Here is a 57671-nt window from a genome sequence, read left to right as displayed (position 1 = left end):
AGCGGGTTTCCCCAGTTATTGGTCCCGTTGGTGAAGCCGAAGTTTGTTCCGGAAACTTGAAGGTAAGGACCAAGCAGCTTCGCCCCGCAGGATAATAAACGACGAAGCAGGAAATGCGATCGGTTGGTCTCGGTGACTAGCAGCGGTAGATCATGCTGAGCCAGTCTCTGTTCATAAGCGGTTACTTTGTATTCAAACTCGGGGTCTTTGTCATTCGGATAGAAATTACAAGTCGGTGCGACACCTTCCACAAGGCCCGAAGCCTCGTAAAGTCCGCCTTGCCCTGCACAGGCAATTAACGGAACTTGTATGCCGCGATTAACTGCCATGTCTCGAAGCGCGGTTATGTAACCTTTCGGATCAGGGCAGTCGTAGAAGTCGAGCTCGTTCTCAAGCTGCACGCAGATGATGGAGCCGCCTCGCTGCTGTTCATACTTGGCCAGCAGAGGGAGAATACGATCAAACCACTTCTCTACAGCCTGCAAATAAGTGCTTTCCGTGCTTCGGATAACCATATCCGGTTTAGCGAACAGATAAGCGGGAAGAGCGCCTCCATCCCATTCGGAGCAAATGTACGGCCCTGGTCTTGCTACTACCCAGAGACCCACATCAGCAGCCATCTGCAGGAAGGCTTCTACATCCCGTTCGCCGGTGAAATCCCAGCTGCCCTCTTCCAGCTCGTGAAAGTTCCAAGGGAAGTACACATCGATGGCGTTGTACCCGAAGGCCTTCACCTGTTCCAAACGTTCGCGCCAATGGGCACGTGGATTGCGGAAGTAGAAGAGCGATGCGCAGAGGATAATTTCGGCTTGACCGCCGATGCGGAGTGCCGAAGACGAAAGCTGTAAGGCGGAACTTGTTTTCATGTCCATGTTCATGCGTTCGATCCTCCCTGAGGTGAGCAGTGACCACTTTTTTATGAAACCCATTTCATACGCTGTAAAAATAAAAATACACTTTAACGGTGCGGGTTTGAGCGAAGTTTGAACAACATCACAGATACCGTTTGTAAGTGTATTTCAGGAGACTACATGCGTTAGCATCGTGCCGGAACTATACGATTGTGCGGGTTTTATGAAACCCATTTCATATCTGGGTTAAAATTAAACCCTTGCTAGAGGGTCATCTTGATTTGAAGTTTACATTCAAAATGATAGCGCTGTCAATACTATTTTTTTGAAAGATGGTTTACCCCAGAGACGACAGGTAATCGGCTGCTTTGACGCTGACATTAACCGACAAAGGGGCTGTACTTTCACGCACGACGAGCTCAGGTTGAAGGACGGTCAGCGTATCAATGCCGTTCTTCCCGATCAGCTGGTGCAGAATATGAGCAGCCGTACGGCCAAGCTCCAAGCATTTGAGCGAAATGGTGGTTAACTCGGGAATTAAATTAGCCGCAAGCGGAATATCGTCGAAGCCAATAATCGACATATCCTCAGGAACACGCAAACCATGCTTAACGGCAGATTTGATCGCCCCGATCGCAGATAGATCATTCGCGCAAACGATAGCCGTTGGGCGTACACCTTCCGCGCTAAGCAGCTCATTCATGAAAACTTTGCCAGCCTCCACTGTGAAGCCGCCGGTAATAATCCAATCCTCGCGAATCGGCAATCCAGCCTGCTGCATCGCTTTCGTGTAGCCTTCAAAGCGCTGCACCGTATTGGACATCTGCTTGTAGCCGCCGACAAAAGCAATGTCCTTATGGCCAAGTCCAATTAGATGCTCGGTCGCAAGTACTCCCCCTGCAACTTCATCGATAATGACGCGGTGAAACTTCGCCCCTGGCAAATTGCCGTTAATGAGCACGACAGGCAGACGCTTATTCACTTCCGCTACTTCCTTCGCCATCTCCTTGCTGCAACGGGCAAGGTCAATCCGGCCGCCAATCATAATGATGCCGTCAACCTGCTTCTCCATGAGGATATTCAAGTACTGGGATTCCCGCTGGTACTGCGCCTTGATGTCCTGGTTGGAGGAGCCTGTGTCGCATAGGAAGAACGTATAGCCGTTATTTCTTGCTTCCTGCTCCAGGCCTGCCAGCACTTCCGGAAAGAATGGATTCGTAATGTCAGGCAAAATAATGCCGATCATGCCGGTTTCCTTCTTGATCAGGCTGCGTGCAAGCGCATTGGGCTGGAATTGGTGCTTCTGGATGAGACCCAAGATGCGTTCCCGAGTCGATGCTTTCACTGGCGCCGTGTTGTTCAAGACACGTGAGACGGTTGCGACGGAAACGTTTGCTTCTCTGGCAATGTCGTAAACAGTAACCGATTTCATTTTGCCTCACCCTTTGGGCTAAGATCTGTCTAGGTGACAGTTTTTCACTAGCATAGCAGAGTATTTTCCTTCTTGTAAATGGGTCAAGCTAATCTAGCAAATTTGAAAATATGCATGTAAACGAAATACATATATTTGAAAATATTATGAGATAAATATTAATTCTTTTTATCTTAACATGTATGTATCTTGCAGTCTACGATGGGTTCCGATATCCCGATTTCTCAGCAGGATTGTGTAAAGCTTGGCTCGGCATATCCATATCGTTATGCTTGCTTCAACCTGTACTTCTATCGCGCTAGCGCTGCAATAATTAGCTTGCTGCCCTACCAAAGAAGCCCGTTTCCGGAACGAACCGGCCAAGAAATCGATTCAATAAACGGCTGCCAATTATCAGAACATTCACAAAATAATATTACAATAAATAGGAATCATGAATGTGTTATTTCTATTGTCGTCACTCCAGCTTTCATTCGGCAAGATTATGCACGCACCATCACGCTAAACAAAAAGCCGCCTCAAAAGTCACAGCACTTTTGAGGCGGCCCTTCGTGGAACCCATCGCAACTATAGGCTATGCAAAACTTACAAAATCCTTGCCGCTCCACTGCTGCGGAAAGCAGCTTCCGCCGCCCCGCCGCGTGACAAATCCGGACCGTCCGCCTGATCGCTGTTGCCGATATCCGCTGCCACGATAATGGCTCCCTGACTGAGCGCCTTGCGGCATGGTTCTGCATCACTGCTCGTCAATCCAATGTCAGTCAACGCATTCTCCACATTGCGGTCATCGCCCAAGAAGGCGGTTGAGATCAGGAAGCCATTGCTGGGATAGGTCATGCCGCCGATGAAGCCACCGCTTATATTCAATCCGCTTGCCGCAGACATCGGCGCATAGACGCGAAGATTTTCTACCCCATGATCGTCTGCAGCCGCTCGTGTACCAAGCAGGTCCGTCATCTCGTCGGCATGCACGTTCGTCTCCGATTCGACCCGCCGCGAGTGCTCCCGATCCTTAGCCAGCACCTTCAGCTCGTGGTTCGTAAACCCCGCCTGCTCCAGTGCCTGAATGGCCGTCACTGCTTCATTTTCCGTATTGAATATGCCTATTTTGTACGTCATGTTCATCGCCTCCGCATCCCGTATTTAAGTTTGTTATACCCTAAATGGGGAGGATTAAACCGGATGACGAAGGAAATTCTGCCATGGAAAACAAGCCTCTAACAGGACCGCCCGACGGTTATGGACGAGACGGCGAACCGTCCGGTATACGAGAGAGCGTCCACCCCGGCAGCACGTCATGACAAGGGTATAGCGCCGCCTTCTGTTCATCCAGTTCTACGCCGAAACCCGGTGTATCCGGGACGTAGGCGTAACCGTTGCGAAGAACAGGACTGCCCGGAAACACCTCGCGCATCCGATCGGATATCGCGCTCCATTCCTGGACGCCGAAGTTCGGGCTGCTGAGGTCCAGATGGATGTTCGCTGCCATGCCAACCGGCGACAGGTCCGGGGGCCCATGCCAAGCCGTGCGAATGCCGAAGGCTTCGCATAACGTACCCAGCTTCTCCGCAGGAGTCAGCCCGCCAATCGCGCTGACATGGCAGCGGATGAAGTCAATCAACCGCTCCGTAATGAGCGGCATCCATTCCGCGGAATGGACGAACAGCTCCCCCATCGCGAGCGGTGTCGCACATTGCGCACGGATGTGTCGGAACCAATCCAAGTGCTCCGGCGGCAGCGGATCTTCGAGGAAGAATAAGCGATGCGGCTCAAGCTGCTTCGCCAATCGCACCGCCTCGATAGGCACAATCCGCTCATGTATATCGTGCAGCAGTTCGACTTCGAAGCCAAGCTTGGCGCGCAAATGATCGAACATTTGCGGCACGCTGCGCACATAAGCATCCGGATCGAAATACGCACCCGGCAGCACATGATCAGGCTGATGCAGCTTATGGCCCTGACCGCCATATCCGCCTAATTGGCAGCGGACATACCGGCAGCCCTGCTCCATAAACATGCGAACATTCTCTTCCACTTCGCTGGCATCGCGACCGTCGGCATGGCGATAGACGGCTGCAGCATCCCGCACTTTCCCGCCTAGCAGTTCATAGACGGGTACGCCGCATAGCTTGCCTTTAATATCCCACAATGCCATATCAATGCCGGAGACGGCATTGTTCAGCACCGGACCGTTGCGCCAATAACCGCTGACCATGGCGGTTTGCCAAATATCCTCGATCCGTCTTGGATCCTTGCCAATCAGGAACGGCTTCAAATAGTGCTCCACCGCCGCCGCGACTGCAAGATGCCGCTGCGTAAACGTTGCACAGCCTAGGCCATATAGACCGGGCTCATTCGTTTCGATCTTCACGACAACGAGATTAACCCCATCGGGCGCGGTCATGATGACCCGTACGTCCCTGATTTCCACTTGTGCCATAGAGAGGACAGCTCCTTTTGAACCCTATAGATTAGCTAGCTGCTCTTCAGCATCCGCGGGAATTTCATGCCAACCATCGAATTTGCCGAGCATCTGCTGAATGTAGAACGGTCCGCTCTCACGGAGTTGACGGGAACGCTCGCCGACGAAATTATCCACCCGATTCTTGCAGAACGACTGCAAGTAATTATAATACAAGGCGCGCCGCTCCTCGGTCGGATGCACATTCGGCTTCGCCGCATGCCAGAGCGCACCATGGAAAATAACAGCGTCTCCCGCTTCGACCAGCACATCGATCTGACCTTCGATTTCGCTTAGCCCATCCGGCGGATTCTTCAGAGAGAGATGAGAGCCGGGAACGACGACAAGCGGCCCCTTCTCCGGCGTAATGTCATCCAAGTAATAGGCACAGTTGATCGATATCGGAAAATACCAATAAGGCGGCAGCGGATCAGGAAATACATGCGAGTCCATATGCCAGCCGACCGGCATTCCTTGGCCCGGCTTAATACGCGTGGCATTCACGCTTTCCATCTGAATGCGCGGCCCCATTAGCGCCCGCATCAAGTTAAATACCGGCGGGTTAACAAGCAGCGGTACAAACGCCTCGTCCCGGTCGATAATGTCGGGAATTTCCCGCGTCGTAAAGCCCTCCGAAATTTCAATCACTTTATCGATTAATGTCGATACATGCGCGGGAGACAAGGCCTGCTTCACGACAAAATATCCATCCCGCTTAAACTGCTCGACCTGCTCTTCGAGTGTCATGCTCATTTCCGTAATTCCCCCTTGTAATCATGATTTCATGATGAGCGCCTTGTTCATCGGCATAACGCCTCTTGGGCTTACATCAAATAATCGATTGCCGATCCAAGTGCCTTCGTATCGCTCGCCGGCGACGATTTCTTCCCGCTTCACGAGCTCCGAAGGAAAGGACAATTCCACCGTTTCGCCGGCTTCCAGCCCCGCAACAACCAAATACGGATGCGCAAGCGATACGCTCTGCTTACGCGGCGTATGACAAGTAATCGCATCTGTCGACAGCCAGCCCGGGACACGGATGTATAGATCGCCGGCTTGCTTCGGCTGTATGCGCAGCACACCGGCCCCCGGCACCTCGTACTCCATCTTGACGTGCTCATTCTCCTTCGTCAGCCACAGATTGACATAAAGCCGATCTTCACTTAGCGAAGTGGCATGATCCCAGATCAGATACAGTCCTCGGCCCCCGGCGGCGCAGCAGCAAGCCATCGTATCCACCTTGCCGCGGTTGGAGAAATCATTCGGATTCATCCGGCCCGTGAAACCGCCCCTGTAACGCTGCGGCACGTTGCGATACGTGCGCGTCGGCGTGTCCGGTTTATCGGTCACTTCCTTAGCCCACGATACGTCCCTCACTTGCGAAGCAACGAGCGTATTGGCGAACCGATCCGCATCGTCCCAGCAGGCGATATTACCGTTCTTCGCCAAATAGATCGCAGTATGAATCATATCCGTCGTACAGCAGGTTTCACTGTGCTGAATAACGCCCGGCAGCCAGCGGTACCGTTCATCTACCGGCTCCTCCCCGTTCAGGCCCGTGCCTTCCGGGAACCAGCCATATGTACTGCCCATACTGCATGCCCAGTCATACACCTTCTGACACCAAGCGATCAGCTCCGCATCCTGCTTAATGGTCGCGTAACGCAGAATACCGGCAACTGCACCCATCTTGGAATGGAAATGGCCGTCATCCGGGTAACGTCCCTGAGACCAGAAGCTGCCATCCGACTCGAATACGCGTGAATGATTCACGACGAAGCGCGTCAGCTTCTCCAGCATTTCTGCGGTAAGCGGATCGCCATATTGCTCATAATAAATCGCCAGCGGCAGGATAAAGACGCCGCCGCCATAATGCGTCGGCTCCACGATAAACCCGTGCTCCGTATAGATTTCCTCCGGAACCGCCATGCCGGGGACATACGTCTCGAACGGATAACAGATATAATCCTCACGCTCGACCGCAATGCTCCGCATCCCTTGCAGCATCCGCTCGATGCGCGTCTTCGCTTCATCTTCTTTATCGAATTTGAGCCAGCTTAAGAGGCCCAGAAACACGCTCCGCTGGTCAAACATATTGGCGCCGGCAGGAACATCCCAATCATTGCTCATCCGGTAGAACAGCCCATCCGACTCGCTCTGCATCCAGCGCAGCGCATCCTTCATATGTGTCTCGGCATCCCGGCCCAGACGCTCGCCGACGATCTCGCCGCATAGAATCGAGGCATCGAGAAACCGGCCAACCGCATCGCCGAAGTCCCACTCGCTATGCCAAGCAAACGATTCGTCACTGCCGATTTTGGCGAAGAAATACGGTAAATGATGATAGTCCGGATCAAGCATTTCCTTGTAATGATGAATCGCTAACGCCGCCAATTCTCTGTAATCCAGTGCTCTGCCGAGTTCCACCTACTAATCACCCTTTCAATGAGCCTAGCATGATGCCCTTCACAAAATACTTCTGCAAGAACGGATAAATACATAGAATCGGTGCCGTCGTTACGATCAGCATCGCCATCTTGATCGATTCCGCCGTCACCGTAACGGCTCCCTGATGCATCTTGCTCAGGACCGCGAGGTTAGACGCTTCGTTCGATTGAATGAGGAACAGCAGCATATTCTGCGCCGTCCACAGCTTCGTATTGGAAATGAACGTAAAGCCCGTGAACCAATCATTCCAGTGGCCTACGCCGACGAACAACGCAATCGTAGCCAGAACCGGCTTGGAGAGAGGGAAAATAATGCTGAAGAAAATCCGGAAATCCGAAGCTCCGTCGATCTTCGCCGATTCCTCAAGCGCCTCCGGGAGCTCCGTCATAAACGTGCGCACCAGCATAATATTAAAGGCGCCGTACAGCCCGGGAATAATATAGGTCCAGAAGCTGTTCAGCAAGTGCAGCTGCTGCAGCGTGATGTAGAACGGAATAAGCCCTCCGCTCAGGAACATCGGAATGACAATCCACCAGTTCAGAAACTTGCGCAGCGGGAACGTTTTCTTCGTGAGGACAAAGGCAAACATAGCCACGAGCAGCACCTGGGTAACCACGCCCACGAGTACCCGAGCAATGGTCACGCCATAAGCAAGGAAAATATCTTTATCGTTAAAAATAACGCTGTAATTCTTCCAAGTGAAAATACGCGGCCAGAGGTAAATGCCCCCCTTCTGCGCATCCATCGCATCGTTTAGCGAAATCGCTAAAATATAAATAAACGGATAGAGGCACAGAAACGAGAACGCGAGCATGAGCAGCATATTGACAACGTTAAACCATTTTTCTCCACGTGATCTCTGCATGTCTACCCTCCTCTAAATTAGCGATTCCTGCTTGAATAACTTGGCGATGAAGTTGCAGAGCAGGAATAGAAACAGTCCCACTGTCGCTTGGAAAACACCCATAGTCGCGCCGAGCGATAAACCCATAAATCCGCCTGAATTGCGCAGATAACTCAAGATGAGCGTATCCAGAATTTGACCGACCTCTTGCACCTGCAGGTTTCCCATCGTCCAGAGCTGGTCGAAGCCCGCGCTCATGAGTCCGGAAGCGCTCAGAATGAACAAGAGCACCATCGTGCCGCGAATGCCGGGCAGCGCGATATGCCAGATCTGGCGAACTCGGCTTGCGCCGTCAATGCTGGATACTTCGTACAGATGAGGATCGATGCTTGAAAGGGCTGCAAGATAAATGATGGCGTTAAAGCCGATATTTTTCCAAAGTTCAGTGAAGATGACAATCGGCAGGAAAGCACTCGTGCTCCCCATGAAATAGAACGGTTCATTCAAGAAGCCGATCTGAGTCAGCATGTCATTAATAAGCCCGCCATCCGGAGACAGCAGCTTATACCACAGCCCCGCCGCGATAACCCACGAGATAAAATAAGGCAGATAGCTGATCGTTTGAACAAAGCGTTTAAACACAGTTTGATGGATCTCATTAATGAGCAGTGCGAACAGAATCGTAACCGGGAATCCAATGACCAGCTTAAGTCCGCTGATTATCAGCGTGTTGCGCAGCGCGTTCGTAAAGTCAGGCAAATGGAAGATGGTTTGGAAATTATCCATGCCGACGAATTCACTGCCGGAGTATCCTTTAACCGGATTGTAGTCCTGGAAAGCCATAATAATCCCGATCATCGGGTAATAAGAGAACAAGAGGAAGAAGATAAGCCCCGGTATCGCAAAAATATACAACCAGCGCTGATCCCACATTTTGCGGCCTATTTTCCCCATGAGAAGCTGTCTCTTGCTTGGCGTGTGCGTCTGCGTTTCAGCGAGAGTCGTCATCGCGAGACCCTCCTTTTCGGATAAATGGTGGAGGAGAGCGCAGGAACGCTCCCCTCTTATGCGAGTTTGGTTATTACTTCGATTACTTTAAGCTATCGAGATTAATCGACTTCGCCGCTTCCGTTCTTTCTTCCACGACTTTGTCATAGCCGAGCGCGCGGGCATTCTTGCCCCAATCCTCTACAAGCTTCTTGATATCATCCGGGTTCTTAGCTGTAATAGACTTCGCCACCAATTGCTTGTAACGATCGCTTTCGCCTACGGTTACTTTGTTTTCTACATCGCCCGGATCTACATAACGCTGCGGATCGGTAATGAACTCCGTCGGGAACTTGGAGCCCAGGTTCTTCCACGTTTCGATCATATCTTCGCGCATTTCATAGCCGGACGGAGCTTGGTTCTTGATCAGCGCTTCGTAGTTCGGAATGAACGAGTAGACGTCGATACCCAGATGAGCGCGTTTGTTCCAGTCGCCTTGCGTCTCATCGAAGAAGGCTTTCGTGTCTACGATTTTGCCATCGGCGTTGCGCTCCCACTGCTGTCCTTCCAAGCCGTATTTGGTAAGGATCGTACCATCCTCGGAGAGAACATAATCAAGCGTCTTGAAGAAGGTATTGACTTCCTCTTGCGGAAGACCAGCCTTCACGGCCCATAGACTCCAAGCCTCAAGTCTAAACTGCGGCAAGCTTGGCCCCGAAGCGATTGTCGGGTCATACAGCTGAATGCCGACGAACTTCGCGTTCGGATCGGTCTTCTTCATGCTGTCCGTGTAAGGGTTCGCCTGCTCCCAATAAGCGCCGTGAACGGCACCGATGCGGCCTTGGTTCCCTTTCTCGTCGATCTGACCTTGCTTGAGCGAGAAGCTTTCCTCTTCGATCAAACCTTCTTTGTACAGCTTGTTATAGAAGGTCAGCGCTCTGATCAGATTCTCCGGCTGCGACACGTCGGAGCGTGCTGCTTTGCCGTCGGCATCCGTGTACCACCAGCCCGTGCCATTGTTTTGGCCCGGCGGGAAGAACACGTTGATCATGTTGCGGAAGTTTTCGCCGAATGCCGAGTAAGGTACGACCGGCTGGCCGTTTACATCTTTGATTTGTTCCTTGAATGCTTTCAGCGCATTATAGAACTCATCGATTGTTTTCGGATAACCCAGATTGACTTTATCGAGCCAGTCCTTGCGAATCCAGATGGTCGGCTGGTCGATCGCGTAAGCCTGCATGTTGGAGAAGTTTTGCGGGATGCTGTACAGCTTGCCATCGTGAGGATTGGTCGAGAAAGGAAGCAACTTCTCGACGGCTTTCTTCACATTCGGGTATTTATCCAGCCAAGGCGTCAAGTCTTCCAGCTTGCCGCTTTCGCCCATGGTGTTCAGAATCAGCTTTGTTTTGCCGTCTGCCCCGACCGCTACGAAATCCGGCCAATCGGAACCGCCCGTGGATGCCCACAGCTGCAGCTTCTGGACGACATCGCCGTAGCTGCCTGTTTTGAGCACGTCATACGTTAAATTGTTCAGGCCAACGCGCTTCGTCAGCTCAGGGAGGACGATGTCCTTAGCCGGGTCGGCGTTATCCCAGCCCCAGTTGAATGCCGTGATCTTCAAATCACTGACCGTGCCAAGCGGTTTCTCTTCTGTATTTGTCGCTGCTGCATTATTCGTAGCGGAGTTGTTCGTTGCTGCTGCGTTGTTTGTTTTCGTTGCATCATTCGTGGCGGTATTGGTCTTATTGTCATTGTTGTTGCTGCCGCTGCAGCCAACAACGCCTAGAGAAAGGGTTGCTACACTTAACAGAATGCCTACTTTACGCTGGATTCTCACACGTTATTCCCCCTGTACATGAGTGATGGAACCTTGCTCAATAAAGGAACACAACTGATCTTCAGTGCAGTGCAGTCCACGCCACCCGGCCAATCGACCGTGCTCCACTCCCCCTTACTTTATTCACGCGATACCTGTGTGCGGGATTCTCATGCCCCCCTTGGCAATGCCAAGCAATCGCAATCCCAATCTATGTGGTACAGGTGATGCGGGAGATATAGTCCCCCGCCCATCCTCATCCCAGGTTTATTGCAGCCATTCGGCTGCGACTACGACTAGACTACCAATGAACCTTGCTGCTGCGCTGAGCTGCGTATGGAATTCCTTGAACGAGCGGCGCTGCCTGCTGATTCATCCATTCACGCTTAAACAGCGGATAAATGTGACCCGAAGGCGTAACGGAGATGACGGTGTCGCCGCGCCAACGAACGTTGTAGTCCTGTCCGGAAACACGCTCGACCTTCTCTACAGTGGTTATGGGGTAGAGAAGCTGTACCAGCTGACCCGATTCCAACCCCTCAAGGCGGATATAACCGTCCTCCGGAAGCTGAACGCTTATGACAGCATCGTCGATCGATACGGTAATATCTTCAAAATTAACCCAATCCGGTACGCGTACACGTAAACTTGGCGCATCGTGGATGATGAGCTCGAGCTTGCCCTCATACGGCTGATAGCTGATAACCTCAACCCAATCGCTGCTTCGGCTAAGCGACATATGGACGGAAACGATATCCGCGTGCTTCGTTACGATATCATCCCAAACCAGATAGCAAGCTCGAATGCCTGCTCCGAGGCAGCAGCCTTCCACGCTCTCCCGGCAATTGTCCAGCGACCCCGGCTTCGACCAGGAGGCCCAGCTTCCATAGAGCGCCCGCTCGAATTGCGGTTTCTGTGCTTGATCGACGTTCGGCAGCATCGGATCGGTATGTACGATTTGGTTCTCCAGCAATTGATTGCGGGCGAACCGCTCTAAGATCGCATAATAATTCGAATCGATATGACGGGCGATTAGCAGTCCCAAATGAATGGCATCCGTAATCGAACACGATTCGCATGAAGCGTCGTCCGGACCGACCCCATCCGGTATCCAGCCCCACGTGCTGGAATAACGCAATGTCCAATCGAAGACCGTTTTCATTTTCCGGACCGTTGCGGTGTCATTCGTCTTCAGTGCACGGCGCATGAGCGCAACGGCCGCTGTAAGGATTCCGCCGGAATGTGTATGTCCCTGATAATGTCCCTCCGCATCGAACGTTCCGCTGACATTCAGCACGAAACGACCCATCCGATCAAGCAAGTCCTCGCAATCCGGGGCATCGACACTTTCGGTGTACCGAGCTAATGCCAGCATGATTCCGCCGAGCGGGAAGGTGGGGTAGCCGTTGAAGTCACCGAATACGGCATGCTCCATCGTGTTCCAGCCTTCGGCATTGCGGAACCAGTAGCTGTAGTCCTCTTCATGCTGCAGCTTGCTTCTTATGGCGACTGCGAGCTTCTCGATGATCTCCTTGCCCGCTTCCGAAGGCGAATCCAGGTACAAATCGACGTAGGCCAGGAGCATTCTCCCTGCCATGAAGGGATTCAGAAACGGGTCGCAGGTGTCCAGCATCGCCCGCAGTGCTTGTTCTTCTTCTACATAGTCAGTAGCACCGGTAATCGGACGGCCGAGTAAATACGCATCGGTGAATCGGGAGCACATATCGCCTAAATCCCAGATATGGTGCTCAAGCTTCGGCTCGGGCTGCAAGCGAAGCAGAAAATACGGCCGCATGTTCTGTTCGGGATCCAATCGGTTCGCAATCGCACTGAAGCCGCGCTCGATCGCTTCCTGCAAATAATACGTCTTCGGTCTGCTTGCCATGTGAGCTTCGTTTACCATCGTTACTTCCCCCTGTTTGTTCGCATAGATTCTATAGGCATGAATCGAATAGCTAATCAACGTGAATGGAGACAAGACGAAATAAATAGAGCGCTTACATTTTGAGCTTAGAAAAAAGTTGTGTCGAAGCCTGATGATGTACTTGAAGATGAGGATTGCTGTGAGAAAAACTTCGAAAAGGTGGGTATTGCTGAAGTGGTGTACAAGGAGGCAGTTCATAATTATATATCAAATATACAACTTATAAACTTGACTTGGTGGCTGTTTACCTGCATCATACTCCCATATTACAGCCTCTGTAAAGAAAAAAATTGGAAACTCGCAAAGAAAGTTGTATATTCATTATATCAGGAGAGAGAGTGTGATTAGATGACTGTACCAACGAAACGAGTTCCTCTTTACAACCAAATACGCACGTATATTACCGACCAAATCGTACAAGGCCAGCTGCTCCCCGGAGATCGACTGCCATCGGAAAACGAGCTTGCGGAGCATTTTGGCGTCAGCCGCATTACCGTCAAAGGCGCCTTATCCTCCCTCGTGAAAGAGGGCACCGTTTACCGCATTCAAGGCAAAGGTTCCTTCATTGCGGATCAAGCCCAGGGTGAGCCTCTTCGTTATCAAACACCGGATATTCGTAAGCTGAAGCTGATCTCCTTGCTGATACCCAGCCTGAAAACCGCCTATATGGTGAATTTGGTCAAAGGTGTGGAAAACGCCGCTTCGAGTCAAGGCTATCGCGTTATTGTCTCGCTGACTCATGAGTCGGTAGAAACAGAATGTCAGCTGCTTGCCGAAGCTGAGGAAATGGGCGTAGCCGGTGTCATCGTCTACCCTGTCGAAGGGGAGAGCTATAACGAGGATATTCTGCGGATGACCTTGCGCGGCTACCCTATTGTGGTTATTGACCGCTATCTCAAAGGGCTTGAAACCAACTGCGTATGCACGGATCATTTCAGCGGCGCCTATGCTGCCACTTCTCATCTAATTGAGGCGGGGCATTATCGGGTAGCCTTCCTTACCGCTCCATACACGGGAACGACGAGCATGGAGGACCGGCTCGAAGGCTATCGGCAAGCCTTGGCTGACCACGCCCTATTAAGCGACCCAAGACTTGTCTTTACCCGGACGGAGCCGGAACAAATAGAGCTCTACTTGCAGCAAAATCCGGATGTCACCGCTGTATTTGCGCTGAACTCCTCACTCGGCCTGAAAGTATTTGCGGCAGCGGAGCGACTGCAGCTCTCCATTCCCGATCAATTGTCTGTTATTTTCTTCGATGACTATGAGTACTCGACCCGGTGGACGCTGCGTCCGACCTGTATCCTTCAGCAGGAGGAAGAGATCGGCGCCCAAGCCGGCCGACTCATGCTCTCGCTTGTCACCAATCCTGCTCAGGAGCGCAAGAAGATTGTGCTGTCTCCGCGTCTTGTTATCGGGGGCACAACGGCTGCACCTTCCTTCCGGGCATAGTCCGTTATGTTTCAACTCCCTGTGGAAGGGGTATACAACTCGTAATAAGAAATTTAAGATACAGGAGCGTCGAGCTATGAAACAAACCGATAAACTATTTTTGCGTACGGAGAATCAGGAAGGCAAATGTATCGTTTATGTCGGAGGCGAGCTGGATTTGGAGTCCGCCGTTCATATGCGTGCAGTGATGACCCCACTGATTGAACTAACTGATCGAGAGCTGACCCTTAATTTGCGCGAGCTCCGTTATGTGGATAGTACCGGCATCGGCATTCTCGTGTCCGTGCTGAAAGCCAGACATGCCAAGCAAGCCCCATTTTCCGTGGAAGCTGTCCCTCCTCATATTCGCAAGCTGTTTGATATGACGGGCATCACACCATTTTTACTCAAACAAGCCTAATACGTAATTGCAGCAGAAAGGGACGAGTGCATAATGAACATACAAGTCGAAGAAGTAATCACCTTGCAGGTGCCGGCTTCGGCGGAATATATTGATCTGGTTCGATTGACTCTCTATGGATTAGCTGTCAAAATCGGCTTCTCCTTCGAGGAAATCGAGGATATGAAAGTGGCGGTGTCTGAGGCGTGCAACAACGCGGTTCTGTACGCTTACGGCGATTTGAGCTCCGGGCAGGCCGCTCCCGTTCCACAGCCTGCGCCGCGAATTGAGGTGCGCTTTATTAAGAAGAACGATGCCCTCTCCATTGTTGTCAAAGATGATGGACGCAGCTTTGACGCAACAGCCGCAGCCGCACGTGCGAAGCCGGTAAACGGACAATCGATTGATGAACTCCAGGCAGGCGGACTTGGCCTGTACTTGATGCAAGCGCTGATGGATGATGTGGAAGTGAACAGTGAAACGGGAACGGAAGTGGTTCTTACCAAGCGCCTTGTCAAAAGCGGTGAATTGTGATGAGCGCGCCGCAGCCGATTAAGCAGCCCACGCCCACAAGCATGGAACTTATAATGGCTTATCAAAGCGATCCGTCCAACGAAATCGCTGAACAGCTCATCACCCATTACGAGTCGATGGTTCGAATGGCCGCCGGTAAAATTTCGCGTAACCGCCCGGATTTGTACGAGGATTTAATGCAAGTGGGCCAGATTGCGCTGCTTCGTTTATTCGGCCAATTCGACAGTTCGCTCGGCGTGCAGTTTGAGCCTTACGCCATGAAGAGTATCATCGGGCATATGAAAAATTATCTCCGCGACAAGTCGTGGTACGTTCAGGTCCCTCGCCGGATTAAGGAGAAAGGAATCGCCGTTCAGCAAGCAATCGATGAGCTGACCGTGAAGCTTGAACGTTCTCCGAGGATCGAAGAAATCGCCGAGGTCATGTCGCTGTCCGTGGAAGAAACGACTGAAATTCTGGCAGGTCGCGAGCTCTATCATTACGTCTCGCTGGACACGCCGATTTCGGATGATGACAATACGTCATCGCTTGGTGATTTGCTCGGATCGGATTCCAATGATTTTGACAACATCGATCGGCGACTCGATCTCCAGGCTGCACTATCGAAGCTGAAGCCTGAAGAGCAGAAAGTGCTGCTGCTGGCCTATCAGGATGGGCTTCCCCAGCGACAGATCGCGGATCAGCTTGGTATTTCACAAATGAGTATTTCCCGAATACAGCGGCGTGCGATTGATAAACTAAAGCAGCTGCTGCATGAGCATCATGAGCAGGAAGAGTAGAAGCACGCTGTAGGCCGAGTATCATGGCCGCGGCGTGCTTTTGTGTTTTTGGATAAAATTGTCGGCGGCGCTGTTGTGCTTCACGCGGGGTTCGCGTTATGATGGTAACATGTATAGCTATACGCACGGACAAGCAGGAGGCTCTAAACTATGATGCATCGGATGCTGCAATTTCCGCAAGCGTGGGAATGGCTCATGCTTCACGAACAGCGGCCGGCGGGAACGTCCGGTCTTAGTCGCAGCAGCAAAGCAGCAGCCGATGATACCATTTCGGAGGCGCCTGCTACTGCTGCTGAACTGGCGGCAGAGCTGGCCCACGCGAAACAAGCCGTTGTGCAAGCCCACCCGGAGCTTGCCGGCTGGATTAATGATGTTGGAGTCGTTGCTCACAATCAAATTATCGTGTCCGAACTTCCGGGCGGTGACGCTATTCTGCATGGGACCTTGCTGTTCCAGGTGTCTGAGGATGAGAGCGACATCCTCCCTTTGCATTTTCGAATGACCGATCGTAAGCTGGTCACTTATATGTCGGATATGCGATTATCCGTGAGGCTGCAGCTGGATCCTTGGCAGGATAAGCTGAACCGCTGTCAGAGTGCGCCGGAAGGTTTCTTCGTGCTTCTTGGCGCCGTGCTGGAGACATTTCATGACGGTCTCGACCGATTCGAGACGCGACTTGGGGATCTGGAGCAGAAGATGCGCAAGTCGAACCGTACCGGCCTGATGAATGTGATCTTCGAGCGGCGCTATGAGCTGCTGCACTGGAGCCACTTGTTCATTCCGATCAAGGAAATTCAAGGCGCGGCCAGAGAAGCCTTCATGCATACGCTGCTGGAGCAGGAAGAGTTCAAACGGATGGAGCTGAAGCTCGACCGTATTCAAGGTCTGCTCAGCCATTATGCGATGGAGATCGACACGCTGCTCATGATGGACGATGCCATCTCGAACTTCCGCGGCAACGATATCATGAAGACGTTGACGATCTTCACCGCCCTGTTCATGCCGGCTACGGTTATTGGCGCCGTCTGGGGCATGAACTTCAAGGACATCCCTTGGGCCAGCGAGCGCTGGGGATTCATCACCGTCAGCCTCGTGATCGTCGTCACCACCATCCTCATCTATTGGTGGTTGTGGAGTAAGGGTTGGACAGGCGATCTGCTGAACGGCCGTCACAAAGGCGACCGCGTCGGCAGCTCAGGCGGCGCGGACCTCGCGCTAGCCGGCGGCGACGATGCGCCGCTGCCGCGGCGCAGCCGAGGCGGCAGCCGCGCAGGCGCAGCGGATCCTGGCGCGTCGCGCTCGGCGGATGCCGGCAGCCGCAGCGGCGTCGAGCACGACGCGCCGCTGCCGTCGCGGTCGAGCCGGTAGCGCTGAGGCGAGCGGATGGAAGCTGAGAGTTCGATTTTTGAACTCTCAGCTCTTTTTTTGTACGGTTCCGCCGCTGAGAGTTCCATTTTGGATTTCTCAGGCTTCGGCGCAGGCAGTTTGGGGAGTTTCTAGGGCTGAGAGTTCCATATACGAACTCTCAGCTTCTTTTTTGTGCGGTTTCGCCGCTGAGAGTTCCATTTTGGATCTCTCAGGCCTTGGCGCGGGCAGTTTAGTTGGAGTCCTGAGCATTGTAAGCCGCATATCCGCTTACAATGCTTTTTACGGGTGCTCTCCACTACTGTTAGCGGATATGCCTCTTAAGGTGGTCGAACTCATGCGAGAAAAGCCAGCTAGTTGAGATATTGAGCACTATTAGCGGCATATCCGCTTATTTTGCATTTTTCGGGTGGTTTCCACCACTGTTAGCGGATATGCCTCTTAAGGCAAAGGAAATCATGCGAGAATAGCTAGTCTGTCGAGACTGGCGTTGGCGGTGATGGTAGTGCTGGTGGTCGCGCTGGTGCTAGTGCTGGTGCTGGTGCTCATGCTCGTGCTCGTGCTCGTGCTTGATGCCGGTGCTTGGTGCTGGTGCTGTGATCGTGCTTGATGCTGGTGCTGTGATCGTGCTTGATGCTCGTTCTGATACTGATGATCGTGCTTGATGCTCGTGCTCGTTCTGATGCTGATGATCGTGCTGGTGGTAGTGAGTGTAGGTGTGTTGCTTTGGTGCGAATTTGGATGCAGTTGCAGGTGTGAGCGCGTATAGAGAGTGCAGGTGTGGATGGTTTCGCTCCTGTCCCGGTTCCGGGGTTTCATCCCGTCCGCTTAGGACAAACAAAAGAGCCCCCAACTCCTTGGAGGCCACTGAAGAACTTAAGTTTTCAGCGATCTTAGCGATTCGGTTTTTTGTGACATTGCTCTCTCCCAATGTAATGAGGTGCGAGGGATCACCTGTCACGCGGCTCGAAGATGACGTGTAAGGAGTACAACACATTCGCTACTTTCTAGTCTCAAATGACGTATGACGTGTACTTCGTACAATTCATACGTTTTTTTCTAGTGAATATAGCTGGTTATCCGTATTTCAAATGCATTTTTTTCATGTTAAGTACCTTATTTCTCGGAAGGCTTCGGTTTGTCGTGTAGTTTGTACAACTCAAGGAGGAAGCCGATTAAAACTTCTAGATAAACCCCTGGCTCTGGCAAGTAAATTGAAAGTCTACGCCTTTCAGCAATAGGACTTTGTGAGTGGCCTCAACTCCTTGGGGGCTCTCTCTACTTCAAATCCACAACGACCAAGCAGCGGTCGTCGGATTGCAGCTCCTCCGTTAGCTCGCGCGAGAAGAGCGCTTCTTCTAGTGCCTGCAGCGGAGCATGTGTGCCGTAAGGCTGCAGCAGCTCGGTGAGGCTGGCCTCGCGGTCTTCCGCGTAGTCGCTGCCGACGAGGTCGTAGATGCCGTCGGTCAGCAGCACGATGCGGTCGCCGGGTCCGATGGCGAGCGTGTGCTTCTCGATTGGCATTTCGCTGAACATGCCGATGGCGACGCCGCCTTGGGCGAAACGTTCGATGCTGCCGTCGCTTCGAATGAGCATGCCCGGCGGATGGCCGGCATTCACGTATTCTAGCGTGCCTGCGCCTAAATCGACGACCATATACAGCCCGGTGAAATAGTACTGGATCAACTGATCCGCAAATTGCAGCTGCAGCGATCGCCGGTTCAGCTCCTTGATGACCCGTTTGGCCCCGGACAACTTCGTCATCGCTTCCTTGAGCACCGATGCGATAAACATGCACGCCAGCGAGGACGATATGCCATGACCCATGGCATCAATCACAGCTACACCGTAGCGATTCTCATCGATTCGATGCCACGCGTACAAATCGCCGGACAGCTCCTCAGACGGGCGGAATATCGCATCGATCGCAATACGCTCGTCATCCACCGGCTGCGGGAGTGCCGCCAGCTGAACCTCTCGCGCCAGCTGCAGCTCCTCCCTCATCCGCCGATCTCGCTCCTTATGCCAATCCTTCTGCTCCTTCAGCCGGAGCGCCACGCGAATACGAGCAAGCAGCTCGATCCGATTAATCGGCTTCGTCACATAATCGATCGCTCCGGCATCCAGCGATTCGGCCAGCTTCTTCGAGTCGCCGATCGCCGTCACCATGATGATCGGAATATCCCTCAAACGCGGCGACTCCTGAATCATCGCACAAGCTGTAATCCCATCCACGCCGGGCATCATCATATCGAGCAGGATCAAATCGATGTCATGATCGTCATCGCCCGGCGCTTCCTCCGGCTCAAGCCCCTGTTTGTTTAAACCGACTAAACTAAACAATTCGCTGCCAGAGGCAGCCTGCAAAACATTCGTATACCCCGCACGCTTCAAAATCTCTCTGACAACCGTAATATTCATCGGATTGTCGTCCACCACTGCAATTCGCATCTTCAATTTCCTAGGCATTTCTGATCTCCTTATCATTGTCCTTCACCGGCACGACGTGATGTACTTCGTTACCCCCGCAGATCATGCTTTGAATCTGGAACATGTAGGACAGCAGCCTAAAGCACATTGGCCCATAACCTCATACACTGGTAGCAAGGAGAGTGGGTGCAGAAATGAACAATGGCAGTACGATGGACATTCGAACGGCCATCTTTTTGGCTGCAGTATGTGGGCAAACTTATGTGCAATACAATAATGGCGGGTACTTTCTTGTGCCTGATACCTACCGGCTGGTCGGATCGTTTAACGCCGCTTCCTACACCGGAAAAGAAGAGCCCTTCGGTTTCGTCATCGAGTCAGACCGAGCGGTCGTATTGGCTTTCCGCGGCACAAGCTCCCCTACAGACTGGGTCATGGATATGATCGCCCAGCAAATTCCGTTCAAGCCCGTCAAGAATGGCGGCAATACGCATAAGGGCTTTACCGAGGTCTATATGTCGGCTCGGGATCAAATCTTCCGCTTGCTCGATCAAGTACCGAAGTCAAAGCCGCTATTCATAACCGGACATAGTCTTGGCGGAGCACTGGCGACACTCGCCTCGCTTGACATCGCGACCAACCGCATGCCTGCCGCCCTCATCACCTATACGTACGGATCGCCGCGCACGGGAGATCCCGCCTTCGTTCGCGCCTATAATGCAGCCGTACCCGTCACCTTCCGCGTGCAAAATGAATACGACGTCGTGCCTCACCTGCCGCCGCTCGTATATCAATCCCCGAATACCGACAAAACGTACTATTATTTGCACGTGAAGGAAGAGGTCAAACGAAACTTCCGCATGGGCTCCGTCGGAGGGAATCATGTGATCAGCAGCTATTTTGCCGATTTGGCACGGGAAGCACCTACATTTACAATGGCGATTTGTTCAGGACCTCCCGGCTGGTGTCCTCAATAATGAGGACATCAGCCGGGCCGATCCCTATTATGTATGCATCGGCGATCCATCTAGCCCTTCAAACCAGCCAGCTCCGCAATACGGCTTCGCTCCGCCTTCGTCATCCCTTTAAGCACAAGCTCGTAAGAGTGTTTAATCATATCCTGCAGCTCGTCTTGCGGAATCGATCCATCGAGCGCGATGGAGTTCCAGTGTTTCTTGTTCAAATGATAGCCGGGCGTGATCGCCTCGTATTGCTGCCGCAGATTCTCCGCGATAATGGGATCACATTTCAAGGACATGCTGCTTTCCGTGAGGATCGCGAACATTTTGCCGCCTGCCTTCATCACCAATGGATCCGGCCCAAACGGATAATCCTTCTGCGCCCCCGGCATGGACAAGCAATAGGTAAGTAACGCTTCCATCCGCTTATCTTCCCCTCTTCACACCAAAGTATAGTTCGCAAAAGCCGCCGCTTGTCCATAATACTCGCCGGCTTCATCGTACAAATTCCATACGATCGCCTGCTCGATTCGAAAACGTCGGCCGCTGCTGGAAATTCGGATGCCGCTGTAATCGTCAATATACCCTTGCCCCGCGACGGCTTCCAGAAATCGCTGCCGTTCCTCTTGGATCATTGGCTCCGCCGTATGCTTCGATTCGATTCGTGTAAAAGCATCCCATTCCATTTCCCACAACGCCAATGCAGCGCGGTTACCGTAATTGAGTACCGGGTCTTGCTGCGTACCATGTGAAAGTACCACGAGATCCGCATGGAATAAAGCCTCAGCTGCCGACTCCTGTTCTGCCCGCGGAATCAACGGCTTGCCCAGCAGCCGGTTGTAGCTGTTCAAAATTATGGCGGCATGGCGCTCTCCCGCGCCGATGCCTGTCAGTTGCTGCAGCATGACATGTTCTCCCTCCAACTTCATCTTCGGGCGCCAACTAATTTAAAAAAACTGAAGGTGAAATTCACCCTCAGTTCTTCGGTTCCGCTGCTATACGCCCATTTTCTTGCGCTGATTGTTTACTTTTTTGTGGTTTTGGCTTTTCATCGTTTGTTGGTTGCCGCCTGGACCATGCTTTTGCTTATTGTTCAAATTCGCCTGTTCTTGTTTCTTCTGTGCCAGCTTCTGTTTCATCGCTTCAGCAAGGGAAATTTTCTTCGGCTCTTGCTCTTGCGTTTCCGGCGTCGTTTGGTTTTCTTCCATTTCAGATCACCTCGTCTGTTTGTACTAGTTGTATTGTAGCTTTTTTTTCGCTCGCTTTCCAGTGCACGAGGCAGCAATTTTCACATCTTTGCCATTATATCCCGCATTCTACTCCCGCAGCGCATCCTTCAGCCTGGTGGACATGTTATCCGCACTTCCCGCACGCAGCATTCCGCGAAGCCTTGCTACCTCTTGCTGCAGACGGAGCTTGTCCCCGCGCAGCTGCTCAATCTCGGCTTGTGCCGCTGTAAGCTGCTCTTGCAATGAAGAAATCGGCTCGTTCATCGCCGGCTTCCCCCTCTCTCTATTCACATCATTTCTCCCTATTGTAACGCTGACCCGCCTCAATGTACAAAAAAGCTCCGACATCGCAGCAACCAAAGCTCTCCATGGAGAACGCCAAGTGCTGCACCTATCGGAGCTTTGCATGTTAATTTCTCTGCTTCGCTTCTTATTTCACCGCAATCGCAACCTTCTGCGTCGTCACGAGAACATTCTTGCTGTCGAACGCTTTGACCACCACTTCAATCTTCTTCCCTTTATACGGTGCAAAATCGATCTGTGCCGTCCAAGGCAGCGCAGTTACCGTGGCTACCGTCTTGCCGCCGATCTCATAGGTCACTTTGCTTAGTGTCGGTGACCATGTTTTCACATAGGCCGAAACCTTCTGCGTCGATGCCGGTACCGGCGAAGCGGTATTAATCGGCTTGTAAGCCACCGGTGATTCATCGCCAAGCCCGCTCAGATAGAATGGATTCGCAACAGACTGCTTGTAGCCCTCCAGAAGCTTCTGATTGGCCGAAAGCATATAATATTTTATCCGAGCGGAAGCATCATGGTTGCTGTCGAACCAGAATACCGCTTTTACCTTCGGGTACAGCATCGGCAGAGAAGCGTAAAACTCTTTCATTTTGTACACGGCCCAGTCCGTCTTATCTTGTTTCTTCTCCGGGTACATGTACGCTACGCCGCCTTCGGAAATATAAACCGGTTTACGCGACGCATACTGCTTGTAGATATAATCGAATTTCTCCAAATGGCTCGAACGGTCTTCCCCTTGCTTCAGCGGGTCAAGAGTAGGGTTAAAGATCGTATACAGACTGACCCCTACCCAATCCACTGCATCATCACCAGGGTAGTAGTCGTTAATGTTATACTCCGGCGAGCGGTCAGGCGCCCAAACCATGGCCACATTATCCGGCGCTTCCTCGTGGAAGACCTTCGCAACAATACGGTATTTATCGATGTAATTCTTCGGATTCGTTTCATGCCAAGGTACCCAGTCCCCATTCATTTCGTTCGCGAAACGCAGGAACACCTTGACGCCGGATGCCGCAATATCACGTGCCAGCTGGCGCAAATACGCATCATCTTGTACTACGCCAAGCCCATCAAGCGGTTGGATGCCAAGCTGCAAGGCGACTCCGGCCTCACGGGCGTGATCGATATGGCTCTTAATACTTGAAAGCGGCTTCCCATATGTAAAATAAATCAAATAAGCTGCGTGATCCTTACCCGTAAGCGCCGGGAACCCCTCGGTGTAGAAAGGTTTGGCCGTCTTGGCATTGTGAACCGCCGGATCAAGTTCAGCGTAAGCACCGATATAGGCGCCATTCTTCGGTTCGAATATCGCTCCGTGCGTGTTCGATGAACCGAGTGCGGAAGCTGTAGTCTCCACAAACAGTCGTGCCGAGCTGCGAAGCTGATCGGCCTTGCGTTTCGCGGCAATGCTCATTTGCGTCATATTCGCTTTGCCGGTATACAACGCTTCCTTATCCCAGTTCGTTACGGCATCGTCATATTTCTTCAGCTTGGCGTAATCGTCGCCGATGCGGCGGTACATGCCGGCTGCATTACCGTACTCTTGCTTCTTTAGAAACTCAGGCGCAATTTGTTTGTATTTTACAATTGCATCCGCATATTTACCCTGCTGATCGAGCTTCTGTGCTTGTTTGAATATTCCCCATACATCCATCGCCTGGACCTCGTAGGTATGGAATGTCGTGAAAGCAACGATAATCGTAAATAATGCCACCATCATCTTACGGCCAAACGAGAAGTAATGCTTGTGAGTCACCATGATTCCTCCGTGTGCTAGTAGTAGAAGTTACAGCGACATTTTACAGCATTTGGGATGGAATGGGAAGATAAAAGTTTTACAAATTGTGACAACAGCCGCCTTTACGCAACATGTTATGACATCTATTCGTTAAATCTAGTATAGGCTGCAAGACATGCTTGGAAGCAGTGACCAGTTGTAAATGAGATTCTAGCGTCTATAATTATCTTTATTATGGTTTGCGCTTTATTCATAGGAGGAACCGCAATTGAACAAGAATACCCGTATGTCCTATCTCATCCTCGGCGCAGCGCTTAGTGCCGTTATTCTAACGACCCAAACTTCATGCACCAACAACTTATTCGGCAAAACAAATTCGGGCAGCAATGAACAAAGCACCGGCAACTCGGGAGCTGCAGGTCATGATGCGCCGACAAGTCCAATAAAGACGAGTACCGGTACGAATGGTGATTCGGGAACCGGCAAGTCCGATCCCAAGGACGGTACATCCGGCTCCGCAGGCACAGGTGCTGGCACAGGCACGTCTGATCCCGGAAAATCGAACGCCGATACATCCGCCAATGCCCAGACGGGCAGCAGTCAATCTACATTAACCGCGTTTCTGCACGAGAATTCTCCGTCTCGCACCATTAAGAAGAAGGACGGTGTCGCTTATGTAACCAATACGGACAGCCAGCTTGTCCTCGTCAATAAGACGCGTGAGCTCGAATCGACTTACGTGCCGAAGGATCTCGTGAAAGCACAGGTAGGCTTCTCCTTCTCCGGCGACAATCCGAAGCAGCAGCTGCGCAAGATTGCGGCGACGGCGCTGGAGAAGCTGTTTGCCGGTGCCAAAGAAGACGGCATTGAGCTGAAAGCCGTATCCGGCTATCGCTCGTATGCTTCTCAACGTTCCATCTTCAACAACTACGCCAAGAAGAACGGCGAGGAAGAAGCCAATACGTTCAGTGCACATCCGGGACAAAGCGAGCATCAAACCGGACTTGCGATGGATGTGTCGAGCGCCAGCGTCAAATACGATCTGGATAAGAGCTTCGGTGAAACGAAAGAAGGCAAATGGCTGAAAGAGCACGCAGCGGACTATGGATTCATCATTCGCTACGAGCTTGGCAAAGAACACGAAACGGGCTACATGTATGAGCCGTGGCATATCCGTTACGTCGGCGTTTCCATTGCAAAGGAAATCAAGAAGAAGGGCGAAACGCTGGAAGCTTATATGGCGCAGTACTAATAGGAAGCTGTCACAAAAGTGTACCACTGACTTTTGTGGCAGCTTTTGTTTTGCTCGTGGCCCCCTTGTCGAAAGCAAGCCCTGCTAATTAGGCGGGGCGGATGAAAAAAAGGTGACTCAGAATCAAGCCTCTGAGCCACCTTTTTATTACGTATAAATATTGTCGCTGCGTTATTCGCCGAGCTTCTGGAACAAATCCTTAAATACGAAGTCACGGTGCGCATAGTGGGCACAGCGAATGAAATGGCGGGAATGATCAACGCTCCAGCGGAAATCCTCTGACAGCAGCGGACTGTGAACAAGCGTGCTCGGAATCCAGCTTGGATCGACCAGATAAGCAATGGTCGAGATGTCCCAGATCACGCGGGAATAGCCGAAGTGATTGTTGCTGCAATCCCGGAAAGTTTCGTACAAGTATTGGCCGAGCGGCCCTTTGTCACGGACATAATCCTCGACCTCGGACAAAGTTGTCGCCAAGTGGGAGGCTACCCCGGCACAAGGGACCAGAATAAGCGGAACTCCGCTATTAAGAACCGTACGGGAGGCATGAAGATCTTGAGCTAGATTAAATTCCGTCGTATCATGCCAATGCAGCGCGTGTCCGCCGAGCCAGACGACAACGATTTTCTCAATAATTCGCGGCTCCATCAACAGGGCGGAAGCAACGTTCGTGATGGCTCCGATCGCAACTACATACAGAGGATCGTCTTCGCTGGAGGCCATTGCCCGCTCCACCAGGTTTCTTGCCGCTTCGCTCTCTTGAGGAACGCCGGCTTCTGCCAGGTATCCTTCCGAACCCCGGTAGATCGGAATATCCGTCATCTCCGGCATGATCGATTGGATCTTGAGAAGCTCATTATAGCTCTTCTCCATCCCATCATTCGGACCCACAGATAAATCATTGAAGAATGGAGCGGCATAGAAAGCTTCAACCGTGACGCTCTCCGGTGATTTCAATGCATAGATGACGGCGAATTGATCGTCGATCTCGTTATATGTATCCGTATCCAATACCATGCGAACCTTGCGCTGTGGATGTTCTAAACGCTGTAGAAGCTTTTGCTGAGGCAATTTTGGAAATTCGGCCATGTCCCTTGTCATCCTCCTTGAATATATCCTGTATTCCTTTTATGATGTGGTTATGAATGCAGGATTTTTCTCGCTTTCTACGCTTATTCTACAACGAATACCGCAGATGAAGATTATAGGATATGGCTGTTTGTTTGCATGATTTGGCTAGGATAACAGGAGGGGAGCATGTAGGATGCTGGCACAAATGGATTTTCTGTTTCAAGCTACGAGGCACGCGCATTCGTATATGCCGATGCATGATCATACCTGCTATGAGCTGGTCTATTATCAAACGGGGAAAGGCGTTACACGCTTCAACGATACGGTCTATACCTACACACCCGGCACGTATACGATCATTGCGGCAGGTACACTGCATGACGAGCGGCGAACAGAGGATACGGATGTTATTTTTGTCGGCTTTCGGTTATCTAGGAGGGAGCTGCAGGTACAAGAAGGGCTCTATGAGGATGATCCCTCTTCCCCCATCTTGCCGCTTCTATTGAAGATGATTGAGGAAATGCAGGAACAGCGCGCTTATTATGCCGACCAGTTGAATCATTACATCAGCTCCATCGTAATCGCGCATCAGCGAGCCTCGAATACCGGCACATCGGGAGGATCGGTTGATCATCTTCTATACGCGCGCGCGTTCATCGACGAGAACTGCAACCAGAAGATTACGATCGAAGAATTGGCTGAAATGGTCGGCTACAGCTACCACCACTTCCGGCATCTGTTTAAGGATAAATTCGGTGTATCTCCTATTTCCTATTTACTCCGTAAGCGCATTCAGAAAGCCGAGCATCTGCTCCTGCATTCCGCACTCCCTGTCACTACCATAGCAATGGAATGCGGTTTCTCGAACGATGCTCAATTCTGTACAATGTTCAAAAGGGAGAAGGGCGAGTCACCTCGCACCTTCAGACAGAACCGAACAATCGCTAAGACTTAAAGACTTCAGGCAGCAGGTAGCAGGCAGCCGCTAGCTGAGTGCAGCTGCGCTATTCCGGCGTCGCACAAGGACGACCGTTGATATAATAGGCGGTTTCTTGATACACCTTGAACACAACCTCAACTTCACCGACACCGGCCTTATTCAGATGTTTCGTTACGGCATGGGCAAGCTCATCTTGAATGACTTGTCCCCTATCGAACCAAGCGATCTCGACGAACGGATAAGTCGGCACCGTTTCGCCTCCGAACACAGAAATCATATGCAGCCCGTCAATGGTGAAATTATCGGTGCCACACTGACAGATACCGGCCATTTCTTCGACCAAATCCTTGCTCACTTCCACCAAAATAGACGTTTCAACGCCTCGTACGCTTAATTGGGGCATAGGTCATCCTCGCTTTTACTCATATTCATGCAGCTGCTCTTCCTCTGCAATGCTTTGCAAATCGTAGCCGGATATCGTAATGATCCGGTAGTCAGGCGTGATCTCGGCATGCTGCTTAGCCAGCTCCAGCAAATAACGCGGCGACCCGTCCTGTTCCTCATCATAGATGAGAATGAGTCCTTCGGAGTTATCGAGCAGGAAACGATCTCTCGCTTTGAACTGCCATGGTCCATCATATTTCTGCTTAGAGATAGCGCTCACGTAATCCGCGCCAGCCAGAATCTCGCTGTACGTCGTTTTCTTCTGCTCGTTCCAGTTCTCTTCCTGCTCCAGAAAAGGCGTAATAATCGCGAGGCGCAAGCTCTCGTAGCTGGCTTTCAGCTCGATGGTCACTTCCGCTGCCCACAGCTCCACGCCCCAGCCGCCGCTTACAATCACCCACTCCAGTCCATCCTCCGCAAGAGCCGTAATCTGCTTCTTCAGCGCCTTCTTGATAATGGCGATGCCGGGATGCTTGGCCGAGAAGATGCCCAGCTCTGTTGCTCTATAGCCTGTAATCAGTACCTGCTTCATCGCGGTTTGCTCCTCGCCTACTCTTCCAGATAAGGGTAGCATACGAGTGGCGAAATTTCACCAGCTGTCACGAACTTTTGGACGCATTCACAGCCCTGTCACTTGCTCCGAGCAACGAAAAAGCTGTCTCAAACCGCGCATCAGCGCACGTTCGAGACAGCTCCGTCATTCTATTCCATCCCTTTCGGGTAATGTGCCTTCGGCTCGCGAATGACCGTCCCATCATCCAGCAGGATCTCGGTTGTAAACGCCCGCGCTCCCTTGTTCAGCTTAATGACGCGCGCGCCCCGGTGGAAGCCTTCCCGGCCGTAGGTCTGATACCCGCTGGCCCGGCCGTAACAAAGGCTGATGCCATACATTTCGCCCCAATAATCATTGACATGATCATGCCCGCAAAAAGTTCCTACGATATCGCCCATCTCCACCATCGCCGTGAACATGCCGGAATTGATCGGCGCGCATGCGACATTCTCGTATTTGCTGCCATAACACAGCTCTTTGCGCCATACTTCGTCGTATTCGGGCAAAGGAATATGGAAGAATGCGAGCGAGGAAAGCGGCTCACCATCGTTTGCATCCGTCAGTGCCGCGGATTGCTCCGTATACCAATCGATCTGGTCACGGCTGATCCAGGCATACCCCTCAAGATTCGGATTCTCGGAATAGCTCCCGCTGTCGAGCAGGTAGAGGGCATGATGCGGCTTGCCGCTGCCGGGCTCTCTGACCAGCAGCACGAAATTACCTACACCGGTAATCCCCTCCGGTCCTGCCTGACTCACGCAATGCTCATGCTCCAATTGGACGTCCATCAACTCTTCTCGCGTGACCTCATGCTCGGAGTCATGGTTGCCAAACACGGCTGCCCACGGGATTCCCCGGGCATCGACTTCACGCACCGCCTCGCGGAACGACTGCTTCGGATCGATGCAGTCATCGCTGTAAATCACATCGCCTGTAAAGATGACCAAGTCTGGAGAAGTTTTGTCGAGCACCCGCTCCATCAGCAATCGAGTCAGGATGTCGCCCGGCTCCCCGTTCTGCCAATGAAGATCTGTAAATTGCACGATGGTAAACGTGCCGTCCTCGCGGTAATGCAGTTCTTTCCCCATCTGAATCATCTCCCATCTTAAAGCGATTCTCCACCGGCTTCAATCCCGATAACGCCTTCAATTGAAGCAAGCGAAACGATGACTTCCTCGAACCGCTTCTTATAATTAAGCTTCACTTGCATGCGGACAATCAGCATCTCGCCGAAATCGCCTTGCGCGGCTTCTTCGTTCTCGACGATGATTTTGCTGATCTGGATGCCGAAGTGGTGAAGCTGAGTGACTACTTTGTTCAGGCTTGCGGAATCTTTATTGATTTTCATCACCAGATCCTGCTTGCGCTTGGTTCGCGAGAACTTCTTCTCGAACTTATTCAGGAAAAACAAGCTGACCACGACTAGCAGTGTGAGTACTGCAGAGCCATAATAGAATCCCGCACCTGCCGTAAGTCCAATCGCTGCAACCACCCACAGTGAGGCTGCCGTCGTAAGTCCTGAAACCGTGATCCCTGTTCGCAGAATCGTCCCTGCACCAAGAAAACCAATCCCGCTGATCACCTGCGCCGCTAACCGGGCCGGATCGAGCCGAACATTCGGATCGGAAGCAAACTCAGCAAATCCGTACATAGATAACAAGACGATCGCCGCTGATCCCAAACAAACGAGAATATGTGTCCTAAATCCGGCTGAATGTCCGCCAAGCTCGCGTTCTAAGCCGATCAAACCACCTAGAAATAGCGCCAGCACTAATCGAATCGTCAGCTCCAAATAACTGATTTGCCAAATGCTGGGGTCGTACACTTGAACCGCTGTTTCTCCCATATGCGTCAATCCTTCTTGGTTTATGGTCCTTTGCTTATCTATACGCAAAGCGACAGCGAATGCCTACTGATAGGCCGAAAAAATATATATTCCTTACATAAGCCCAGAGCTTCTAGCTGCGTGCAAATTGCGATTCGAACCAATCCCAGCCGGAGCCGACATGCTCAGGACGATGTGCGTCCGAGCCGTAAACCAGTTCAATTCCCTTGGTCATGCATGCCTGCATGAACCATTCCGGCACATAAGGCTTGCCGCAGCTAGGCACACGAAGACCCGCCGTATTGACGTCGATCCCGATATTTCCTTGTTGCAGCAGCGGTAAGATGGTCGTCAAGCGGCTCCGAATTTGTGCTTCATCGATCGGCGGGAGCTTGAGTGCGAATTTCTCAATCAAATTAATATGACCGATCCGTTTACGCATCGGAAGCTTACTCGCGAAGGCAATAGCCGCTTCGACGTGGTTATAGTATTCGTCCACGACCTTCTCCATCGTGCCGTAGTAACTTAAGAGGTTTGCCGTGAAATCGTCTGCCGAGAAATCAACACAATACATACCGTCTTTACCCGGTAAGTAGTGAACTGAATAAACGACATCCTCCAGCTGCTGCTGGTACTGCTCGATGATCGCTTCCGTAAACGGCAGCGCGCCTTGCAAATAATCCAGCTCGAGGCCGACGGCGATTTCGATTTTCCCTTCATATTGCTGCTTGATCGACTTCGCATAAGCCATATAGAGAGGGAGCTCCTCGTTCGACATGGCAAGCTCGTACATCAGCTTCGCATCCTGCACCCAATTTGCGGGAAGCGGCGGATGCTCGCTAATTGTATATCGTGTAAAACCAAGCTCAATGGCACGGTCCACATAGTGTTCCGATGGTGCATCGCTGCCATGGTAGCAAAACTTTGTATGCGTATGTCCATCCCATTTCATTACGTTTGACATGCTGCTCTACCAACTCCTCTAACCGCATAATGACTGCCCGAATGGCAATATGTACCTACTCAGTATATCATCTTGATGAATGCCTTCAATAAGCATCGACGCACGCAAAACTGCTTCTTCCAACAAGCGGCATTTCTGTTATAATGAATTCTGTTCATTTAGGTTAATATAAAATAGAAATCCTTGTAAATTTTTCACTCCATGCCCCATGCAAAGAAGAGAGGAACATGTATGATCAGCCGATTCAAACGACTTCTTATCGGGCGGCCGATGAAAAGCGCAGAACTAGAAGGCGAGAAGCTCAGTAAGCTTAAAGCACTCGCCGTACTTTCCTCCGACGCCTTGTCGTCGGTCGCGTACGGAACGGAGCAGATCTTGCTCGTACTCATGGCTGCCGGTTTTGCCGCAGTGTGGTACTCCATTCCGATATCCATTGCCGTGCTCGGTCTATTACTAATACTAATCATTTCGTATCGTCAAACCATCTTCGCTTATCCCAAAGGCGGCGGCGCTTATGTCGTGGCCAAAGATAACTTAGGTACTTCCACCGGGCTGCTTGCAGGCGGATCGCTGCTGGTCGACTACATTCTGACCGTAGCCGTTAGTTCATCGGCAGGAACGGACGCCATCACATCCGCATTCCCTTCGCTGCATGATCATCGGGTCAGCGTCGCCTTAATCATGATCGTGTTTCTAACGGTCATGAACCTGCGGGGAATTGGGGAATCCGCTTCTGTTCTCGCTTATCCCGTCTATCTGTTCGTCGGTGCTATCTTCGTATTGATCATAGCAGGCGTTGTCAAAGTAATCGTAGGCGGTGTCCATGCCGATGTGCCGGAGATCGGTGCTGCGGTGTCCAACATCAGTTTGTTCATGTTACTTAAGGCATTCAGCTCCGGGTGTTCGGCGCTCACCGGCGTCGAGGCCGTGTCCAATGCGATCCCGAACTTCAAGAAACCGGCGGAGCGCAATGCCGCAACAACGCTGATCATGATGGGTACCATTCTCGGCGCGATGTTCATCGGTATCAGCTTGCTCGCTTATTGGTACGGCATCGTGCCGAGCGCTACGGAAACCGTCGTTTCCCAAATCGCGAATGCGACGTTCGGACGAGGCATCCTCTATTATGCGATTCAAGGGATTACCGCATTAATTCTGTTCTTGGCTGCCAACACCGCCTACTCGGCTTTCCCGTTGCTCGCGTTCATGCTGGCCAAAGACAAGTACATGCCCCATGCCTTCATGGTGCGCGGAGATCGGCTCGGTTTCTCGAACGGGATTATTTTTCTAGGCGTGTTCTCCGCGCTCTTGGTTGTCCTGTTCCATGGGGATACGGAGAATCTCATCCCGCTCTACGCGGTGGGGGTATTTATCCCGTTCACGCTCTCCCAGCTTGGGATGATGGTCCGCTGGATTAAGCTTAAACCGGCAAACTGGGGCGTTGGGCTGACGGTTAATACCATTGGGATGTTGACCACGCTCATCATTACGTTAATCTTTATTTTCACGAAGTTTAGTCAGATTTGGATGGTCTTCATCTTCTTGCCGATCGTTATTATCGGGTTCTACAAGATCAACCGTCACTATATGAACACCGCGGACGAGCTTCGCATCAACATTGATAAAGAAAAGCCGGCCATTAAAGGCAGCACCATCGTGGTTCCGGTCGCTGGTATTACGAAGGTCGTTCTGCAGTCCATCAGTTATGCCAAATCGCTGACGGATAATGTGGTTGCCGTCTATGTCGGGTTCGACGAGGAAGAAATCGAGCGGCTCGAGAAGAAATGGGAAGAGTGGGATCCCGGCGTGAGGCTGATCGTCCTGCGATCGAGCTACCGCAGCATTATCCGTCCGCTTGTCCGCTTCATCGAGACGGTCGAATGGAAGACGCAGGAAACGGATCATATCACCGTGCTGATTCCGCAATTCATCACGAGGCACTGGTGGCATAACATTCTGCACAACCAGTCGAGTCTGCTGCTTCGTGCTTACCTTTTCAACCAGAAGGACGTTGTTATTGCGACGGTTCCTTACCGGTTGCACCGTTAGTTGATTTTTGGAAGGGGCTGTCTGCTGTCCCCGCCTGCTTTTCGCGGCCGAGAGTTCGATTTTTGAACTCTCGGCTTTGTTTTTCGGCTTTTTTGACTCTGAGAGTCGCTTTTTTCGATTCTCAAGAGGCGTTTGTCGAGGTGGAGGTGCGAGGGGTTTCGGCGGCTGAGAGCCGCCAAGGCTTACGAGTAACTTAGAGCAGGTTAGCGATAGTTAGCTGACGCGTTCACCGCGGCTAACAAATAACCGACTCCTAAGTTAGCGAGTCGGTTCTCTTCAAGGGGCGAATAGCTCTAGAAACGCGCTCACGCTCATCGGTTCCAGCAGCTGCGGGTCTTCGCACACTGCTATAATCCGTGCTGTCTGCTCCGGTGAGAACCGCGTCAGCAGGTTGGACTCGAACTTCCGCTTTAACAGTGGGATACCTTCGTCTCTCCTACGCCTGTGGCCAATTGGATATTCCGTCAGTACCTCATTCGTCGCGCTGCCGTCTGTGAAGAACACCTGCACGCTGTTCGCGATGGAGCGTTTGTCCGGGTCCAGATAGTCCTCCGTGAAGTCCGGCCGCTCCTTCACCTCCATTAGGCTTCGCAAATGGTCAACTCGCGGATCTGCAGCCGCCTCATCCTCGTAATGATCGGCAGTTAACGATCCGTGGAGCAGACCAATCGCCGTCATATATTGCAAACAATGATCGCGATCAGCCGGATTGTGCAGCGGACCTTTCTTATCGATGATACGGATGGCGGACTCGTGCGTGGTAATGGTAATTCGAGTGATCTCATCAAGTCTATCGGCAACGAGGGGATGCAGCGCGATGGCGCTCTCCACCGCAGTTTGTGCGTGGAATTCGGCCGGAAACGAGATTTTGAATAACACATGTTCCATAACGTAGGAGCCATATGGACGCGAGAGCGAGAACGGTCGACCTTTGAAAAGCACATCATAAAAGCCCCACCCCTTCGCCGACAGCGCGGACGGATAGCCCATTTCCCCGCGCAGCACCATGAGCGCCAGTCTCAATGCGCGGCTCGTTGCATCGCCGGCAGCCCAGGATTTGCGCGATCCGGTGTTCGGCGCATGCCTGTAGGTGCGAAGCGCTTGGCCGTCAATCCACGCATGGGACAACGCGTCCGTGATCTCTTCCTTCGTCCCCCCAAGCAAGCCCGTTGCTACTGCGGTGGACGCCACTTTAACAAGCACGACATGGTCAAGTCCTACTCGGTTGAAGCTATTTTCAAGTGCCATCACGCCTTGCAGCTCATGCGCCTTGATCATGGCAGTCAGCACATCGCGCATGACAAGCGGAGGCTGTCCGGCAGCCTGCCTTACCTTGCTTGCGTAGTCGGCAGAAGCGAGAATCGCCCCGAGATTATCGGATGGATGGCCCCACTCCGCGGCGAGCCAAGTGTCATTGTAATCCAGCCAGCGAATCATACAGCCAATGTTGAAAGCAGCCGTCACCGGATCTAGCCGAAACGCGGTCCCCGGCACATGTACGCCGCCTTCCATCTCTGCCCCCGGCACAATCGGTCCGAGCAGCTTCGTGCAAGCCGGATAGTTTAACGCCAGCATGCCGCAGCCCAGCGTATCCATCAAACAATAGCGAGCCGTTTCATAGGCCAACTCGCTGTCCACCTTGTAGTCCGTTACGTAAGAAGCCATATCGGCAAGCACTTGATCCGGCTCTGGCCGAATATTATCCTGACCATATCCCATGGCGTTAGCACCTCCCATCATTGCTTAATGACGTTCATGAACAGCCAGCCAAGGCAGCGGATCAGGTCCGACATAAGCGGCGGTCGGCCGGATAATACGGTTATTTTGCCGCTGCTCCATGATGTGTGCCGTCCAGCCCGTCAAACGGGAGATGACGAAGATCGGCGTGAACATCGGAGTAGGGATGCCCATGAAATGATAGGCGGTCGCGCTGTAGAAGTCGAGGTTTGGGAATAAGCTTTTTTCCTGACGCATCACCTGTTCAACCGCTTCCGAAACCGAATAGAGATGGCTGTCCTCCGCCCACAGCGAGAGCGTCTCCGACCATTTCTTGATGATGTCCGAACGCGGATCGGAAACGGTGTACACGCGGTGGCCGAACCCCATAATGAGCTGCTTCGCCGCCAGCCTCGCACGCGTGGCCGCTTCTGCTTCCTCCGCATTATCGAACTGGGTGATCAACTCCATGACAGCCTCATTCGCTCCGCCGTGAAGATTGCCCCGCAGCGTGCCTATTCCGGTTGCAATACAAGAGTAATAGTTCGATAGCGTAGAAGCCGTTACGCGAGCGGCAAACGTCGATGCGTTAAACTCATGCTCGGCATACAGAATAAGCGAAATATCGAATACGCGAATCGCGAGATGCTCCGCATGTTTGCCGTGAAGCAGATAAAGAAAATGCCCCGCAACTGTGTAATGATCGAGGTCGAACAGCTCTTCTTGCACCTCGCCGGTGTCCGAACTGTCCGAGCCGGGGGCATCCGAAGTGACTTCGGATTCCACTCCCTCAGCAGCTTTAACGTCAACCGAAACTTCGCTTGCCGAGGATTTCAACTGAGGCTCCTCCACCGAACCATCCCCACCAACAGCCTGCCTATGAAAATGATACCAATGCAGCAGCATCGGGCCCGTCAGAGCAATCAGCCGATCCGCAATATCGGCTGTGCCAACCGAAGTCGATTCCGGCTCCATCGTCCCGAGCGCGGTGCAGCCTACCTGCAGCACCTCCATCGGATGGGCATCAGCAGGCAAGAGCTCCAAGATGCGCTGCAGCGTCTCCGGCAGTTGGCTCGCTTCCGCCAGTTTGCGCCGATAAGCCGCAAGCTCATCGACATTCGGAAGCTTGCCGCGAATGAGCAGATAAGCCGTCTCCTCGAAGCTGCCGTGTTCTGCCAAGTCCTCGATGGAATAACCGCGGTAAGTGAGTCCAAGTCCGTTTTTGCCTACCGTACTGATTGCCGTTTCACCGGCTTCAATGCCTGCCAAACCTCCGGGCTTCTTCACGGTCATCCCTCATTCCTCCTCCGAGTTCCGTGCGGCGAACAGCGCATCCAGCTTGCGCTCATAATCGTAGTAGCCAAGATAGCGGTACAGCTCCTCGCGTGTCTGCATGCCGCCAAGCACGGAGGCTTGAGACCCTTGCTCCCGAATCGTCTGATACACCTTCAGTGCTGCCGCATTCATCGCACGGAACGCCGACAGCGGATACAGCACCAGCGATACGCCCACGGCTGCCAGCTCATCGACCGTGAAGAGCGGCGTACGCCCGAATTCCGTTACATTCGCTAGAACCGGCACCTTAACCACATCGGTGAATGCACGATACTCCTCCAAGCTGCCCGCCGCCTCCAGAAAAATCATATCTGCGCCGGCCTCCACATACGCCTGCGCCCTTGCGACTGCGCCTTCCATTCCCTCCGAAGCGAGCGCATCCGTACGTGCCATAAGCACAAAATCCGCGTCAACCTTCGCATCTGCCGCGCTTCGAATGCGATCCACCATCTCCGCTGGGCTGACGATGGCTTTGTTCGGTCGATGCCCGCAGCGCTTGGCGGCCACCTGATCCTCGATATGAATACCAGCCGCACCGGCGCGGATCATCTCGCGCACGGTGCGCGCAATGTTAAACGCCGAACCGAAGCCGGTATCGGCGTCCACAAGCAGAGGTAGATCAACAGCGCTGCTGATACGCCGCACGTCCTCAAGCACATCACCCTGCGTCGTAATGCCGAGGTCCGGCAACCCGAACGATGCGTTTGCCACTCCTGCGCCGGACACATACAGTACATGAAAACCCGCCGACTCCGCGAGCAGCGCGGCGTAAGCATTTATTACTCCTGCTACTTGAAGCGGCTTCTCCTGCTGAAGCGCTTCTCGAAGCCGAAGCCCCGGCGAGCTGCGATTCATTGAACCCATAAGCTCCCATCTCCCTTCACAACAGAGCGGCAAGCAAGCAAACCGCCAACAGATTAACTGTTATCCGTTAACTGCCCCGGAGCAGCTCCCCGGAAATCACCAACCGATGAATCTCGTTCGTACCCTCGTAAATTTGCGTTACCTTCGCATCGCGGAACAACCGCTCGGCATGCAGTTCATCTGCCAAACCACCGCCGTCGCACCACTGCAGCGTCTTCGTCGTCACATGCATCGCCGTATCGCTCGCGAACATCTTCGCCATGGACGCTTCCTTCGTGCAGCGTACGCCGCGCTGATGCATATCCGCCGCGCGGTACACGAGCAGCGCCGCCGCCTCCACCTGCGCCGCAAGCTCCCGATACTCCGCCGCGGCTCTGCTCCGTTCCCTTGGCGGCAGCGCACGCAGTTGCTGCTCGCTCAACGCCAGTGCCGCTCGCGCAATACCGAGCGCCTGCGCGCCAATGCCGATCCGCCCGCCGTTCAGCGCTGATTTGGCGATGGCGAAGCCTTGCCCTTCCTCGCCGAGGCGCTGACCTGCGGGCACGATCGCATCCTCCAGGATCAGCTCGCAGGTGTTCGATCCGTGCAGCCCCATTTTTTTCTCCTTTTTACCCACACGGAAGCCCGGCGTATCCTTCTCCACCAGAAATGCAGTAATCCCGCCTACACTGCCTTTCACGCCGTTATGCACCGATGCGAACAGCACGTACTGATCTGCCTCACCCGCATTCGTAATGAACACCTTCGTGCCGTTCAGCACGTAGTTATCCTCATGTCGGACCGCTGCCGTCCGAATCGTCGAGGCATCTGAGCCCGCGTGCGGCTCTGTTAATGCGAAAGCGCCTAACCATTCACCCGAGGCGAGCTTAGGCAGACATCGCAGCTTCTGCTCCGTAGTGCCATGGTATAGAATCGGAAGCGTTCCAACAGACGTATGCACCGACAAAATAACGCCAACCGTCGCGCTAACCCGAGCAATCTCTTCAATCGTGAGAATATAGGAGGTTAGCTCAAGCCCGCTTCCGCCCCATTCAGCCGGCACAGGCAGCCCCATCAAGCCCCTTGCGCCCATCTCCCTTACGAGCTGCGCCGGGAAGCGGTCATGCTCCTCCATTTCAGGGATGACTTTGGCTACTTCCTGCATGGCAAATTCCCGTACCCTGGCGCGCAACCGTTCTTGTTCATCCGTAAAATGCAGCAGCATGGCAGCGGTCAGCCCCCTTCGTACACGTAAAAGCCTCGCCCGCTCTTGCGCCCGAGCCAACCGGCAGCTACGTAATTGCGAAGCAGCGGACAAGGCCTGTATTTGGAATCGCCGAAGCCTTCATGCAGCGTTTCCATAATGGCGAGGCAGGTGTCCAGCCCAATCAGATCGGCCAATGCCAGCGGTCCCATCGGATGATTCATGCCAAGCTTCATCACGCCGTCGACAGCCTCAATCGAAGCCACGCCTTCATATACCGTGTACACAGCCTCGTTGATCATCGGCATCAGAACGCGGTTGGACACGAAGCCCGGAAAATCCCGCACCTCCAGCGGCGTCTTCCCCATCCTCTCTGCCAGCTTCGCTACAGCGATATAGACATCATCCGACGTCCGCAATCCACGAATGATTTCAACCAGCTTCATAACCGGTACAGGGTTCATAAAATGCATGCCGATCACCTGCTCCGGCCGCCCCGTCGCCGCTGCCAATTCTGTAAGCGACAGCGATGAGGTATTGCTAGCGAGAATCGCCCCCGACCCGCAAATGCCATCGAGCTTAGCAAGCAGAGCCTTCTTCACCGGCATGCTTTCAGTTACCGCTTCGATGACAAGATCAGCGCCGGAGGCCGCCTCCAAGTCAGCCGCTGCGGTAATCCTTCCAAGCGTCTGCAGAGCCGACCCTTCTGTAGTTCTGCCTTTCGCAACGCTGCTGGTGAGCTGCATGCCGATTTGCGCCAATGCCTTGCTGACACGAGCCGCTTCCGCATCATGCAGCAGCACTTGACAGCCTGCTTGCGCAGCAACAAGCGCAATACCGCTTCCCATCTGGCCTGCTCCGACGACCGACACATGGTGGATATCTGCCATGATTGACTACCGCCTTCCCTAAGCCCTTTTGCTCCAACCTATCCGCAGCTATCATCCACCCGAACCAACACGGCATCGCCCTGACCGCCGCCGCTGCAAATCGCTGCGATTCCTAATCCCCCGCCGCGCCGCTTCAATCCGTTAATCAGCGTCATGATAATCCGTGCGCCGCTTGCTCCGACAGGATGGCCGAGTGCGATAGCGCCGCCATGCACGTTGACCTTGTCGGCATCCCAGCCTGCCAGCTTCCCGCAGGCCAAGACAACAACCGCGAACGCTTCATTGACCTCGAAGCGGTCAATCGCATCCATCGCGAGCCCGTGCTGCTGCAGCAGCTTCTGCACGGCAAAAGCCGGCGCGATCGGATAATTGCGCGGCTCCACGCTAACCGCGGCATGACCGAGCAGCACAGCCTGCGGGGCGCAGCCTTCCTGCAGCGCCCTGCTCTTCGAGGCCACAACGAGCGCCGCCGCTCCGTCGTTGATCCCCGGGGCGTTGCCTGCCGTAATCGTGCCGGAACCTCCGGCAGCGAATACCGGCATCAGCGCAGCCAGCTTCGCTGCGCTTGTATCTCCGCGAGGCGCTTCATCCTTATCGATCGCGAATACATGACTCTTCGTCGGCACTGCACCCGGCAGCGGAACGGGAACAATTTCCGAATGAAAGTAACCCTGCAGGCTGCTCTGAACGGCACGCTCATGGCTGCGCAGCGCCCATTCATCCTGTTCCAATCGGCTGATGCCGTACTCGGCCGCAATGTTGTCGGCATAGTCACCCATATGCATATCAGCGAAAGCACAGCGTAACCCATCGCGAAGCAGTAGATCCGCTGCCCGGCCATCCCCCAGCCGCATGCCCATACGCGCTTCCGTCAAGGCATACGGGACTTGACTCATACTCTCCATGCCACCTGCGACGATCAGCTCCGCATCGCCCGCCCTAATAATCTGCGAAGCCATCGTCAGCGCCCGCATGCCCGATGCACACACTTTATTGATGGTCTCCGCCGGTACCGAATGGCTAAGTCCTGCCAGCATCGCTGCTTGCCTCGCCGGATTCTGGCCCGCTCCCGCTTGAACGGCCATCCCCATAATGACCTCATCTACCGCAGCAGGCGATATTCCTCCGCGATGCAGTGCACCTTCAATGGCAAGACCGCCAAGCTGAGTCGCCCTCATCCCCTTCAGCGCTCCGCCAAACTTGCCGAACGCCGTCCGCGCGCTCCCTACAATGACAAGCTCAGCCATGGCGTCGCCCCCTTTCCCTTCCGCCACTGCCTCTTCCTTTGGGCTGCGGCAACTTCGGACTGAGGTCCAGCCCTTTGAAGATCTGCACTGCCTTCGCATCTCGCATATACCGCTCTACCGGATATTCCTTCATGTAGCCGTAACCGCCATAGACCTGAACGGCATGGATCGTCGACGTCATCGCAGCATCCGCAGCAAAGCTGAGCGCCAGCGCAGCTTCCCAGCCTTCACCGTCCTCCGTAAGTCCCCGATCCTCCAGCCAAGCTGCTTGATACACAAGGAGCTTGGAGGCATCGGCAGCAGTCCGCATATCCGCCAGCATCCAAGCCACTGCCTGATGTTTCGCGATCGGCTTGCCGAACTGCGAACGCGCCTTGGCATAACCAAGCGCAGCTTCCGCAGCGCCTTGCGTAATACCCGCGGCAACTGCGGCAAGGCCGTAGCGCACACCTGCCGCCGCACGACCTGCAATCGCGCCGCCCTGACCGTCACGACCGATTCGCTGCTTCTTCGGCACGCGGCAATCCTGAAACTTCAAATGCGCCATACCCGCTGAGCGCAGACCAAGCTTCTTCGTGACCGGCTGAATCAGAAGGCCGGGGCTGTCTTTCTCGATGATAAAAGCGCTGTAGCGCTTGCGTCGTCCTCCCGCACTCTCTCCGGTCACCGCGTAAATGATGAAGTAATCTGCCGTCGTGCCGCCAAGGATATATTTTTGCTGACCGTTTAGGACATAACACTCCTCTTGCGCCTCATCACCCTGCGACGACTGCAATTGCGCGGAGACTCCGATTCGCAGTGTTGTCCCCGGATCTACTGCCCCCGGCAGCACACCCGTACCTATACTGATGCCCTCGATAAGTCTCCTCAGATAATGCCGCTTCAGCTCCACGCTCCCGAACCGATGCAACGGCCACGCCGATAGAAAAACATGGGCCCACAGCGCCGCGCCAAGCGACGCGCTTACTCTGGACAACTCCTCCAGCACCAGGACAAAACCGAGAAACCCGCCGCCAGCGCCCCCCTCCTCCTCGGGCCAAGGCAATGCCGTAAAACCAAGCTGCGCCATCGCGTCAAACGAACGCCTGTCGAATAATTCGGCCTCATCCAGTCCGCCTGCTTCCCGTGCCACCTCATGCTCCGCAAACCGTGCCGCCATCTCGCGAATCATCAATTGTTCTTCCGTCAGAGAGAATTTCACCTCATACGCTCCCCCTTCTTGAATCAGACAGAAGCGTTGCCTGCTATTTGGCGCTTATTACATCGTATTTTCGCCGGAGCCGATTCATGATAGAGTGGAAACAAAGGCCTTATGATTTGACCATTATGGGTTGGAGTTGATCGACGGATGATTCACAGCAATGAACTCGATAATCAAGCAATAGAAGACTCGCTATCGGCAGCGTTTCCGGATGCCTGCACGGCGGTGAAGACCGGGAATGTAGAGCTGCTCAAGCAGCTGTTGCACGCACATCCTGCTTTGGCGAACGCCAGATCGTTGCAAGGAAGAACGCTGCTGCATCATCTATGTGACTGGCCCGGCCATTATCCGAACCAGTTGGAAATCGGACAAGCTCTGCTGGATGCTGGAGCGGATGTGAATGCAAGGGCAATTGATCCGGAGCGCGGAGAAACGTCGCTGCAATGGACAGCCAGCAACGACGATGTTGCAATGGCGAATCTGCTGCTTGATGCCGGAACGCCAATTAACGGCTTGAATGATGACCGCAGACCGCTAGCGCAATCCGTTTGGTACGGCTGCACGAAGGTGACCGAGCTGCTCGTCCGCCGAGGCGCGGCGCTTGATCTTGAGCTTGCTGCTGCCGTAGGCCGAGCGGATCTGCTGGCCTCTTTCTTCGGTCCGGATGGAGAGCTTCTGCCGAGCGCCGGCAAACACCGCGAACCTGTCAACACAACGAATCCAAGCGCTCCCGAGGAGCTGCTGCAGCAGGCACTCATCTATGCCATCATTGGAGGCAGCCATGAATCCGCCTCTTATCTGCTAGACCGCGGTGCCGATGTCAACGGCATTCCTTCCGGCTTCGATCATACCGGCGCCGCTCCCTTGCACTGGGCAGCAGCGGGTACGAACACAACAATCATTCACCTGCTCGTGGAGCGAGGCGCCGATCTGAATATCAAGGATCGCCGGTATCACAGTACGCCGCTCGGATGGGCCAATCATTTCAAGCGGACCGAGCACGAGGCGCTGCTGCGCAATTTAGGCGGCTTATAAAGACAGCAAAAAGACCGAGCAGTCATCCTCTCGCATGCGAGTGGAAACCGTTCGGCCTTCTTTTTTGTCCATTACATCACTTTGGAGCTGTCATACCCATCTGTTCCCATTCTTCCTTGGAAGGGCCATACACACCTGCAACAGGCAGTCCGGCTTGGCGCATGAGAATGGTCAGTTGACCGCGGTGATGGACTTCATGCTTAATGAACTTCGACAGCGTAACACCATTTTGCCATACTTGACCGAAGAGGTTGTGGCTCTCGAGCAACTTCTCATCGGACCACTGCGATGCCGCTTCAAGAATGGATGCCGCTGTCTCGCGGTAAGTTTCTGCAATAACAGCGGCCGATTGCGGCTGTTCCTCATTAGCTGCCGGTGCCTTGAAATGAAGTCCGATCTTGACCAGCATACCTGCATCATCGTGAACCAAATGCCATGCCAGGAATCCAAGCGTTCTGCGGCCTGTCGCAATCGACTGTGCCAGCGATTCATCCGTCAGCAGGTCCAGCAGCTTCTGCGTCCCTTGCGATTCCTGCTTGTAGTCCTCAATAAAATCTTTAACTGTTCTAAACATATGTTTCGCCTCCATAACCTGCTTCAAATGACTTCTCGTATGTACTATATCGCAGGTCTGCTGACAACAGCATGTCAGTTGAGTTCAACTTTTATACATGGTTCATGCTGTCTAGCTTCTTTCGCACCATGTTCAGCTCGGGATGACTGGCGAGAATTTGCTCATACTTAGCTTTCGCCTCTGTTTGCTTGCCCGCTATTGCCGTAAGATCCGCGAGCGCAAGATCTGCTTTCCAATCCGCAATCGCAGCATCCGCCGTTACAGTTCCCCGATAAGTACGGAATGCCTCCTTCGATTCTTTGAGGCTGCGCTCTGCCTGCTGCAACAGAACTCCCGCCTGCCTCATCTGTGCTCTGGCCAAGTGGTACTTGGCATCCGGGAAGTTTGGCTGCACTTCAAGGGCACGTAAGCATACGCGTTGTGCCTGCTCATAATCCTTCGTGTTCATATAGATTTTGTTCAAATACATCAGGACATCCAGTAACCTGCCAAAATTCGGCTTACCCGGAGCAAGCCGCTCTGCCTCAAGGAATAACGCCTTCGCTTTCTCAATATCCCCTGTCGCTAGGGTTTCTCTGCCGTAATACAGATACCAGCCCGGATTGTTTGGCTCCTGCTCCACCATCAGCTTCAGCAATCGCAGGTTGCGTTCAAGCTTGTTCTGCTGCCCCATGATTGCCGGCTCATAGCCGTCATGATGAAGCCGGATACGGACCGGGCGCCTCATCATGCGGTCGTCGTACATATCTTCGCCTTCAATGACAACCTGCTCGTGAACACGCCCGTAATAATGTAAGCCGCGATTAAGCGGGAACATGCGTGGGTTCGCATAATCAGCTGATATTTTACCCTGTATCTGATTGACTTGGCATACATTAAGAACGGTGTGCGAGAAACGATCATGGAACATCGATGCCGCCATTCGGACATTGCCGATGTCCTCCGGAAACAGCCATTCATCCGCATCCACCCAGAGCACCCAATCGCTCTTGATATGCGGCAGAGCTTGATTTCGCTTCCATGCAAAATCATCATTCAGCGCAACGCTTCGTATAATCTTCACCTTCGGCAGATGCTCCACAAGCTCAATCGTGCCGTCCGTAGAATCCGAATCGATAATGAGGATTTCATCTACGGCATCCTGTAAGCTATTGACGCAGCGGACGATACAACGTGCTTCATTGCGCGTCATAATAGCCGCCGCAACGGTTACAGCTGGTTGCAGCTGCCATAATTCAGCTAAATCCACGCGCGATTCCCCCGGTGGTTTGCCCGCCAGCACCTTCTGCACCTCGCTCCCCCACTGCGCCTGCGGGTCGAGCAGATTGCCTCTCTCGAAGGCATGTCCCGCTTCTTGCGCGTAGCCTTGATGCAGCAGCGCCTCGCCAAGAAACACCCAATATTGCGCCAATAGCGGCTGATTGCGCAGACTATCGAGTGCCAGCTTTTCCGCCAGTTTGAACTTACGAGCCGTTAGCGCTTGACGAATGGCGTTCGAAGCTGACTGTTTCTTATCCGTTGCCTGTTCCAAGAGCTCATTCTCCTTCGGGTTTGATTTGAAAAGAAAAGGCCAACCAGAAATAAGTTGGCCAATGGTTAAAATCTTTTTCTAAGCGGAACCTTCCTCCGGGAAGGCGACGTTCATGTAAAGTTTAAATTCTCTGGTTATCTCTCCATCCGAAATGCTCACCGTGATGAATTCATAGTCACCTGGGTACATAGCTTCTGAATTCACATCAAAATGTAACATCGACCCATTTAGAGAAAGACTGCTATGAATAATATACTCACTGTCTACAAAATCCAGTGTCAATGTTGCTAAGTTCATACCCGTTAATAGACCTGCAAGGTCTTTATCGATACTAAAGTCGTCTAAAATATCGATGCTATCATCGAAGATGACGAATGTACGATAAGCATAGCCTGAGCCAAACGGCAGCCCATCCGATGTCATGATTTCCAGTGACTGCACACCTGCATCCAAACCTAGTACAAGCAGCTTCCCGTTCGCATAGAAAGTAGTGACACAATTGCCGTTTTCGCCACAAATGGAATCATCAGGAACTGCAATAACCGAAGTTATAGGATCTCCCTCAGCATCCGTGATTTCCAGCTCAACCGTCACGCCTTTCTTAAGCATTATCGGCGGAGCTTCTCCACCACCATCTAAAGCCGGAGCCGAATTCTCCCGAATTAAGATCGTATAGCTTTTTTCGTTTCCGTCGGCTGTACGACCCTTGACTTCAACTTCTGACACCGTCGTAAATGTCGCATCCGTCCATAGGTTCAGCCATGGATCAATCGTCCAAATACCGAGATCATAACTGCCAATGCTCTTGATCTCTGCATCGTTATAAGCGGTAACTTGGAATTCGTCGGCATTATGAAAGATGTCTTTCATGTCAATATAGGCATTGTGATCCACATAGCCCTGATTATCGTAATTATCAAAGAATTGCACGCCGAAATCTTCGACCGTAAGCCCGACATAGAGCTTAAATTCATCGGTAATCGTCAAGCCGTTGCCATCATCGGCCACGACTTCTATCGTCGAAATGTCATCTGTATCCAATCCTAGTGTCAGAAGCGTCTGTCCTTCCATATCCTCGATTGATACAACTTGAGCATTACCCGAAGTTACTTCTGCACTGTAATTAAATGAACCCGTGAAATATGAAGATAGATTGATTTCGTACTCCAGCTGATCATTTGAAAGTCCCTCATCCCAAATGCCGCTCTCTCCAAGATACACTCGTACAGGTATCGTCAGCCATGAGCTTCCGCCGGTATCGCTAGCCATCAAATCAAAGCTGACAAATCCCGGAGAGCCAAGAGATATCACCTCAAGCTCTGAACCGTGTAATCCGCCCGCAGTGCTGTATCCATTCGGTTGGAAGGTCGTGCTATAGATTACAGGCTGGCCGTCGACTTCTTTAAAGATTTTAGTTAAATCAAGCTTGGCACGCTGACCGGAGCCTAGCTCAATCGTACCTTCATTCCCAACCATTCCCGATTCCAGATCATCATCCTTGGGAGTAATGATGACTGTAATCGTTGCTTCGCTATAAGAAGTTCCGTCAAATACGCTGAAGGTAAAATGATCTTCGCCGTATTCGTCTTCATAAGGCGTATAGGTGAAATGGCCATCCGAGTCTAGCTCCAGCAATCCCTTCACTGGGGCTCCGTTCTCCGTTACCGTGAAAGTTAGAATTTGGCCTTCCGGGTCAGTGCCTGTAACTTGATCCGACAACGGAGTATCCTCATCGGTGTAAAACGTCTTTTCATCTGCAATAGGAGCGTTGTCGACCTCGTGAATCGTAATGGTAACGACTCCACTGCCGATCGATTCCAATCTGCCGTCGCTTACTTTATACATGAAAGTATCTTGGCCGCTGATTACGCCTTCATTCGGCACATATACAAATTTGCCGGTTTCGGGATTAAACTGTGTGATTGTCCCTGCACCTGGAGCTCCCTGCATTTCCACAAGGGTATACGTCAAATTATCCTGATCGTCGTCTCCGCCGACCAGCGTGCCAGGCAGCTCTTGCCCTTCATACGCGTCGAACGTCATATTAGGCGCGGTTGGCCGCACATTGACATCTTTGACCGTGATGGTTACGTTGATGGTCGCCGAATTAACCTCGCCATCATTTATACGATAAGTGAACAAATCCGAGCCAGTGTAATCTGCGTTAGGATAGTACGTGAAGCGGCTCAAATCCGAAGAGCTGCGCGACAAGTATCCATGGCTAGGGGAAGACAGGATGGTGAAACTTAGCGTGTCCTCGTCATCATCCGTACCATGAAAATAATCTGAATAGCTGTTGTCTTCATCAACCTCGAAGCTCCAATCTTCCGCCTCAGGCGCTTGATTCACATCAATAATCGTGATCTGTACCGTCTTCACGTCCGAATATTCTTTGCCGTCATAGATTCTGTACTTAAACGAATCTGATCCGCTCTTCCCTCTGTCCTGCACGTAAGTAAACTCCCCCGCACTTGGCGAATTCGGCGTAACCGTGCCATAATCCGGCCCTTCCCCTTCTTGTATGATGTATTGAAGCGTGTCTCTGTCTTCCCAATCCGCGTCCCAGCCGTTGAAGCTAACTGCCTTACTGTCACCTTCATTCACTTCAAAGCTGATATCCTGTGCTCTTGGCGCATCATTTTGAGAGGAGATGTTAATGTTTACGACCGATACATTGGAATCTTTCTGTCCATCATTAACGACGTAGGTGAACGAAGTGCCTCCATATGAGTTTGCAATAGGCTTAAAGCTGTAGCTGCCGTCTTCATTTAAACTAAACTCTTCTGATGCAGGAGGTGCCGACGTTAGCCGATAAGTCAGCACATCGCCATCCACGTCCCTCCCAGTCAATTGACCCGTTATGGATTGATCTTCAAGGATGTTGATATCCTGAAATTCCTCAAGTGTCGGCGCGTCATTCACGGCGTTGACCGTGATCGTCACCGCGACCTCATCCGAATCCTCCGCACCATCGTTCACGATATACGTGAACGAATCCGGTCCATTATAGTCCGCATCTGGCACATACGTGAACTTGTTTTGCTCTGACGAGCTTGCGATCAACTCGCCATGAATCGGACCTTTGCCCTCTACGATAATAGCTGTCAGCTCATCTTCGTCTGCATCTGTCCCGCCGAGCTGAATGGATGTCGTAGTGTCTTCGTTTAGCTCCACCACACTGAGCTCATTCGCTTCCGGCGCGTGATTTACATCGATAATCGTGATCTGTACTGTCTTCACGTCCGAATATTCTTTGCCGTCATAGATTTTGTACTTAAACGAATCTGACCCGCTCTTCCCGCCGTCTTGAACATAGGTGAACTGTCCCAGTTTTTCCGGATCCTGTGTAACCGTGCCGTATTTCGGCCCTTCGTCGTCGACGATCATGTACTGAAGCGTACTCGTCTCCCCGGGATCCGCGTCCCAGCCGTCGAAGCTAATTTCTTTACTTTCACCTTCATTCACTTCAAAGCTAAGATCCTGTGCTCTTGGCGCATCATTTTGAGCGGCGATGTTAATGTTTACGACCGATACATTCGAATCTGTCTGTCCATCATTGACGACATAGGTGAATGAAGTACTTCCATATGCGTTTGCGATAGGCTTAAAGCTGTAACTACCGTCTTCATTGAGAGTAAACGTCTCTGATGCAGGCTTCGCCGACGTCAGCCGATAAGTCAGCACATCGCCATCCACGTCGCTCCCTGTCAATTCGCCCAATATGGATTGATCTTCAAGGATATTGATATCCTGCATCGCCTCAAGTGTCGGCGCATGATTCACGGCGTTGACCGTGATCGTCACCGTGACCTCATCCGAATCCTCCGTACCATCGTTCACGATATACGTGAACGAATCCGGTCCATCATAGTCCTCAGCCGGCACGTACGTGAACTTGTTCTGCTCCAAAGAGCTTGCAATCAACTCGCCATGCGCCGGACCTTCTACGATAATAGCCGTCAACTCATCTTCGTCTGCATCTGTCCCGCCGAGCTGAATGGATGTCGTAGTACCTTCGTTTAGCTCCACAACACTGAGTTCGTTTGCCACTGGTGCTTTATTCACGGCATTGACCCTGATCGTCACCGTGACCTCTTCCGAATCTTCCGTACCATCGTTCACGATATACGTGAACGAATCGGGTCCATTGTAGGTCGCATCCGGCATGTACGTGAACTTGTTCTGCTCCGACGAACTTGCGATCAACTGGCCATGCGCCGGACCTTCTACGATAATAGCTGTCAGCTCATCTTCGTCTGCATCTGTCCCGCCGAGCTGAATGGATGTCGTAGTACCTTCGTTTAGCTCCACAACACTGAGTTCGTTTGCCACTGGCGCTTTATTCACGGCATTGACCCTGATCGTCACCGTGACCTCTTCCGAATCTTCCGTACCATCGTTCACGATATACTTGAACGAATCCGGTCCATTGTAGGTCGCATCCGGCATGTACGTGAACTTGTTCTGCTCCAAAGAGCTTGCAATCAACTCGCCATGCGCCGGACCGTCTACGATAATAGCCGTCAACTCATCTTCGTCTGCATCTGTCCCGCCGAGCTGAATGGATGTCGTAGTATCTTCATTTAGCTCCACCACACTGAGCTCATTCGCCACCGGCGCGTGATTCACTTCATTTACCGTAATGTTTACCGTGACCTCATCCGAATCCTCCGTACCATCGTTCACGATATACTTGAACGAATCCGGTCCAATATAGTCCGCATCTGGCACATACGTGAACTTGTTCTGCTCCAAAGAGCTTGCGATCAACTCGCCATGAATCGGACCTTTGCCTTCTACGATAATAGCTGTCAGCTCATCTTCGTCTGCATCCGTACCACCGAGCTGAATGGATGTCGTGGTGTTCTCATTCAGTTCCACCATACTGAGTTCGTTCGCCACCGGCGCGTGATTCACTTCATTTACCGTAATGTTTACCGTGACCTCATCCGAATCCTCCGTACCATCGTTCACGATATACTTGAATGAATCCGGTCCATTGTAGTCCTCAGCCGGCACGTACGTGAACTTGTTCTGCTCCGATGAGCTTGCGATCAACTCGCCATGAGTCGGACCTTTGCCCTCTACGATAATCGCTGTCAGCTCATCTTCGTCTTCATCCGTACCTCCGAGTTGAATGGATGTCGTAGTGTTCTCATTCAGTTCCACCACACTGAGCACGTTCGCTTCCGGCGCGTGATTCCCTGCATTTACCGTAATGTTTACGGTAACCTCATCTGAATCCTCCGTACCATCGTTCACGATATACGTGAACGAATCCGTTCCATTATAGTCCGCATCCGGCACGTACGTGAACTTGTTCTGCTCCGATGAGCTTGCGATCAACTCGCCATGAATCGGACCTTTGCCTTCTACGATAATCGCTGTCAGCTCATCTTCGTCTTCATCCGTACCTCCGAGTTGAATGGATGTCGTAGTGTTCTCATTCAGTTCCACCACGCTGAGCACGTTCGCCACCGGAGCATGATTCACCACCGGCGCAGCCCCAACCGTCACGCTAAACAGCTTCGTAGCAATCTCTTCACCATCTGTCCCATTCACGGTAACGATGAGAGGCTGAGAGCTTGGATTTATAGCGCTCAGGACTAGAGTACTAGTATCGCTATACAGATGTGCATTTACAAAAGAAGTGCTGGATGGAGGGTTAATCAGTTCGAAGGAAAGCTCATCGCCGTCTTCGTCGCTGAATAGATCGTTTAATTGAATTTCGTTGTAGGTTCCTGCTGTCATTACGATAAATGTGGTTTCAGGGGAGACGATCGGCGCATGATTCGGCGTCGGTACTGTACTTGAGACTGCGGCTTGCAGGAGTGTGCGGAAATCACCTGTGGAGTGGAATTCACCTGCGTGGCTGTTGAAATACTTAATAATATCAGCAATTCCAGCTCCATCTTGATCAGGATCGAGCGCTCCGTTAGCGCCGACCTTTAAGGAGAAACGTTCATGGATGGACATACTCTCGTTCGGCTTATGTACAATGAGATCTACCATGGTGGAGCCGGTTTTCTTGAGGTTTATGTTCAAGGTGTTGTTGCCCGTGACCTTAACGTCAGCTACGCTGCTATTCTGGACAACAACGGTATACTCTAGCGCAGCAGCCTCTTCAAAGATCGTGTTTAAAGCAATTTGAAAGTTACTTCCCGCAATTAGTTTAGAAGCATACTCATCGGCGAGTGTACTGTTGATGCTCTTGATGACGACCGGTAGATTAGTCGGCTGCGGGATAATCACCGGGCTTGCACTTGCAAATCCGGGAACCGCGAGGGCAACCGGAACGGCTAGCGCTGCTGCCGTACCGAGCATCTTAGCTGCATTCTTCACGGACTTCAGCCGCTGTTTTCTCTGTTTCTTAGTCATGAACGAACAAATCCTTCCCCTGGCATATATGAAGAGTGGAATCTATCATCGCAATAGGCATTCTATACCATTTATACTACTGCTACTATACCACGGGAGCATTCGATAGAGAATGCGAAAGTGCCATATTTTTGTCATTTTATGACGAAAAAACCGCCTGCGGGATGATTCATCTCGCGAAGCGGTTTTGGATTCCGTATTTTTACAAATTATGGTTGGTGACTGATAACAGCGGCGGAATTCTGCTTTACTTTCAGCTTAAATAATAGGGCAGATAACAGCAGCAGAGCACCGTTTATGACGAAGATATAATGGATCGGCATCATGCCGCCGAGCAAGCCTCCGATAATCGGTCCCGCCATCGTCGCAAGCTGCGAGGCGGACTGGTTCAAGCTGAACGCCCGACCTCGGAATTCCGATTCGGTATTCTGTACAATCATCGCGTTAATCGATGGATTAACGGCGGCGAAGAACAGGCCGTACCCGAACCGCAGCACGCCAAAGCCGATATAACCGGTAATGAAAACTTGCAGCAGATTGCCGATACCACCGCCGATAAGCCCAATCAGCAATACTTTCTGATAGCCGATCTTACGTCCCCATTTGCCCCATCTGGGCGCCATAATGACCGTAGCGATACCGACCGCCGAGAAAATAATACCGGAGCTTAAAGAGGCTTTCTCTCGGGAAATACCCATTTTCAACACATACAGCGTAATCAGCGGTTCCAATATCATGACCGAGAAGGTGCTGATTGCAACAAGCATCAGCAGAATCATAAACGGACGATTGGCCAGCGCATGTCTCAGATCATCTCGCACATGCGACCTGGCAGCCTTGCGATTGAAATTCTGCTCCTTCGCGAAGAAGGTTGCCACAAGGGCAGAGATCAGAACAATGGCACTGGAGAACAGGAAAGCCTCCCGATTACCGATATAGTGGCTGACTAAGCCGCCTGCGAGCGGTCCGAGTATGCTCCCTGTCGCTCCGGCCGTTGACATAATGCCAAGCGCATAGCCTGTCTTCTCTTCCGGCGTATTCGTTGCAACAAGCGCAATTGAGGCAGGCACGAAGCCGGCCAGCAGCCCTTGGAAGATACGGATAAGCAGAAACCAGTACGGATCATGGACAAAATAGTTCAATAAATAAAGTGCAGCAAGACTGAAGCCTGAGCGAATCAACATCGGCTTGCGTCCGTATTTATCGGCGAGCGAGCCCCAGAACGGGGATATCAATGCACTCGCCAGAAAGGTAATGCCAAAGGCGATCCCGGACCACGCTTCCAGATGATGCTCCACGCCAAGCTCGGTATTTAAGAAGATCGGCAGAAAAGGAATCGAGATGGAGTAGGCCATGCTGCAGAAGAAAACCCCGATCCACAGTACAACTAAGTTCCGTTCCCATGAAAAATTCATTTGCAGCCACTTCCTGACTTATTGACTTATCTGTTATCGACTTTCTCCGGATACAGATCGTGATTCATCAGACGGTATTGTGCCATTTCTTCAAATTTCGTGCCCGGACGGCCCCAGTTGGTATAAGGATCGATCGAGATGCCGCCGCGCGGCGTGAACTTGCCCCACACCTCAATGTAGCGCGGTTCCATCAGCGCAATGAGATCATTCATAATGATGTTCATGCAATCTTCGTGGAAATCGCCATGGTTACGGAAGCTGAACAGGTACAGCTTGAGCGACTTGCTCTCCACCATTTTTACATCGGGAATATACGAGATATAGATGGTGGCGAAATCGGGTTGTCCCGTAATCGGGCACAGGCTCGTAAACTCAGGACAATTGAATTTCACGAAATAATCGCGCCCGATATGTTTGTTATCGAACGACTCCAGCACCTCCGGGCTGTAGTTGAACAGATAGGACGTACCTTGATTGCCCAATTGGGTAATGCCGCCGCTTTGCAGCTCTTCTTTGGATCTTCCTGACATTTTCGAATACACTCCTTGTATTTACTTGGTTCGAGGGTTACTCTTGTTCTAGTAGCTTACACCTTATCGCAGGCTCAATTCAACCTAAGGGGATGATGCTCTTGTTAACCAGACCTTCAGCAGATGAATACGGATCACACTTCGGCACGTATATCGCAGTGACTCCGGACGGAGATTTGCTGCAGCACCTTGAGAGCAACCGCAGCCAAATGACAGCACTGTTCTCCTCGTTAACCGAGGAACAAGCGGCGTATCGATACGCGGCTGGTAAGTGGAGCCTCAAAGAAGTACTCGGCCACATCGCAGATACGGAGCGCATTATGAGTTACCGGTTACTTCGAATCGCGCGCGGGGACCGTACGCCGCTTCCCGGCTTTGATGAGAATGAATTCGTGCAAGGCGCATCGTTTGACAACAGCACGATCGCCGATCTTCTCACAGATTATTCAGCCGTCCGCGCCGCCACCGCTTCCCTGTTGCGCAGCCTAACGCCGTCGTCCTTCCTGCGAAAGGGCATCGCGAGCAACACCGATATATCCGCCAGAGCGCTCGCGTACGTCATCGTCGGCCATGAGCTGCATCATCTGAATGTCATCCGTGAACGATACTTGAATCGCTAGAAAATAACCGAGAGAGGTGCATCATATGCACCTCTCTCGCTTTGTCTTGCCACATGAAATTAGTAGCCTTCGTTAGTACCGCCGCTGACGATCGTCACGCTCGCACTTGCGCCGATGCGTGTCGCACCTGCTGCAATGAGATTGCGAACTGCTGCCAGATCACGCACGCCGCCCGAAGCTTTAACACCCATTTCCGGTCCGACTGTTTGACGCATAAGCGCGATATCTTCAACGGTCGCGCCGCCAGGACCGAAACCGGTCGAGGTTTTCACGAAACCTGCGCCGGCACGTTTGCAAATCTCGGAAGCCGTGACTTTCTCTTCATCCGTGAGCAAGCCCACTTCAAGAATAACTTTGCTGGCCGCGCGTCCTTGGCAAGCTTCGACTACGCCGCGAACATCGCGTTCCACTTCTTCGAGGCGTCCGGATTTCAGCGCGCCTATGTTAAGCACCATGTCGATTTCCGTTGCGCCATTGGCGATGGCGTCATTCGTTTCTGCTATTTTGACGAGCGAGCTTGATGCACCCAGAGGGAAGCCAATAACAGTCGTGATGCCGACCCCTGAACCTGCAAGCTGTTTCGCTGCTTCCGATACCCAGTAGGGATTCACGCAAACGGTCGCGAATTTGTACTGCTTCGCTTCTTCACAGAGCTTAGCGATTTGCGTCGCCGTCGCTTCCGGTTTCAACAACGTATGGTCAAAATAAGCCGCTAATGCTGCTCCTTGTAACTCGTTACCCATCCTATTTCCTACTCTCTGTCTGTTTTAATTAGTCCGCTCCAGCAGGTATTTGGCGGTGAATTGGTCCGTTATCAGCACATTCGTATATCTTCCGCGCAGCGCGCCGTAGATGCCGTCGACCTTGCGGATGCCGCCTGCTACCAGAATGGATTTCTCTTTCTTCTTCAGATCCTCGAGATCAATGCCGATGGTGCGCTGATTCAGCTCTTGGGAGCAGATCACGCCGTCCAGATTGAAGTATCGCGAGCAAATATCGCCTGCGCCTTTCTCGAAGATCATCCGAAGCTCGTTCTCGTTAAAATAGTTCGCTTTAATCAGGACGGAATCTTCCGTCGGCGCACCCACCGTCACAATCGCGATGTTGGCCTTCTTGCCTAGGTCCAATATATTCTGAATATGGCGATCCGTTTCTATCGTCTTCTTCACGACAGGATGATCGACGATCGCGGGCAGAGGAATGAAATACGGGACGGTATGGAGCGCTTTGCCGAACAGGTTCACAATCTCATACGCGTAGGTGTTCGTCTCGGAATGGCTGACGCCGCCGTTCAACTGTACGACCTTCACGTCCTTGACATGTTTATCCTGCAGGTTTAGCGCAACCTCATACAGCGTAGTTCCCCAAGTCGTGGCGACGATATCGCCGTCCTTGATGATTTTGTCCACGTACTTCGCCGCTGCCGGGCCTAAATACTTCTTGACCACGGCATCCTCATAATGCGGCACGTTGACGATGATGACTTTCTTGAGCCCGAACTTTCGCTCGATTTGACATGCGAGAAGGTCGTTGTTCTCCAGCGGATCGACGATGCTGATAATCACGTAGCCTTCTTCTTTAGCTTGTTGAATGAAGCGACTTACAGTCGGCCTGGATACGCCGAGCTGCTTGGCAATTTCCTGCTGGCTGTAGTCCAGTTGATAGTACATCCGGACCGCATCCAGCATTTTTCCCCTTTTATCATCTGAACGTTCTTCATGCACTGGCTCTCAACTCTCCCCTGTCAATAGCTCACTCACTGTTCATCAACGTTTGCCCGAATCGAATACCTCCCCGGCAGCCTTAGGCGCTTGTGATGTCTTGGAGAACAGAACGAGCGCGATCAAGGTAATGACATATGGGAACACCTTAAGAATAATCGGCGGAAATGAAGCAAATGCCGGAATAACCTGCGATACGTTGGCCACCGTGCTCGCAAAGCCGAAGAACAGCGTTGCAGCCAGAATGCCAATCGGACGCCATTGTCCGAAGATCAAAGCCGCGAGTGCCAAGAACCCTAGACCGGAAACCGTCCCCGTAAATTCACCGGCGATCGTAACCAGGTGGATGGCACCACCCAAACCTGCGAAAGCACCGGAGATCAGAACGCCGATATAGCGCATTTTGCGAACATTAACGCCGGCCGCCTCTGCTGCCTGCGGATATTCACCGCAAGAGCGCAATCGTAAGCCGAAAGCCGTCTTCCGCAGCACCCATGAACTGAGAACGACGACGAGCAGGATGATCCAAGTCGTCCAATATGTCTTCGTGAAGAGCAGCGGTCCAAGGATAGGAATATCCGATAGTCCCCAACCCACATTAAAAGGCGGAAACCCGCCGGCAAGGCGGATATTACCGCTGCCTGTGATGTTGCGGGAGAGGAACACCGTAAGAGCTCCGGCAATCATATTAATCGCCGTGCCGCTGATAACCTGATTTGCGTTTAGATGTATACTCGCGAAAGCATGCAGCAACGAGAAGAGCGTCCCTGCCACAATCGCCACCAGAAGTCCGATCCAGATGGATGCAATCTGATGATCAGGCCAAGCCGTCTGGAGCTTATACATCGTGAAGGCCGCTGCGAAGGAACCAATGACCATCAGCCCTTCCAAACCGATATTGACGACTCCGCTTCGTTCGCTAAACAGTCCGCCCAGCGCTGTAATGAGCAGCGGAATCGTAAACATGATCGCATACGGGAATATTTGTTGAATCGTGATCCACATGCGCTACACCTTCTCCTTTCCGCTGACCGCTGCGTTTGCAGCTGCCTCTTTGCGTTTGGACATAAATCGCGTAATCAGCTTGTCCATCAGTACGCTTGTTGCTGCGAAGTAGATAATGATCGCGATAATCGAATCCGCAATTTCCGGCGGTATTTCCGTCATCGCGTTCATGAAGCCGCGACCGGAGTACAGGAGGCCGAAGAATAGCGCGGATAACAATACGCCGATCGGAGAGTTGGCACCAAGCAGGGCAACCGCGATTCCATCGTAACCTTGCGTCGGCAATACACCGATCTGAATGTTATTACCGTTACCGGCATATTGCGCCAGTCCGCCAAGTCCCGCGAGAGCGCCGGAAATCAGCATGGACGTGATGATGCTGCGATTAACGCCAATCCCTGCATATTCAGCGGAATGACGGTTGAAGCCGACTGCTTTAAGCTCGTATCCGAGCGTTGTTTTGTTAATGATGAACGCAATGACGATCACGACAATCACCGCCAGAAACAATCCCAAATTCACATAAGAACCGCCGAACATATCGGAGAGGAAAGGTGATTTCAACGTAGCCTTATCGGCAAGTGAGCGTGATTCCGTCTCGATTTGTTCCGCTTTCAGATAAGCCGGAACCGCATAATAGATGGTCCAATAAGCAATCCAGTTCATCATGATGGTGGATACCACCTCATGTACATTGAATCTGGCCTTGAGCAGTCCCGGAATAAATGCCCAAACTGCGCCGCCCAGAATAGCGGCAAGTATCATGAGCAGTAGAAGCAGCGGTCTTGAGGTATCGATATTAAGACCCACCGCCGAGGCGCAGAAGCCGCCGAACAACATCTGTCCCGCCGCTCCGATATTAAACAGACCCGTACGGAATGCAAAAGCGACCGATAGCCCTGTAAAGATAAGCGGAGTCCCGGTTGCTAACGTGTCTCCGAAGCGCGACGGATTCTTGAGCCCGCCTTCGAAGAGGTACCTGTAACCCTCGATTGGCTGATGACCCGTCACGGCCATCAGAATTGCGCCCCCGAGCAAACCGAATATCACCGCACATAGGGATATAATGACATTCCTCATTGGTCTCCCCCATTTCCAACTCCGGCCATCATCAGGCCGATATCGTTCTCGTTTGTTTCGGACGCGTTGACGACGCCGATCAATTCTCCGTTATTGAGTACCGCAATGCGGTCTGACACGTTAAGCACCTCGTCAAGCTCCAGCGAGATGAGCAGCACCGCCTTGCCTCTGTTCCGGTGCTCAATCAATCGCTTGTGAATATATTCAATCGAGCCTACATCAAGGCCCCGCGTAGGCTGAACCGCGATCAAGAGACCCGGATCCAGTTCAATCTCACGCCCGATGATCGCCTTCTGCTGGTTACCGCCGGATAGCGAACG

The 57671-nt window shown here is 52.4% G+C and carries 50 protein-coding genes (2 of these 50 cut by a window edge); 11 read left to right on the top strand and 39 right to left on the bottom strand.

Features of this window, described 5'->3' with window-relative positions; genetic code table 11:
* The 10 genes from AC0YNS_RS28385 to AC0YNS_RS28340 form a co-directional block, all read right to left on the bottom strand.
* Positions 1-878, bottom strand: partial view of a beta-galactosidase gene (locus tag AC0YNS_RS28385; protein WP_475784281.1) — the 5' portion only. The gene continues 1975 nt to the left of window position 1, outside the view; only the first 878 of its 2853 coding nucleotides appear in the window; it begins with the start codon at positions 876-878; its stop codon lies off the left edge, out of view.
* 310 nt (positions 879-1188) lie between these two features.
* Complete coding sequence (locus AC0YNS_RS28380; protein WP_475784280.1) at positions 1189-2283, bottom strand: LacI family DNA-binding transcriptional regulator; 1095 nt, start codon at positions 2281-2283, stop codon at positions 1189-1191.
* Between the two features lie 585 nt (positions 2284-2868).
* A complete protein-coding gene (locus tag AC0YNS_RS28375; protein WP_475784279.1) occupies positions 2869-3402 on the bottom strand; it encodes a general stress protein in 534 nt (177 codons plus the stop codon).
* Positions 3403-3520: 118 nt separating this feature from the next.
* Positions 3521-4723: an enolase C-terminal domain-like protein gene (locus AC0YNS_RS28370; RefSeq protein ID WP_090985148.1), complete on the bottom strand. Its 1203-nt coding sequence runs from the start codon at positions 4721-4723 to the stop codon at positions 3521-3523.
* 24 nt (positions 4724-4747) lie between these two features.
* Positions 4748-5497, bottom strand: a complete 750-nt coding sequence (locus AC0YNS_RS28365; RefSeq protein WP_475784278.1) for a phytanoyl-CoA dioxygenase family protein — start codon at positions 5495-5497, stop codon at positions 4748-4750.
* A 21-nt stretch (positions 5498-5518) separates the two neighbouring features.
* Positions 5519-7171 (bottom strand): glycoside hydrolase family protein, encoded by a 1653-nt coding sequence (locus AC0YNS_RS28360; RefSeq protein ID WP_475784277.1) that lies wholly within the window; start codon positions 7169-7171, stop codon positions 5519-5521.
* A 7-nt stretch (positions 7172-7178) separates the two neighbouring features.
* Positions 7179-8057, bottom strand: coding sequence for a carbohydrate ABC transporter permease (locus tag AC0YNS_RS28355; protein ID WP_475784276.1), 879 nt, complete (start codon positions 8055-8057; stop codon positions 7179-7181).
* 12 nt (positions 8058-8069) lie between these two features.
* Positions 8070-9044: an ABC transporter permease gene (locus AC0YNS_RS28350; RefSeq protein ID WP_475784275.1), complete on the bottom strand. Its 975-nt coding sequence runs from the start codon at positions 9042-9044 to the stop codon at positions 8070-8072.
* A gap of 82 nt (positions 9045-9126) precedes the next feature.
* Positions 9127-10860 (bottom strand): type 2 periplasmic-binding domain-containing protein, encoded by a 1734-nt coding sequence (locus tag AC0YNS_RS28345; protein WP_475784274.1) that lies wholly within the window; start codon positions 10858-10860, stop codon positions 9127-9129.
* 280 nt (positions 10861-11140) lie between these two features.
* On the bottom strand, positions 11141-12742 hold the full coding sequence (locus AC0YNS_RS28340; protein WP_475784273.1) for a hypothetical protein: 1602 nt from the start codon (positions 12740-12742) through the stop codon (positions 11141-11143).
* 369 nt (positions 12743-13111) lie between these two features.
* On the opposite strand from AC0YNS_RS28340, the gene AC0YNS_RS28335 reads away from it, so the two are divergent.
* The 5 genes from AC0YNS_RS28335 (at position 13112) to AC0YNS_RS28315 (ending at position 17275) form a co-directional block, all read left to right on the top strand.
* A complete protein-coding gene (locus AC0YNS_RS28335) occupies positions 13112-14215 on the top strand; it encodes a LacI family DNA-binding transcriptional regulator (RefSeq protein WP_475784272.1) in 1104 nt (367 codons plus the stop codon).
* Between the two features lie 76 nt (positions 14216-14291).
* Positions 14292-14615, top strand: a complete 324-nt coding sequence (locus AC0YNS_RS28330) for an STAS domain-containing protein (RefSeq protein ID WP_091225376.1) — start codon at positions 14292-14294, stop codon at positions 14613-14615.
* Between the two features lie 33 nt (positions 14616-14648).
* Positions 14649-15128, top strand: a complete 480-nt coding sequence (gene rsbW / locus AC0YNS_RS28325; RefSeq protein WP_090985166.1) for an anti-sigma B factor RsbW — start codon at positions 14649-14651, stop codon at positions 15126-15128.
* 53 nt (positions 15129-15181) lie between these two features.
* Positions 15182-15907, top strand: coding sequence for a sigma-70 family RNA polymerase sigma factor (locus AC0YNS_RS28320; protein ID WP_475784271.1), 726 nt, complete (start codon positions 15182-15184; stop codon positions 15905-15907).
* 150 nt (positions 15908-16057) lie between these two features.
* Positions 16058-17275, top strand: coding sequence for a magnesium transporter CorA family protein (locus AC0YNS_RS28315; protein ID WP_475784270.1), 1218 nt, complete (start codon positions 16058-16060; stop codon positions 17273-17275).
* Between the two features lie 1275 nt (positions 17276-18550).
* On the opposite strand, the gene AC0YNS_RS28310 is transcribed toward AC0YNS_RS28315, so the two are convergent.
* On the bottom strand, positions 18551-19741 hold the full coding sequence (locus AC0YNS_RS28310; protein ID WP_475784269.1) for a PP2C family protein-serine/threonine phosphatase: 1191 nt from the start codon (positions 19739-19741) through the stop codon (positions 18551-18553).
* A gap of 155 nt (positions 19742-19896) precedes the next feature.
* On the opposite strand from AC0YNS_RS28310, the gene AC0YNS_RS28305 reads away from it, so the two are divergent.
* Positions 19897-20679 carry a lipase family protein gene (locus tag AC0YNS_RS28305; protein ID WP_475784268.1) on the top strand — a complete coding sequence of 261 codons (783 nt, stop codon included), beginning with the start codon at positions 19897-19899 and terminating at the stop codon, positions 20677-20679.
* Between the two features lie 50 nt (positions 20680-20729).
* Here the strand turns inward: AC0YNS_RS28305 and AC0YNS_RS28300 are convergent, their stop codons facing one another.
* The 5 genes from AC0YNS_RS28300 to AC0YNS_RS28280 all read right to left on the bottom strand — a co-directional run bounded on the left by AC0YNS_RS28300 (position 20730) and on the right by AC0YNS_RS28280 (position 23949).
* Positions 20730-21083, bottom strand: a complete 354-nt coding sequence (locus tag AC0YNS_RS28300) for an MmcQ/YjbR family DNA-binding protein (protein ID WP_475784267.1) — start codon at positions 21081-21083, stop codon at positions 20730-20732.
* Between the two features lie 18 nt (positions 21084-21101).
* Positions 21102-21566 (bottom strand): MEKHLA domain-containing protein, encoded by a 465-nt coding sequence (locus AC0YNS_RS28295; protein WP_475784266.1) that lies wholly within the window; start codon positions 21564-21566, stop codon positions 21102-21104.
* Between the two features lie 90 nt (positions 21567-21656).
* Positions 21657-21869, bottom strand: coding sequence for a hypothetical protein (locus AC0YNS_RS28290; protein WP_475784265.1), 213 nt, complete (start codon positions 21867-21869; stop codon positions 21657-21659).
* A gap of 108 nt (positions 21870-21977) precedes the next feature.
* Positions 21978-22154 carry a hypothetical protein gene (locus AC0YNS_RS28285; protein ID WP_475784264.1) on the bottom strand — a complete coding sequence of 59 codons (177 nt, stop codon included), beginning with the start codon at positions 22152-22154 and terminating at the stop codon, positions 21978-21980.
* Between the two features lie 166 nt (positions 22155-22320).
* Entirely contained in the window at positions 22321-23949 is a 1629-nt protein-coding gene (locus AC0YNS_RS28280) for a glycoside hydrolase family 26 protein (RefSeq protein WP_475784263.1), read from the bottom strand.
* Positions 23950-24196: 247 nt separating this feature from the next.
* Between AC0YNS_RS28280 and AC0YNS_RS28275 the strand changes: the two genes are divergently transcribed.
* Entirely contained in the window at positions 24197-25180 is a 984-nt protein-coding gene (locus tag AC0YNS_RS28275) for a M15 family metallopeptidase (RefSeq protein WP_475784262.1), read from the top strand.
* Positions 25181-25351: 171 nt separating this feature from the next.
* Here the strand turns inward: AC0YNS_RS28275 and AC0YNS_RS28270 are convergent, their stop codons facing one another.
* A complete protein-coding gene (locus AC0YNS_RS28270; RefSeq protein ID WP_475784261.1) occupies positions 25352-26269 on the bottom strand; it encodes a nucleoside hydrolase in 918 nt (305 codons plus the stop codon).
* A gap of 175 nt (positions 26270-26444) precedes the next feature.
* On the opposite strand from AC0YNS_RS28270, the gene AC0YNS_RS28265 reads away from it, so the two are divergent.
* Positions 26445-27206, top strand: coding sequence for a helix-turn-helix transcriptional regulator (locus AC0YNS_RS28265; RefSeq protein WP_475784260.1), 762 nt, complete (start codon positions 26445-26447; stop codon positions 27204-27206).
* 49 nt (positions 27207-27255) lie between these two features.
* Here the strand turns inward: AC0YNS_RS28265 and AC0YNS_RS28260 are convergent, their stop codons facing one another.
* The 5 genes from AC0YNS_RS28260 to hisJ form a co-directional block, all read right to left on the bottom strand.
* Entirely contained in the window at positions 27256-27594 is a 339-nt protein-coding gene (locus AC0YNS_RS28260; RefSeq protein WP_475784259.1) for a DUF1904 family protein, read from the bottom strand.
* 15 nt (positions 27595-27609) lie between these two features.
* The gene (locus AC0YNS_RS28255) at positions 27610-28167 is read right to left on the bottom strand and encodes an SLOG family protein (RefSeq protein WP_475784258.1); all 558 of its coding nucleotides are present in this window, start codon (positions 28165-28167) and stop codon (positions 27610-27612) included.
* 170 nt (positions 28168-28337) lie between these two features.
* Positions 28338-29276 (bottom strand): metallophosphoesterase family protein, encoded by a 939-nt coding sequence (locus tag AC0YNS_RS28250; RefSeq protein ID WP_475784257.1) that lies wholly within the window; start codon positions 29274-29276, stop codon positions 28338-28340.
* 17 nt (positions 29277-29293) lie between these two features.
* Positions 29294-30034 (bottom strand): MgtC/SapB family protein, encoded by a 741-nt coding sequence (locus tag AC0YNS_RS28245; protein WP_475784256.1) that lies wholly within the window; start codon positions 30032-30034, stop codon positions 29294-29296.
* Positions 30035-30146: 112 nt separating this feature from the next.
* Positions 30147-30977 (bottom strand): histidinol-phosphatase HisJ, encoded by an 831-nt coding sequence (gene hisJ, locus AC0YNS_RS28240; RefSeq protein WP_475784255.1) that lies wholly within the window; start codon positions 30975-30977, stop codon positions 30147-30149.
* Between the two features lie 231 nt (positions 30978-31208).
* Here hisJ and AC0YNS_RS28235 point away from each other — a divergent pair, with 231 nt between their 5' ends.
* Positions 31209-33026, top strand: a complete 1818-nt coding sequence (locus tag AC0YNS_RS28235; protein WP_090985192.1) for an APC family permease — start codon at positions 31209-31211, stop codon at positions 33024-33026.
* A 276-nt stretch (positions 33027-33302) separates the two neighbouring features.
* On the opposite strand, the gene AC0YNS_RS28230 is transcribed toward AC0YNS_RS28235, so the two are convergent.
* The 7 genes from AC0YNS_RS28230 to AC0YNS_RS28200 all read right to left on the bottom strand — a co-directional run bounded on the left by AC0YNS_RS28230 (position 33303) and on the right by AC0YNS_RS28200 (position 41462).
* Positions 33303-34745, bottom strand: coding sequence for a bifunctional 2-methylcitrate dehydratase/aconitate hydratase (locus AC0YNS_RS28230; protein WP_475784254.1), 1443 nt, complete (start codon positions 34743-34745; stop codon positions 33303-33305).
* Positions 34746-34769: 24 nt separating this feature from the next.
* Positions 34770-36035 carry a citrate/2-methylcitrate synthase gene (locus AC0YNS_RS28225; protein WP_475784253.1) on the bottom strand — a complete coding sequence of 422 codons (1266 nt, stop codon included), beginning with the start codon at positions 36033-36035 and terminating at the stop codon, positions 34770-34772.
* A gap of 3 nt (positions 36036-36038) precedes the next feature.
* The gene (gene prpB / locus AC0YNS_RS28220) at positions 36039-36941 is read right to left on the bottom strand and encodes a methylisocitrate lyase (RefSeq protein WP_475784252.1); all 903 of its coding nucleotides are present in this window, start codon (positions 36939-36941) and stop codon (positions 36039-36041) included.
* A gap of 67 nt (positions 36942-37008) precedes the next feature.
* Complete coding sequence (locus tag AC0YNS_RS28215) at positions 37009-38145, bottom strand: acyl-CoA dehydrogenase family protein (RefSeq protein WP_475784251.1); 1137 nt, start codon at positions 38143-38145, stop codon at positions 37009-37011.
* Between the two features lie 8 nt (positions 38146-38153).
* Positions 38154-39014: a 3-hydroxybutyryl-CoA dehydrogenase gene (locus AC0YNS_RS28210; protein ID WP_475784250.1), complete on the bottom strand. Its 861-nt coding sequence runs from the start codon at positions 39012-39014 to the stop codon at positions 38154-38156.
* A gap of 38 nt (positions 39015-39052) precedes the next feature.
* A complete protein-coding gene (locus AC0YNS_RS28205; protein ID WP_475784249.1) occupies positions 39053-40261 on the bottom strand; it encodes an acetyl-CoA C-acetyltransferase in 1209 nt (402 codons plus the stop codon).
* Entirely contained in the window at positions 40254-41462 is a 1209-nt protein-coding gene (locus tag AC0YNS_RS28200; RefSeq protein ID WP_475784248.1) for an acyl-CoA dehydrogenase family protein, read from the bottom strand. Before AC0YNS_RS28200 ends, AC0YNS_RS28205 begins: the two co-directional genes overlap by 8 nt.
* 147 nt (positions 41463-41609) lie before the next feature.
* On the opposite strand from AC0YNS_RS28200, the gene AC0YNS_RS28195 reads away from it, so the two are divergent.
* The gene (locus AC0YNS_RS28195) at positions 41610-42497 is read left to right on the top strand and encodes an ankyrin repeat domain-containing protein (protein ID WP_475784247.1); all 888 of its coding nucleotides are present in this window, start codon (positions 41610-41612) and stop codon (positions 42495-42497) included.
* A 76-nt stretch (positions 42498-42573) separates the two neighbouring features.
* Here the strand turns inward: AC0YNS_RS28195 and AC0YNS_RS28190 are convergent, their stop codons facing one another.
* From AC0YNS_RS28190 to queF, 5 genes are all read right to left on the bottom strand, one after another.
* Positions 42574-43071 carry a DinB family protein gene (locus AC0YNS_RS28190; protein ID WP_475784246.1) on the bottom strand — a complete coding sequence of 166 codons (498 nt, stop codon included), beginning with the start codon at positions 43069-43071 and terminating at the stop codon, positions 42574-42576.
* A gap of 91 nt (positions 43072-43162) precedes the next feature.
* Positions 43163-44602 carry a tetratricopeptide repeat-containing glycosyltransferase family 2 protein gene (locus AC0YNS_RS28185; protein WP_475784245.1) on the bottom strand — a complete coding sequence of 480 codons (1440 nt, stop codon included), beginning with the start codon at positions 44600-44602 and terminating at the stop codon, positions 43163-43165.
* Between the two features lie 78 nt (positions 44603-44680).
* Positions 44681-50980 (bottom strand): Ig-like domain-containing protein, encoded by a 6300-nt coding sequence (locus tag AC0YNS_RS28180; RefSeq protein ID WP_475784244.1) that lies wholly within the window; start codon positions 50978-50980, stop codon positions 44681-44683.
* 209 nt (positions 50981-51189) lie between these two features.
* Positions 51190-52395, bottom strand: a complete 1206-nt coding sequence (locus tag AC0YNS_RS28175; RefSeq protein WP_475784243.1) for an MFS transporter — start codon at positions 52393-52395, stop codon at positions 51190-51192.
* A gap of 26 nt (positions 52396-52421) precedes the next feature.
* Complete coding sequence (queF, locus tag AC0YNS_RS28170) at positions 52422-52925, bottom strand: preQ(1) synthase (protein ID WP_475784242.1); 504 nt, start codon at positions 52923-52925, stop codon at positions 52422-52424.
* A gap of 101 nt (positions 52926-53026) precedes the next feature.
* Here queF and AC0YNS_RS28165 point away from each other — a divergent pair, with 101 nt between their 5' ends.
* The gene (locus AC0YNS_RS28165; RefSeq protein WP_475784241.1) at positions 53027-53545 is read left to right on the top strand and encodes a DinB family protein; all 519 of its coding nucleotides are present in this window, start codon (positions 53027-53029) and stop codon (positions 53543-53545) included.
* A gap of 59 nt (positions 53546-53604) precedes the next feature.
* On the opposite strand, the gene deoC is transcribed toward AC0YNS_RS28165, so the two are convergent.
* The 5 genes from deoC to AC0YNS_RS28140 all read right to left on the bottom strand — a co-directional run.
* Positions 53605-54288: a deoxyribose-phosphate aldolase gene (gene deoC / locus AC0YNS_RS28160; RefSeq protein WP_475784240.1), complete on the bottom strand. Its 684-nt coding sequence runs from the start codon at positions 54286-54288 to the stop codon at positions 53605-53607.
* Positions 54289-54312: 24 nt separating this feature from the next.
* Complete coding sequence (locus AC0YNS_RS28155) at positions 54313-55233, bottom strand: sugar-binding transcriptional regulator (protein WP_475784347.1); 921 nt, start codon at positions 55231-55233, stop codon at positions 54313-54315.
* A gap of 78 nt (positions 55234-55311) precedes the next feature.
* Positions 55312-56271, bottom strand: coding sequence for an ABC transporter permease (locus AC0YNS_RS28150; RefSeq protein WP_475784239.1), 960 nt, complete (start codon positions 56269-56271; stop codon positions 55312-55314).
* Positions 56272-56274: 3 nt separating this feature from the next.
* Positions 56275-57351, bottom strand: a complete 1077-nt coding sequence (locus AC0YNS_RS28145) for an ABC transporter permease (RefSeq protein ID WP_475784238.1) — start codon at positions 57349-57351, stop codon at positions 56275-56277.
* Positions 57348-57671, bottom strand: the 3' end of a protein-coding gene (locus AC0YNS_RS28140; RefSeq protein ID WP_475784237.1) for an ABC transporter ATP-binding protein. Its footprint extends 1194 nt past the window's final position; the window shows 324 of its 1518 coding nt (coding positions 1195-1518); the start codon falls outside the window, past its right edge; it ends in the stop codon at positions 57348-57350. The genes AC0YNS_RS28145 and AC0YNS_RS28140 overlap by 4 nt, the downstream gene beginning before the upstream one ends.

The sequence above is a fragment of the Paenibacillus sp. J22FR21 genome, assembly GCF_056269135.1.
The sequence above is the reverse complement of the archived record's forward strand: the minus strand, read 5'-3'. Positions and strand labels throughout refer to the sequence as shown.

Bases quoted from the DNA above. Each gene is read 5' to 3' on its own strand.
- AC0YNS_RS28300 (WP_475784267.1), bottom strand. From the start codon at position 21,083: ATGGAAGCGTTACTTACCTATTGCTTGTCCATGCCGGGGGCGCAGAAG.
- AC0YNS_RS28235 (WP_090985192.1), top strand. From the start codon at position 31,209: ATGATCAGCCGATTCAAACGACTTCTTATCGGGCGGCCGATGAAAAGC.
- AC0YNS_RS28365 (WP_475784278.1), bottom strand. From the start codon at position 5,497: ATGAGCATGACACTCGAAGAGCAGGTCGAGCAGTTTAAGCGGGATGGA.
- AC0YNS_RS28295 (WP_475784266.1), bottom strand. From the start codon at position 21,566: ATGCTGCAGCAACTGACAGGCATCGGCGCGGGAGAGCGCCATGCCGCC.
- AC0YNS_RS28205 (WP_475784249.1), bottom strand. From the start codon at position 40,261: ATGGCTGAGCTTGTCATTGTAGGGAGCGCGCGGACGGCGTTCGGCAAG.
- AC0YNS_RS28260 (WP_475784259.1), bottom strand. From the start codon at position 27,594: ATGCCCCAATTAAGCGTACGAGGCGTTGAAACGTCTATTTTGGTGGAA.
- rsbW (WP_090985166.1), top strand. From the start codon at position 14,649: ATGAACATACAAGTCGAAGAAGTAATCACCTTGCAGGTGCCGGCTTCG.
- AC0YNS_RS28175 (WP_475784243.1), bottom strand. From the start codon at position 52,395: ATGAATTTTTCATGGGAACGGAACTTAGTTGTACTGTGGATCGGGGTT.
- AC0YNS_RS28335 (WP_475784272.1), top strand. From the start codon at position 13,112: ATGACTGTACCAACGAAACGAGTTCCTCTTTACAACCAAATACGCACG.
- AC0YNS_RS28315 (WP_475784270.1), top strand. From the start codon at position 16,058: ATGATGCATCGGATGCTGCAATTTCCGCAAGCGTGGGAATGGCTCATG.
- AC0YNS_RS28230 (WP_475784254.1), bottom strand. From the start codon at position 34,745: ATGGGATATGGTCAGGATAATATTCGGCCAGAGCCGGATCAAGTGCTT.
- AC0YNS_RS28290 (WP_475784265.1), bottom strand. From the start codon at position 21,869: ATGGAAGAAAACCAAACGACGCCGGAAACGCAAGAGCAAGAGCCGAAG.
- AC0YNS_RS28305 (WP_475784268.1), top strand. From the start codon at position 19,897: ATGAACAATGGCAGTACGATGGACATTCGAACGGCCATCTTTTTGGCT.
- AC0YNS_RS28190 (WP_475784246.1), bottom strand. From the start codon at position 43,071: ATGTTTAGAACAGTTAAAGATTTTATTGAGGACTACAAGCAGGAATCG.
- AC0YNS_RS28265 (WP_475784260.1), top strand. From the start codon at position 26,445: ATGCTGGCACAAATGGATTTTCTGTTTCAAGCTACGAGGCACGCGCAT.
- AC0YNS_RS28150 (WP_475784239.1), bottom strand. From the start codon at position 56,271: ATGTGGATCACGATTCAACAAATATTCCCGTATGCGATCATGTTTACG.
- AC0YNS_RS28285 (WP_475784264.1), bottom strand. From the start codon at position 22,154: ATGAACGAGCCGATTTCTTCATTGCAAGAGCAGCTTACAGCGGCACAA.
- queF (WP_475784242.1), bottom strand. From the start codon at position 52,925: ATGTCAGGAAGATCCAAAGAAGAGCTGCAAAGCGGCGGCATTACCCAA.
- AC0YNS_RS28225 (WP_475784253.1), bottom strand. From the start codon at position 36,035: ATGACCGTGAAGAAGCCCGGAGGTTTGGCAGGCATTGAAGCCGGTGAA.
- AC0YNS_RS28255 (WP_475784258.1), bottom strand. From the start codon at position 28,167: ATGAAGCAGGTACTGATTACAGGCTATAGAGCAACAGAGCTGGGCATC.
- AC0YNS_RS28210 (WP_475784250.1), bottom strand. From the start codon at position 39,014: ATGGCAGATATCCACCATGTGTCGGTCGTCGGAGCAGGCCAGATGGGA.
- AC0YNS_RS28195 (WP_475784247.1), top strand. From the start codon at position 41,610: ATGATTCACAGCAATGAACTCGATAATCAAGCAATAGAAGACTCGCTA.
- AC0YNS_RS28280 (WP_475784263.1), bottom strand. From the start codon at position 23,949: ATGGTGACTCACAAGCATTACTTCTCGTTTGGCCGTAAGATGATGGTG.
- AC0YNS_RS28350 (WP_475784275.1), bottom strand. From the start codon at position 9,044: ATGACGACTCTCGCTGAAACGCAGACGCACACGCCAAGCAAGAGACAG.
- AC0YNS_RS28215 (WP_475784251.1), bottom strand. From the start codon at position 38,145: ATGCTGCTGCATTTTACGGATGAACAAGAACGGTTGCGCGCCAGGGTA.
- AC0YNS_RS28370 (WP_090985148.1), bottom strand. From the start codon at position 4,723: ATGGCACAAGTGGAAATCAGGGACGTACGGGTCATCATGACCGCGCCC.
- hisJ (WP_475784255.1), bottom strand. From the start codon at position 30,977: ATGTCAAACGTAATGAAATGGGATGGACATACGCATACAAAGTTTTGC.
- AC0YNS_RS28180 (WP_475784244.1), bottom strand. From the start codon at position 50,980: ATGACTAAGAAACAGAGAAAACAGCGGCTGAAGTCCGTGAAGAATGCA.
- AC0YNS_RS28245 (WP_475784256.1), bottom strand. From the start codon at position 30,034: ATGGGAGAAACAGCGGTTCAAGTGTACGACCCCAGCATTTGGCAAATC.
- prpB (WP_475784252.1), bottom strand. From the start codon at position 36,941: ATGGGTTCAATGAATCGCAGCTCGCCGGGGCTTCGGCTTCGAGAAGCG.
- AC0YNS_RS28310 (WP_475784269.1), bottom strand. From the start codon at position 19,741: ATGCCTAGGAAATTGAAGATGCGAATTGCAGTGGTGGACGACAATCCG.
- AC0YNS_RS28270 (WP_475784261.1), bottom strand. From the start codon at position 26,269: ATGGCCGAATTTCCAAAATTGCCTCAGCAAAAGCTTCTACAGCGTTTA.
- AC0YNS_RS28145 (WP_475784238.1), bottom strand. From the start codon at position 57,351: ATGAGGAATGTCATTATATCCCTATGTGCGGTGATATTCGGTTTGCTC.
- AC0YNS_RS28355 (WP_475784276.1), bottom strand. From the start codon at position 8,057: ATGCAGAGATCACGTGGAGAAAAATGGTTTAACGTTGTCAATATGCTG.
- deoC (WP_475784240.1), bottom strand. From the start codon at position 54,288: ATGGGTAACGAGTTACAAGGAGCAGCATTAGCGGCTTATTTTGACCAT.
- AC0YNS_RS28330 (WP_091225376.1), top strand. From the start codon at position 14,292: ATGAAACAAACCGATAAACTATTTTTGCGTACGGAGAATCAGGAAGGC.
- AC0YNS_RS28380 (WP_475784280.1), bottom strand. From the start codon at position 2,283: ATGAAATCGGTTACTGTTTACGACATTGCCAGAGAAGCAAACGTTTCC.
- AC0YNS_RS28375 (WP_475784279.1), bottom strand. From the start codon at position 3,402: ATGACGTACAAAATAGGCATATTCAATACGGAAAATGAAGCAGTGACG.
- AC0YNS_RS28155 (WP_475784347.1), bottom strand. From the start codon at position 55,233: ATGCTGGATGCGGTCCGGATGTACTATCAACTGGACTACAGCCAGCAG.
- AC0YNS_RS28320 (WP_475784271.1), top strand. From the start codon at position 15,182: ATGGCTTATCAAAGCGATCCGTCCAACGAAATCGCTGAACAGCTCATC.
- AC0YNS_RS28340 (WP_475784273.1), bottom strand. From the start codon at position 12,742: ATGGTAAACGAAGCTCACATGGCAAGCAGACCGAAGACGTATTATTTG.
- AC0YNS_RS28250 (WP_475784257.1), bottom strand. From the start codon at position 29,276: ATGGGGAAAGAACTGCATTACCGCGAGGACGGCACGTTTACCATCGTG.